The organism is Acinetobacter sp. (assembly GCF_039596015.1).
Taxonomy (GTDB): domain Bacteria; phylum Pseudomonadota; class Gammaproteobacteria; order Pseudomonadales; family Moraxellaceae; genus Acinetobacter.
On record NZ_JBCNKN010000006.1, the window covers coordinates 1 to 56,926 of the forward strand.

The 56,926-nt window shown below is 41.5% G+C and carries 64 protein-coding genes and 1 pseudogene; 22 read left to right on the plus strand and 43 right to left on the minus strand.

All coding sequences use genetic code 11. The features are described 5' to 3' along the window. Positions 1-61: 61 nt before the first annotated feature. From rplR to ABDV70_RS07800, 19 genes and pseudogenes are all read right to left on the minus strand, one after another. On the minus strand, positions 62-412 hold the full coding sequence (gene rplR / locus ABDV70_RS07710; protein ID WP_312586705.1) for a 50S ribosomal protein L18: 351 nt from the start codon (positions 410-412) through the stop codon (positions 62-64). Positions 413-426: 14 nt separating this feature from the next. Further along, positions 427-960: a 50S ribosomal protein L6 gene (gene rplF / locus ABDV70_RS07715; RefSeq protein ID WP_343596780.1), complete on the minus strand. Its 534-nt coding sequence runs from the start codon at positions 958-960 to the stop codon at positions 427-429. 13 nt (positions 961-973) lie between these two features. Then, positions 974-1,369 carry a 30S ribosomal protein S8 gene (gene rpsH, locus ABDV70_RS07720; protein ID WP_343596781.1) on the minus strand — a complete coding sequence of 132 codons (396 nt, stop codon included), beginning with the start codon at positions 1,367-1,369 and terminating at the stop codon, positions 974-976. An 11-nt stretch (positions 1,370-1,380) separates the two neighbouring features. Continuing rightward, positions 1,381-1,686: a 30S ribosomal protein S14 gene (rpsN, locus tag ABDV70_RS07725; protein ID WP_343596782.1), complete on the minus strand. Its 306-nt coding sequence runs from the start codon at positions 1,684-1,686 to the stop codon at positions 1,381-1,383. Between the two features lie 9 nt (positions 1,687-1,695). Next, a complete protein-coding gene (gene rplE / locus ABDV70_RS07730; RefSeq protein ID WP_343596783.1) occupies positions 1,696-2,232 on the minus strand; it encodes a 50S ribosomal protein L5 in 537 nt (178 codons plus the stop codon). A 16-nt stretch (positions 2,233-2,248) separates the two neighbouring features. Next, positions 2,249-2,569 (minus strand): 50S ribosomal protein L24, encoded by a 321-nt coding sequence (gene rplX / locus ABDV70_RS07735; RefSeq protein ID WP_343596784.1) that lies wholly within the window; start codon positions 2,567-2,569, stop codon positions 2,249-2,251. Between the two features lie 9 nt (positions 2,570-2,578). Beyond that, positions 2,579-2,947 (minus strand): 50S ribosomal protein L14, encoded by a 369-nt coding sequence (gene rplN / locus ABDV70_RS07740; protein ID WP_343596786.1) that lies wholly within the window; start codon positions 2,945-2,947, stop codon positions 2,579-2,581. 91 nt (positions 2,948-3,038) lie between these two features. Further along, the gene (gene rpsQ / locus ABDV70_RS07745) at positions 3,039-3,296 is read right to left on the minus strand and encodes a 30S ribosomal protein S17 (protein WP_343596787.1); all 258 of its coding nucleotides are present in this window, start codon (positions 3,294-3,296) and stop codon (positions 3,039-3,041) included. Continuing rightward, on the minus strand, positions 3,293-3,490 hold the full coding sequence (gene rpmC / locus ABDV70_RS07750; RefSeq protein ID WP_262549065.1) for a 50S ribosomal protein L29: 198 nt from the start codon (positions 3,488-3,490) through the stop codon (positions 3,293-3,295). Before rpmC ends, rpsQ begins: the two co-directional genes overlap by 4 nt. Continuing rightward, positions 3,490-3,903 carry a 50S ribosomal protein L16 gene (gene rplP / locus ABDV70_RS07755; protein ID WP_004754244.1) on the minus strand — a complete coding sequence of 138 codons (414 nt, stop codon included), beginning with the start codon at positions 3,901-3,903 and terminating at the stop codon, positions 3,490-3,492. The genes rpmC and rplP overlap by 1 nt, the downstream gene beginning before the upstream one ends. After that, positions 3,843-4,659 (minus strand): annotated as a pseudogene (gene rpsC, locus ABDV70_RS07760) (30S ribosomal protein S3). The gene rplP and the pseudogene rpsC overlap by 61 nt, the downstream one beginning before the upstream one ends. 1 nt (position 4,660) lies before the next feature. Then, positions 4,661-4,990 (minus strand): 50S ribosomal protein L22, encoded by a 330-nt coding sequence (gene rplV / locus ABDV70_RS07765; RefSeq protein WP_004754247.1) that lies wholly within the window; start codon positions 4,988-4,990, stop codon positions 4,661-4,663. Positions 4,991-5,001: 11 nt separating this feature from the next. Beyond that, a complete protein-coding gene (rpsS, locus tag ABDV70_RS07770) occupies positions 5,002-5,277 on the minus strand; it encodes a 30S ribosomal protein S19 (protein ID WP_004673001.1) in 276 nt (91 codons plus the stop codon). Positions 5,278-5,290: 13 nt separating this feature from the next. Beyond that, positions 5,291-6,115, minus strand: a complete 825-nt coding sequence (gene rplB / locus ABDV70_RS07775) for a 50S ribosomal protein L2 (protein WP_343596797.1) — start codon at positions 6,113-6,115, stop codon at positions 5,291-5,293. Positions 6,116-6,126: 11 nt separating this feature from the next. Beyond that, entirely contained in the window at positions 6,127-6,447 is a 321-nt protein-coding gene (gene rplW, locus ABDV70_RS07780; RefSeq protein ID WP_343596799.1) for a 50S ribosomal protein L23, read from the minus strand. Then, a complete protein-coding gene (rplD, locus tag ABDV70_RS07785; RefSeq protein WP_343596801.1) occupies positions 6,444-7,046 on the minus strand; it encodes a 50S ribosomal protein L4 in 603 nt (200 codons plus the stop codon). The genes rplW and rplD overlap by 4 nt, the downstream gene beginning before the upstream one ends. A gap of 11 nt (positions 7,047-7,057) precedes the next feature. Next, positions 7,058-7,696 carry a 50S ribosomal protein L3 gene (gene rplC / locus ABDV70_RS07790; RefSeq protein WP_343596803.1) on the minus strand — a complete coding sequence of 213 codons (639 nt, stop codon included), beginning with the start codon at positions 7,694-7,696 and terminating at the stop codon, positions 7,058-7,060. 60 nt (positions 7,697-7,756) lie between these two features. Further along, positions 7,757-8,068 carry a 30S ribosomal protein S10 gene (rpsJ, locus tag ABDV70_RS07795; RefSeq protein WP_000070912.1) on the minus strand — a complete coding sequence of 104 codons (312 nt, stop codon included), beginning with the start codon at positions 8,066-8,068 and terminating at the stop codon, positions 7,757-7,759. Positions 8,069-8,403: 335 nt separating this feature from the next. Further along, complete coding sequence (locus ABDV70_RS07800) at positions 8,404-9,132, minus strand: type 1 glutamine amidotransferase (protein ID WP_343596805.1); 729 nt, start codon at positions 9,130-9,132, stop codon at positions 8,404-8,406. 163 nt (positions 9,133-9,295) lie between these two features. On the opposite strand from ABDV70_RS07800, the gene ABDV70_RS07805 reads away from it, so the two are divergent. The 4 genes from ABDV70_RS07805 to yihA all read left to right on the plus strand — a co-directional run bounded on the left by ABDV70_RS07805 (position 9,296) and on the right by yihA (position 13,649). Next, on the plus strand, positions 9,296-10,483 hold the full coding sequence (locus ABDV70_RS07805) for a PLP-dependent transferase (protein ID WP_343596806.1): 1,188 nt from the start codon (positions 9,296-9,298) through the stop codon (positions 10,481-10,483). A 15-nt stretch (positions 10,484-10,498) separates the two neighbouring features. Then, positions 10,499-12,016 (plus strand): helicase HerA-like domain-containing protein, encoded by a 1,518-nt coding sequence (locus tag ABDV70_RS07810; RefSeq protein WP_343596807.1) that lies wholly within the window; start codon positions 10,499-10,501, stop codon positions 12,014-12,016. 321 nt (positions 12,017-12,337) lie between these two features. Then, complete coding sequence (locus tag ABDV70_RS07815; RefSeq protein WP_343596808.1) at positions 12,338-12,784, plus strand: Rrf2 family transcriptional regulator; 447 nt, start codon at positions 12,338-12,340, stop codon at positions 12,782-12,784. A gap of 67 nt (positions 12,785-12,851) precedes the next feature. Next, positions 12,852-13,649, plus strand: a complete 798-nt coding sequence (gene yihA / locus ABDV70_RS07820) for a ribosome biogenesis GTP-binding protein YihA/YsxC (protein ID WP_343596809.1) — start codon at positions 12,852-12,854, stop codon at positions 13,647-13,649. A gap of 54 nt (positions 13,650-13,703) precedes the next feature. Here yihA and purU read toward each other — a convergent pair whose 3' ends face one another. Beyond that, positions 13,704-14,570 (minus strand): formyltetrahydrofolate deformylase, encoded by an 867-nt coding sequence (gene purU / locus ABDV70_RS07825; RefSeq protein ID WP_343596810.1) that lies wholly within the window; start codon positions 14,568-14,570, stop codon positions 13,704-13,706. Between the two features lie 90 nt (positions 14,571-14,660). Beyond that, positions 14,661-15,341, minus strand: a complete 681-nt coding sequence (locus ABDV70_RS07830) for a TetR/AcrR family transcriptional regulator (RefSeq protein WP_343596812.1) — start codon at positions 15,339-15,341, stop codon at positions 14,661-14,663. 581 nt (positions 15,342-15,922) lie between these two features. Between ABDV70_RS07830 and rpmB the strand changes: the two genes are divergently transcribed. The 3 genes from rpmB (at position 15,923) to ABDV70_RS07845 (ending at position 18,175) form a co-directional block, all read left to right on the plus strand. Then, the gene (gene rpmB, locus ABDV70_RS07835; protein ID WP_000048256.1) at positions 15,923-16,159 is read left to right on the plus strand and encodes a 50S ribosomal protein L28; all 237 of its coding nucleotides are present in this window, start codon (positions 15,923-15,925) and stop codon (positions 16,157-16,159) included. 12 nt (positions 16,160-16,171) lie between these two features. Next, positions 16,172-16,327, plus strand: a complete 156-nt coding sequence (gene rpmG / locus ABDV70_RS07840) for a 50S ribosomal protein L33 (protein ID WP_001205031.1) — start codon at positions 16,172-16,174, stop codon at positions 16,325-16,327. A gap of 132 nt (positions 16,328-16,459) precedes the next feature. Further along, on the plus strand, positions 16,460-18,175 hold the full coding sequence (locus ABDV70_RS07845; protein ID WP_343596813.1) for a cation:proton antiporter: 1,716 nt from the start codon (positions 16,460-16,462) through the stop codon (positions 18,173-18,175). Positions 18,176-18,209: 34 nt separating this feature from the next. Here the strand turns inward: ABDV70_RS07845 and ABDV70_RS07850 are convergent, their stop codons facing one another. The 11 genes from ABDV70_RS07850 to ABDV70_RS07900 all read right to left on the minus strand — a co-directional run bounded on the left by ABDV70_RS07850 (position 18,210) and on the right by ABDV70_RS07900 (position 28,632). After that, on the minus strand, positions 18,210-18,488 hold the full coding sequence (locus ABDV70_RS07850) for a hypothetical protein (RefSeq protein WP_343596815.1): 279 nt from the start codon (positions 18,486-18,488) through the stop codon (positions 18,210-18,212). A gap of 97 nt (positions 18,489-18,585) precedes the next feature. After that, a complete protein-coding gene (locus tag ABDV70_RS07855; RefSeq protein ID WP_343596817.1) occupies positions 18,586-19,089 on the minus strand; it encodes a DUF6586 family protein in 504 nt (167 codons plus the stop codon). 311 nt (positions 19,090-19,400) lie between these two features. Continuing rightward, complete coding sequence (locus ABDV70_RS07860; protein WP_343596818.1) at positions 19,401-19,637, minus strand: RNA-binding protein; 237 nt, start codon at positions 19,635-19,637, stop codon at positions 19,401-19,403. Positions 19,638-19,694: 57 nt separating this feature from the next. Then, entirely contained in the window at positions 19,695-21,674 is a 1,980-nt protein-coding gene (locus tag ABDV70_RS07865; protein ID WP_343596819.1) for an ATP-dependent helicase, read from the minus strand. A gap of 68 nt (positions 21,675-21,742) precedes the next feature. Next, positions 21,743-22,312, minus strand: a complete 570-nt coding sequence (locus ABDV70_RS07870; RefSeq protein WP_343596820.1) for an HdeD family acid-resistance protein — start codon at positions 22,310-22,312, stop codon at positions 21,743-21,745. Positions 22,313-22,439: 127 nt separating this feature from the next. Then, positions 22,440-23,216 (minus strand): hypothetical protein, encoded by a 777-nt coding sequence (locus ABDV70_RS07875; RefSeq protein ID WP_343596822.1) that lies wholly within the window; start codon positions 23,214-23,216, stop codon positions 22,440-22,442. Between the two features lie 6 nt (positions 23,217-23,222). Further along, the gene (locus tag ABDV70_RS07880; RefSeq protein WP_343596824.1) at positions 23,223-24,005 is read right to left on the minus strand and encodes an NYN domain-containing protein; all 783 of its coding nucleotides are present in this window, start codon (positions 24,003-24,005) and stop codon (positions 23,223-23,225) included. A gap of 116 nt (positions 24,006-24,121) precedes the next feature. Continuing rightward, the gene (gene topA / locus ABDV70_RS07885; protein ID WP_343596826.1) at positions 24,122-26,767 is read right to left on the minus strand and encodes a type I DNA topoisomerase; all 2,646 of its coding nucleotides are present in this window, start codon (positions 26,765-26,767) and stop codon (positions 24,122-24,124) included. 27 nt (positions 26,768-26,794) lie between these two features. After that, positions 26,795-27,244, minus strand: coding sequence for an ammonium transporter (locus tag ABDV70_RS07890; protein ID WP_343596827.1), 450 nt, complete (start codon positions 27,242-27,244; stop codon positions 26,795-26,797). A gap of 69 nt (positions 27,245-27,313) precedes the next feature. Continuing rightward, positions 27,314-28,345 (minus strand): hypothetical protein, encoded by a 1,032-nt coding sequence (locus ABDV70_RS07895; protein ID WP_343596828.1) that lies wholly within the window; start codon positions 28,343-28,345, stop codon positions 27,314-27,316. Positions 28,346-28,386: 41 nt separating this feature from the next. Beyond that, the gene (locus ABDV70_RS07900) at positions 28,387-28,632 is read right to left on the minus strand and encodes a SlyX family protein (RefSeq protein WP_343596829.1); all 246 of its coding nucleotides are present in this window, start codon (positions 28,630-28,632) and stop codon (positions 28,387-28,389) included. 34 nt (positions 28,633-28,666) lie between these two features. Here ABDV70_RS07900 and ABDV70_RS07905 point away from each other — a divergent pair, with 34 nt between their 5' ends. Continuing rightward, on the plus strand, positions 28,667-30,571 hold the full coding sequence (locus tag ABDV70_RS07905) for an ATP-binding cassette domain-containing protein (protein WP_343596830.1): 1,905 nt from the start codon (positions 28,667-28,669) through the stop codon (positions 30,569-30,571). A 52-nt stretch (positions 30,572-30,623) separates the two neighbouring features. Here ABDV70_RS07905 and cybC read toward each other — a convergent pair whose 3' ends face one another. Both cybC and ABDV70_RS07915 read right to left on the minus strand, forming a co-directional pair. Continuing rightward, positions 30,624-31,013 carry a cytochrome b562 gene (gene cybC / locus ABDV70_RS07910; protein WP_343596832.1) on the minus strand — a complete coding sequence of 130 codons (390 nt, stop codon included), beginning with the start codon at positions 31,011-31,013 and terminating at the stop codon, positions 30,624-30,626. A gap of 182 nt (positions 31,014-31,195) precedes the next feature. Then, a complete protein-coding gene (locus ABDV70_RS07915) occupies positions 31,196-31,435 on the minus strand; it encodes a DUF1272 domain-containing protein (protein ID WP_343596834.1) in 240 nt (79 codons plus the stop codon). 172 nt (positions 31,436-31,607) lie between these two features. Between ABDV70_RS07915 and ABDV70_RS07920 the strand changes: the two genes are divergently transcribed. The 8 genes from ABDV70_RS07920 to truA all read left to right on the plus strand — a co-directional run bounded on the left by ABDV70_RS07920 (position 31,608) and on the right by truA (position 40,968). Continuing rightward, positions 31,608-32,240: a LysE family translocator gene (locus ABDV70_RS07920; protein ID WP_343596835.1), complete on the plus strand. Its 633-nt coding sequence runs from the start codon at positions 31,608-31,610 to the stop codon at positions 32,238-32,240. Between the two features lie 179 nt (positions 32,241-32,419). Continuing rightward, positions 32,420-33,355: a lauroyl acyltransferase gene (locus tag ABDV70_RS07925; protein WP_343596836.1), complete on the plus strand. Its 936-nt coding sequence runs from the start codon at positions 32,420-32,422 to the stop codon at positions 33,353-33,355. Positions 33,356-33,370: 15 nt separating this feature from the next. Further along, complete coding sequence (locus ABDV70_RS07930) at positions 33,371-34,468, plus strand: glycosyltransferase family 4 protein (RefSeq protein WP_343596837.1); 1,098 nt, start codon at positions 33,371-33,373, stop codon at positions 34,466-34,468. Positions 34,469-35,104: 636 nt separating this feature from the next. Further along, complete coding sequence (asd, locus tag ABDV70_RS07935; RefSeq protein ID WP_343596839.1) at positions 35,105-36,223, plus strand: aspartate-semialdehyde dehydrogenase; 1,119 nt, start codon at positions 35,105-35,107, stop codon at positions 36,221-36,223. Between the two features lie 127 nt (positions 36,224-36,350). Next, positions 36,351-37,700, plus strand: coding sequence for a hypothetical protein (locus ABDV70_RS07940; RefSeq protein ID WP_343596841.1), 1,350 nt, complete (start codon positions 36,351-36,353; stop codon positions 37,698-37,700). A 48-nt stretch (positions 37,701-37,748) separates the two neighbouring features. Then, on the plus strand, positions 37,749-39,137 hold the full coding sequence (locus ABDV70_RS07945; protein WP_343596843.1) for a hypothetical protein: 1,389 nt from the start codon (positions 37,749-37,751) through the stop codon (positions 39,135-39,137). A 49-nt stretch (positions 39,138-39,186) separates the two neighbouring features. After that, entirely contained in the window at positions 39,187-40,149 is a 963-nt protein-coding gene (locus ABDV70_RS07950; protein WP_343596844.1) for an asparaginase domain-containing protein, read from the plus strand. Positions 40,150-40,164: 15 nt separating this feature from the next. Further along, on the plus strand, positions 40,165-40,968 hold the full coding sequence (truA, locus tag ABDV70_RS07955) for a tRNA pseudouridine(38-40) synthase TruA (RefSeq protein WP_343596845.1): 804 nt from the start codon (positions 40,165-40,167) through the stop codon (positions 40,966-40,968). A gap of 74 nt (positions 40,969-41,042) precedes the next feature. On the opposite strand, the gene ABDV70_RS07960 is transcribed toward truA, so the two are convergent. Continuing rightward, complete coding sequence (locus ABDV70_RS07960) at positions 41,043-42,053, minus strand: AraC family transcriptional regulator (protein WP_343596846.1); 1,011 nt, start codon at positions 42,051-42,053, stop codon at positions 41,043-41,045. 227 nt (positions 42,054-42,280) lie between these two features. Here ABDV70_RS07960 and infA point away from each other — a divergent pair, with 227 nt between their 5' ends. Beyond that, positions 42,281-42,502 (plus strand): translation initiation factor IF-1, encoded by a 222-nt coding sequence (infA, locus tag ABDV70_RS07965; RefSeq protein WP_001284370.1) that lies wholly within the window; start codon positions 42,281-42,283, stop codon positions 42,500-42,502. Positions 42,503-42,563: 61 nt separating this feature from the next. Here infA and ABDV70_RS07970 read toward each other — a convergent pair whose 3' ends face one another. From ABDV70_RS07970 to leuC, 5 genes are all read right to left on the minus strand, one after another. Further along, positions 42,564-42,926, minus strand: a complete 363-nt coding sequence (locus tag ABDV70_RS07970) for a lysozyme inhibitor LprI family protein (RefSeq protein ID WP_343596848.1) — start codon at positions 42,924-42,926, stop codon at positions 42,564-42,566. 78 nt (positions 42,927-43,004) lie between these two features. Beyond that, complete coding sequence (gene leuB, locus ABDV70_RS07975) at positions 43,005-44,087, minus strand: 3-isopropylmalate dehydrogenase (protein ID WP_343596850.1); 1,083 nt, start codon at positions 44,085-44,087, stop codon at positions 43,005-43,007. A 50-nt stretch (positions 44,088-44,137) separates the two neighbouring features. Continuing rightward, positions 44,138-44,713 (minus strand): hypothetical protein, encoded by a 576-nt coding sequence (locus ABDV70_RS07980; protein WP_343596852.1) that lies wholly within the window; start codon positions 44,711-44,713, stop codon positions 44,138-44,140. Positions 44,714-44,827: 114 nt separating this feature from the next. Beyond that, a complete protein-coding gene (gene leuD, locus ABDV70_RS07985; protein ID WP_343596854.1) occupies positions 44,828-45,472 on the minus strand; it encodes a 3-isopropylmalate dehydratase small subunit in 645 nt (214 codons plus the stop codon). A gap of 11 nt (positions 45,473-45,483) precedes the next feature. Further along, on the minus strand, positions 45,484-46,902 hold the full coding sequence (gene leuC, locus ABDV70_RS07990) for a 3-isopropylmalate dehydratase large subunit (RefSeq protein ID WP_343596856.1): 1,419 nt from the start codon (positions 46,900-46,902) through the stop codon (positions 45,484-45,486). Positions 46,903-47,450: 548 nt separating this feature from the next. Here leuC and ABDV70_RS07995 point away from each other — a divergent pair. Both ABDV70_RS07995 and ABDV70_RS08000 read left to right on the plus strand, forming a co-directional pair. Beyond that, positions 47,451-48,317, plus strand: a complete 867-nt coding sequence (locus ABDV70_RS07995) for a LysR family transcriptional regulator (RefSeq protein WP_343596858.1) — start codon at positions 47,451-47,453, stop codon at positions 48,315-48,317. A gap of 150 nt (positions 48,318-48,467) precedes the next feature. After that, positions 48,468-49,061 (plus strand): hypothetical protein, encoded by a 594-nt coding sequence (locus tag ABDV70_RS08000; RefSeq protein WP_343596860.1) that lies wholly within the window; start codon positions 48,468-48,470, stop codon positions 49,059-49,061. Between the two features lie 54 nt (positions 49,062-49,115). Here the strand turns inward: ABDV70_RS08000 and ABDV70_RS08005 are convergent, their stop codons facing one another. Further along, positions 49,116-49,766: an HAD family hydrolase gene (locus tag ABDV70_RS08005; RefSeq protein WP_343596862.1), complete on the minus strand. Its 651-nt coding sequence runs from the start codon at positions 49,764-49,766 to the stop codon at positions 49,116-49,118. Between the two features lie 184 nt (positions 49,767-49,950). Between ABDV70_RS08005 and ABDV70_RS08010 the strand changes: the two genes are divergently transcribed. Both ABDV70_RS08010 and ptsP read left to right on the plus strand, forming a co-directional pair. Beyond that, positions 49,951-50,424, plus strand: a complete 474-nt coding sequence (locus ABDV70_RS08010; protein ID WP_343596864.1) for an RNA pyrophosphohydrolase — start codon at positions 49,951-49,953, stop codon at positions 50,422-50,424. A gap of 102 nt (positions 50,425-50,526) precedes the next feature. Beyond that, complete coding sequence (gene ptsP / locus ABDV70_RS08015) at positions 50,527-52,821, plus strand: phosphoenolpyruvate--protein phosphotransferase (RefSeq protein WP_343596866.1); 2,295 nt, start codon at positions 50,527-50,529, stop codon at positions 52,819-52,821. Between the two features lie 5 nt (positions 52,822-52,826). Here ptsP and ABDV70_RS08020 read toward each other — a convergent pair whose 3' ends face one another. Beyond that, on the minus strand, positions 52,827-53,018 hold the full coding sequence (locus ABDV70_RS08020; RefSeq protein WP_343596868.1) for a hypothetical protein: 192 nt from the start codon (positions 53,016-53,018) through the stop codon (positions 52,827-52,829). A 397-nt stretch (positions 53,019-53,415) separates the two neighbouring features. On the opposite strand from ABDV70_RS08020, the gene katG reads away from it, so the two are divergent. Further along, the gene (gene katG / locus ABDV70_RS08025) at positions 53,416-55,614 is read left to right on the plus strand and encodes a catalase/peroxidase HPI (RefSeq protein ID WP_343596870.1); all 2,199 of its coding nucleotides are present in this window, start codon (positions 53,416-53,418) and stop codon (positions 55,612-55,614) included. 49 nt (positions 55,615-55,663) lie between these two features. On the opposite strand, the gene ABDV70_RS08030 is transcribed toward katG, so the two are convergent. After that, the gene (locus ABDV70_RS08030; protein WP_343596872.1) at positions 55,664-56,719 is read right to left on the minus strand and encodes an MBL fold metallo-hydrolase; all 1,056 of its coding nucleotides are present in this window, start codon (positions 56,717-56,719) and stop codon (positions 55,664-55,666) included. Positions 56,720-56,926: the final 207 nt, after the last annotated feature.

Here is a 56,926-nt window from a genome sequence, read left to right on the forward strand (position 1 = left end):
ACACGATCAACGGCAACCAGCTTTTCAACAAGACCTTCGTTTTGTTCAACTTTAGCCATGATTAGAACTCCAAGCCGTTTTCACGAGCAGCATCAGCCAAGGCTTTGATACGACCATGATATTTAAAACCAGAACGGTCAAATGCAACTTTAGTAACACCAGCTGCTTTTGCACGCTCAGCGATTAAAGCACCAACTTTAGTCGCTGCTTCTACGTTTCCAGTAGTACCACTACGCAAAGATGCATCCAAAGTTGAAGCTTGCGCTAAAACTTTGCCACCATCTGCAGAAATAACTTGAGCATAGATGTGACGCGGAGTGCGGTTTACACACAAACGAGTCGCACCCAATGCACGAATGTGCAAGCGTGTGCTTTTCGCACGACGCAAACGGGATTGTTTCTTTTCGTTCATAAGAACCTCGCGCCTTATTTCTTCTTAGCTTCTTTACGAAGAACAACTTCATCCGAATAACGAACACCTTTACCTTTATATGGTTCAGGAGCACGGTAAGAACGGATATTTGCAGCCACTTGACCCAACAACTGTTTATTAGCAGATTTCAATACGATCTCTGTTGCAGTTGGAGTTTCAGCAGTTACACCTTCAGGCAATGCGTAGTCGATTGGATGCGAGAAACCGAGGTTTAAATTAACCACATTTCCTTTAACCGCAGCTTTATAACCAACACCGATAAGTTGTAACTTACGTTCAAAGCCTTCGTTAACACCTTTTACAAGGTTATTTAATACAGCGCGAGCAGTACCAGCTTGCATCCAAGCGTCTTTAGACTCTTGAACTGGAGCTAGATGAAGTTTACCTTCTTCCTGTTTTAGCTCGACCAGCGCATGCAGGTTGAAAGACAAAGTACCTTTATTGCCTTTCACTTCGACCTGCCGGCCGTTCTGAGTAACTGTAACACCAGCGGGTACAGTTACTGGGGCTTTAGCCACACGAGACATGAGGAATCACCTATTAAGAAACAAAAGCAATAACTTCACCACCAACGCCTGCAGCACGTGCAGCGCGATCAGTCATGATGCCTTTGCTTGTAGAAACAATTGCAATACCTAAACCTTGCTTAACGCTAGGTAGTTTATCTTTACCGCGATATTGGCGAAGGCCTGGACGGCTTACGCGTTTCACAGTTTCAATAACTGGTTTGCCTTCAAAATATTTTAAAGTTAAAGTCAAAGTCGCTTTAGCTTCTTCTTGAGAAACCTCAACGCCAGAGATATAACCTTCTTGCTCTAATACGTTTGCAATCGCAACCTTTAATTTAGAGCTTGGCATAGCTACAGTAGCTTTTTTAGCCATTTGTGCGTTACGAACACGTGTTAGCATGTCGGCAACGGTATCTTGCATACTCATTTAGTCGCTCCTTACCAGCTTGCCTTAACAACGCCTGGTACATCACCTTGCATCACAGTATCACGTAATTTGTTACGGCTTAGACCGAACTTACGGAAGAAACCATGAGGACGACCAGTCAAACCACAACGGTTACGAAGACGTACAGGAGATGCATTACGTGGCAATGCTTGTAACTTCATCATCGCATCAAAACGCTCTTCATCGCTTGCATTTACATTTGCAATAATTGCTTTTAATTCAGCACGTTTTGCAGCAAATTTAGCAACGGTTTTTTCGCGTTTAGCTTCGCGATTAATCATACTTTTCTTAGCCATATCGACCTCTTATTTGAACGGGAAGCCGAATGCACGCATAAGCGCACGGCCTTCGTCATCGGTACGAGCAGTAGTAGTAACAGTAATGTCCATACCACGAATACGATCAATCTTGTCAAAATCGATTTCAGGGAACATGATTTGTTCCTTCAAACCCATCGAGTAGTTACCACGACCATCGAATGATTTCGCTGAGAAACCACGGAAGTCACGGATACGAGGGATCGCGATTGAAATCAAACGGTCCAAGAATTCGTACATGCGTTCGCCACGTAAAGTCACTTTGCAACCAATTGGCCAACCATCACGGATTTTAAAACCAGCGATAGACTTACGTGCAAGAGTAAGCACTGGTTTTTGACCAGCGATTGCTTGCATGTCTGAAAGTGCGCCATCTAACAACTTTTTGTCAGCTGATGCAGCGCCCACACCCATATTCAGAGTGATTTTTGTAATGCGAGGAATTTCCATCACATTCCCAAGACCAAGTTCTTCTTTCAACTTAGCCTTGATTTCGTCGTTGTAACGTGTTTTAAGTCTGGCCATTGCCTTTTTCAACCTATTACTTCGCTACCGCCACTGCTTCACCATTTGACTTATAAACACGAGTTTTCGCGCCATTTTCGTCAAGTTGGTAACCAATACGGTCAGCCTTTTGGGTTGTAGCATTTAAAATTGCCACGTTTGAGATATGAAGCGAAGCTTCTTGAGTAACAATACCGCCTTCAGCGCCAGTTACACGATTCGGCTTTTGATGCTTCTTCACTAAGTTAAGGCCTTCAACCTTAACACGGTCTTCAGAAACAGACAAAACAGTACCCTGTTTGCCTTTTTCTTTACCTGCGATCACAATTACTTGATCGCCCTTTTTAATCTTAGCCATGATTGCCTCTTATAGAACTTCAGGAGCCAATGAAATGATTTTCATGAACTGTTCAGTACGAAGTTCACGAGTCACTGGTCCGAAAATACGAGTGGCAATCGGAGCTTTATTGTTGTTTAACAATACAGCAGCATTATCATCAAAACGGATCACAGAACCGTCTGGACGACGAATACCAAACTTAGTACGCACCACAACTGCATTCATCACGTCACCTTTTTTAACACGGCCACGTGGAATTGCTTCTTTTACAGTAACTTTAATAATGTCGCCAACAGAAGCATAACGACGATGTGAACCACCTAGTACTTTAATACATTGTACGCGGCGTGCACCACTGTTGTCTGCTACGTCGAGCATCGTTTCGGTTTGAATCATTGCCCTACTCCAAAACCGAGCATCACCGGTCACAATTTCAAAGGCACAAAGAATACCCGAAATAGTCCGATGATGCAACAAGAACGTCTATTTACTCAGCAGCTGCTTCAACTACTTCAACCAAAGTCCAAGCTTTAGTTTTAGAAATTGGGCGGCTTTCTTTGATGGTTACGATATCGCCAGTTTTAGCAACATTGTTCTCATCATGAGCGTGTAGTTTAGTTGAACGGCGGATTGATTTGCCGTACAACGGGTGTTGAACGCGGCGTTCGATAAGAACAACAATAGACTTGTCCATTTTGTCGCTTACGACTTTGCCGGTTAACGTGCGGACTGTTTTTTCACTCATTGTCCGTTCCCCTGTTTTTCGGTAAGGAGTGTCTTGATACGAGCAATTGCCTTGCGAGCAATTTGCACTTCGTGCGATTTACCCAACTGACCAGTTGCTTTTGCCATACGAAGACGGAATTGGTTAAGCTGTTGCTCATCAAGCAAAGCTTTCAACTCTTCTACCGACTTTTCACGTAGATCTTTAGTTTTCATTACATTACCGTCCGAGTCACGATAGTGGTTTTAAACGGAAGTTTAGCAGCAGCTAAAGCAAATGCTTCACGCGCTAATTCTTCGTTCACACCTTCAATTTCGTACAGGATCTTACCTGGCTTGATCTCGCAAACCCAGTATTCCACATTACCTTTACCGTTACCCATACGTACTTCTAATGGTTTTTCGGTAATTGGTTTGTCAGGGAACACGCGAATGAAGATTTTACCACCACGTTTGATACGACGGCTAATGGTACGACGCGCAGCTTCGATCTGACGTGCAGTCATACGACCACGTTCAGTCGCTTTAATTGCGATCGAACCAAATGATACTGTACTACCACGGTGCGCTAGACCAGTATTACGGCCTTTTTGCACCTTACGGAATTTGGTACGTTTAGGTTGCAACATGGATTATTCTCCCTTGTCAGCAGCACGGTCTGAACGACGACCACGACGCTCTTGACCTTCACCACGACCACGACCGCGTTTAGCTGGACGCTCTTCAGCAGGAGCTGGGTTCATGACTTGTTTCATGCCGCCCAAGATCTCACCACGGAAAATCCAAACTTTAACACCAATCGTACCGTAAGTTGTTTCTGCGCGCATTGTAGCGTAGTCGATGTCAGCACGAAGTGTATGCAAAGGTACACGACCTTCACGATACCACTCTGTACGAGCGATCTCTGCACCGCCTAAACGACCAGAAACTTCAACTTTGATACCTTTAGCACCAGCACGCATTGTGTTTTGTACCGCACGTTTCATAGCACGACGGAACATTACACGTTTTTCTAATTGAGAAGCGATTGCTTCTGCAACTAAACGCGCATCCAAGTCAGGACGATCAATTTCATTGATGCTTACTTGCGCTGGAACACCCATGATGTTGGTAAGTTCGCGCTGTAATTTTTCAATATCTTCGCCTTTTTTACCGATCACGATACCAGGACGAGCAGTGCTAATAGTTACTTTAGCAGCACCTGTTGGACGTTCGATAAGAATATTACTTACCATCGCGTTCTTAAGTTTTTTAGTTAAAAACTCACGAACTTGAAGATCTTTAAGTAAGTATTCAGCGTATTGTTTCGGATTCGCATACCAGTTAGCGTTATGACGTTTCACAACACCTAGGCGGATACCGATTGGATGAACCTTCTGACCCATATCAAACCCCTACCTTAACGGTGATGTGACAAGTACGCTTAGTAATACGATCTGCACGGCCTTTAGCACGTGGCATGATACGTTTAAGGCTGATGCCTTCATCAACGTAAATCGTAGATACTTTAAGATCGTCAACATCTAAACTGTTGTTATGTTCAGCGTTTGCAATCGCAGATTCCAATGCTTTTTTCACTAGAACAGCAGCTTTTTTATTGCTGAAGTTCAAAATGTTAAGCGCGTGAGCAACAGATTTGCCACGAATTAGATCCGCAACCAAACGTGCTTTTTGTGCCGAGATAGCGGCACCGCGTAATTTAGCAGTTACTTCCATCAGGACACCTATTAACGTTTAGATTTCTTGTCAACACCGTGACCACGATAGGTACGAGTTGGCGCGAATTCACCGAGTTTATGACCAACCATATGCTCAGAAATAATTACTGGAACATGGTTACGACCATTGTGAACAGAAATTGTTAAACCAACAAAATCTGGAAGGATCATCGAACGACGAGACCATGTTTTGATCGGCTTACGGTTGTTAGCAGCAATAGCAGCTTCAACTTTAGCGAACAAATGCGCGTCGACGAATGGACCTTTTTTTAATGAACGAGGCATTAGTCAGATTCCTTTACTTGACGCGACGGTCGCGAATAATCATCTTAGTCGTACGCTTGTTGGTACGTGTCTTGTACCCTTTAGCTTTTTGACCCCATGGGCTCACAGGTTGAATACCCTTGTTACGCCCTTCACCACCACCATGTGGGTGATCAATCGGGTTCATTGCCATACCACGTACGGTAGGACGAACACCACGCCAGCGTGCTGCACCAGCTTTACCTAATGAGCGAAGGTTGTTTTCTTGGTTAGAAACTTCACCAATTACGGCACGGCATTCAACATGAACTTTACGCATTTCGCCTGAACGAAGACGGATAATTGCGTAAGAACCATCACGACCTAGCAACTGAACTGAAGTACCAGCAGAACGCGCTAATTGCGCACCTTTACCGATTTTAAGTTCAACGTTATGAAGTGTAGAACCGATTGGCATGTTGCGAAGTGGCAAGCAGTTACCTGGACGAATTGGAGCATCGTTACCAGATTGTACTTTATCACCAGCACGCAAACCTTTAGGCGCAATGATATAACGACGTTCACCGTCAGCATACTTCAACAATGCGATGTGTGCAGTACGGTTTGGATCGTATTCGATACGTTCAACAACAGCAGGGATGCCATCTTTGTTACGTTTAAAGTCAACGATACGATAGTGTTGCTTATGACCACCACCAACGTGACGAGTCGTAATGTGACCATTGTTATTACGGCCACCAGTACGTTTTTTAGCTTCTACCAACGCTGCAAAAGGCTTACCTTTGTGAAGGTGGTCATGAACCACTTTTTCAACAAAGCGACGTCCAGGAGACGTTGGCTTACATTTTTGAATCGGCATAAATTTCGTCCTTATTCCGCTGCGCTTTCAGCGGTATCGCCCAAGTCAGCCATCTCAACATCTTGGCCAGCTTTCAGGGTGACGTATGCTTTTTTAACATCAGAACGACGTCCTAATGTACGACCAAAGCGCTTAGTCTTACCTTTAGTGATTGTTGTGTTTACTTTCACAACTTCAACACCGAAGAGTTGTTCAACTGCTTTTTTAACTTCAAGTTTAGTTGCATTGATGTCAACTTTAAAAACTTGAACGTTTGCAGTTTCACCTAAAACTTGTGCTTTTTCTGAGAATACTGGTCCACGTAGGACTTGATAGATACGTTCGTTGTTCATCCGAGTTCTACCTCAATTTTCTTAGCAGCAGCTACAGACATTACAACTTTATCGAACGCGATCAAGCTTACTGGATCGATTGCAGTTGCATCAACCACATCAACGTGCGGAAGGTTACGTGCTGCAAGATATAAGTTCTCATCAACTGCATCAGTTACGATCAATGCACGAGCAGCATTCAAACCGTTAAGTGTAGCAAGCAATTCTTTAGTTTTTGGAGCAGAAACTTGAATTTCTTCAACCAATACTAAACGTTCTTGGCGAACAAGTTCAGCTAAGATACATTGCATTGCACCACGGTACATTTTACGGTTAACTTTTTGAGACCAGTCTTGTGGACGAGCTGCAAAAGTTTTACCACCGCCAACCCAAATTGGGCTACGAATAGAACCAGCACGAGCACGGCCAGTACCTTTTTGACGGAATGGTTTTTTACCACCACCAGATACATCAGCACGTGATTTTTGCGCACGAGAACCTTGACGACCACCTGCTAAATAAGCAGTTACTACTTGGTGTACAAGTGCTTCGTTGAATTCACGTCCGAAAGCAACTTCAGACAATTCAATAGCAGAGCCGGAAACAGTTTTTAAATTCACGTTATTTCCCCTCAAGCCTTGATTGTAGGACGAACGATTACGTCGCCACCAGTTGCACCAGGAATCGCACCTTTAACAACAAGAACTGAACGTTCTGCGTCGATAGATACAACTTCAAGACCTTGTACTGTTACGCGTTCATCACCTAAGTGACCAGCCATTTTTTTGCCTTTGAACACGCGACCAGGAGTCTGGTTTTGACCTGTAGAACCTAATACACGGTGAGATACAGAGTTACCATGAGTTGCGTCTTGCGTACGGAAGTTCCAACGCTTAACACCACCTTGGAAACCTTTACCTTTTGACTGACCAGTTACGTCAACAACTTGACCAACTGTAAACAAGTCAACACCGATAGTTCCACCGACTTCACGACCTTCAAGCTCAGCTTCTGCAACGCGGAATTCTTGAACTAAACGACCAGCAGCAACACCCGCTTTCGCGAAGTGACCTTTTTGAGCGTTAGTTACGCGAGATTCGCGACGTTCACCAGTAGTGATTTGAATCGCTTGATAACCATCAGTTTCAAGCGTTTTGATTTGAGTGATACGGTTTGGATCAACCTCAATCACTGTAACAGGCACAGAAACACCAGCATCTGTAAAGATACGTGTCATACCGCACTTGCGACCGACTAAACCAATAGCCATGTGCATAAACCTCTAAAAAAGCGGCCTAATTAACTTGAGAGTGTTAATTAACCGAAAGCCTTAACCCAATGCGATCTGAACATCAACACCAGCTGCAAGATCTAATTTCATCAATGCATCAACAGTTTTATCTGTAGGTTGAACGATATCGATCAAACGTTTGTAAGTACGAATCTCGTATTGGTCACGAGCGTCTTTATTTACGTGTGGTGATGTTAAAACGTTAAAACGTTCGATGCGAGTTGGCATCGGGATTGGACCGCATACTTGTGCGCCAGTACGTTTTGCTGTTTCTACGATTTCTTGAGCTGATTGATCAATTAAACGATGATCAAAAGACTTCAAACGGATACGAATTCTCTGGTTAGACATACCAGTTAACTCCAAGCCAAATATATAAAGAATCACCCATGACGCATCTCACCTATTTAATAGCAAGTGTCAAGGGCAGTGAAAATCACCAAGGTCGTGATCGATGCCACGACTGTAACGATTAATTACTCAATTTTTCAGAGTAACTTCTCTCTTATTGAGAGGTCGCTCATTATAAACATTGTTTAATGATTATGCAAATATCTTTTCTCTTTTTGTCATTATTTCATCAATTTTTATTGATCCTCTTTCTTAATTGTTTATTTAACCTCAGAAATTAGTTTATCAATATATCACTCTGCCATAGATCGGCTATTTTACTTTCAGCAAGTGACTCAAACTCTTAAGACATACTCTATCGCACGGTTCAAAATATCATTGCCCTGTAAAAATTTTTGTAATACCGACTGTTTTAAGTGATCAATACGATGGATTTTTTCGCCATCAAATAAAGCCAATTCTTCATCATTATCTAGAAACAATTGTAAAACTTCAGGCGTTATTTCTGGATGAAACTGAAATCCCAGCACATTATTTCCAATTTGATAAATTTGGTTACGGCAGACTTTATTTTCGGCAAGATGAATAGCACCTTTGGGAATATCAAATGATTCGCGGTGCCACTGCAATACATCAAATTGTTCGGGAAGTTCAAAACAACTTGAAGGTACATTATTGATACGATAGACCGTTGTCCACCCAAGTTCTTCCTGATGATTACAACTCACTGCCGCACCCAATGCATTAGCAATCAATTGTCCACCCAAACATAATCCAATGACTGGTTTTCCTGTTGCCAAATAACGACGTAACCAACGCTTTTCTATTTTTAACCACGGATAATTGGCTTCATCATTAACACTCATGGTTCCACCCATGATGATGAGCAAATCGACATCTTCCACTTGGGGTAATGCTTCTATTTCCAAGGCTGTTTCGGAAGGTAACGCAAAAAATTCTGTAGCGGTGATTTTTGCGTGATGTTGCTTTAAAAATTCATAGCAGCTACCAAAACCCTCTCCTGCGATATGCTGAAAATAATGAACATTTAAATGGGGCTTCATATATTGTTATCCTATTCTCGCCAGCATGTGTGTTTTATATTTAGCAAGAATGAAGCCAACTTTTTATAAAATAACATGTCTTTGACATTTTTCTATAATCCGCTACTTTCTACAGTAGATTGCCTATTTTTAATTCATTTCTGTCCCATCTGAGTGCTTTTATATGAAAAAATCCCTTCAAACTGAACGTATTCATGCACCAAGATTAGCCCCTCAATATATTTCAACGATCCAGCCTCCTCTTTATCGGGCATCCACAATCTTTTTTCAGAACACTCAGCAAATTTTTGATCGAAAGTGGAGCGACCCTTATGACTATAGTTATGGCACGCACGGGACACCGACCACCTATACATTAGCAGACAACATTGCCCAAATTGAACATGGTCAATTTTGCTTATTAGCGCCTAGTGGCTTATCTGCAATTCAGTTGGTCAATGCCGCCTTCTTAGAAACTGGAGACGAGGTTTGGATTCCTGACAACATTTATGGCCCTAATCTTGAATATCTAAACCATTTACAACAAGCCTTTAATATTAAAGTGAGTATCTACAACCCTTTAGAAGTTGATAGTTTTCAGCCCTCACCTCGAACCAAACTGTTATGGATGGAAGCGGCAGGTTCTGTCACTTTAGAATTTCCAAATTTGATTGGATTGCTCCAAAAGGCCAGACAACATCAGGTTTTAACTGTACTGGATAATACATGGGGCGCAGGACTTGCTTTTAATCCTTTCGATTTTTCAGAACAACATTTAGCCGTTGATATTAGCGTACATGCCTTAACCAAATACCCAAGTGGCGGTGGCGATATTTTGATGGGTAGCGTGGTCACCAAAGATCATAACTTACATCTAAAATTACTCAAAATGCATGCATTACAAGGGCTTTCTATTTCTGGGGATGATGCTGCACAGATCATTCGCAGCTTACCTCATATGCAACTTCGATATGAGCAGCAATCCAAATCCGCAATTCAAATCATGCAATGGTTGAAACAACAGCCTCAGTTTGCACAGGTTTTACATCCAGCCGATGAAATGTCACCAGGACATCAATATTGGCAAGAAATTTGTACTTCTCGACAAAGCTCAGGATTGGTCAGCGTTGTTTTTAACAAAAAGTATAATTTTCAGGCAATTTGCCGCTTTTGTGATCAGCTTCGCTTGTTTAAACTAGGATTTAGTTGGGGTGGCCCAATCAGTCTTGCCATGCTTTATGATCTAAAACGTATGCGCAGTTTGGAAACACCACACCTTGCTGAAGGCTATGTTGTTCGTTTCTGTATTGGACTCGAAACAGCAGATGACTTAATTCAGGATATTCATAATGCGTTAAAACAACTCGAATAAAGACAAGGATAGAAAATGGGAACACCAATTATTGTGGCTAAAAATAGTCAGGATATACAAAAAGAAATCGTTCTACATTCTGAGTTTGTCAATCGACATGGTTTGATTGCAGGCGCAACAGGAACAGGTAAAACGGTTACACTCAAAGTGTTGGCTGAGCATTTTTCAAAAATTGGAGTTCCTGTCTTTTTAGCCGATGCAAAAGGCGATGTTTCAAGCATTGCCAAAGCAGGTGGGACATCTGAAAAATTTGCAGCACGACTAAAAATGCTCGGTCTAGATTCAATTGATTTCCAAGCTTTTCCTGTCATTTTCTGGGATGTTTTTGGTGAACAAGGCCACCCTATCCGATCCACCATTTCAGAAATTGGGCCTTTATTATTGGCGCAAATGCTCAATTTAAACGACACACAAGAAGGTGTGCTTTCAGCCGTGTTCCGAATTGCGGATGATCAAGGACTGTTGCTGATAGACTTTAAAGATTTAAAAGCCATGCTGACGTATGTCAGTGAAAATACCAGTCAGTTTAAAGCCGAATATGGCAACCTTTCACCTGCAAGTTTAGGGGCTATTCAACGGAATTTACTCGCTTTAGCGGATCAGGGCGGTGATTTATTTTTCGGTGAACCCAGTTTAAATATTCTGGACTTCATTCAAACCAACAGCGAAGGACAAGGCTACATCAACCTGCTTGCTGCTGATAAATTAATGAACACACCGAAACTATATGCAACATTTTTACTTTGGATGCTCTCTGAGCTATTTGAACAACTTCCCGAAGTCGGCGATTTAGACAAACCTAAACTCGTCTTTTTCTTTGATGAGGCACATCTGTTATTTGACAATGCCAGCGATGCCTTACAAGAAAAAATCCAACAGGTAGTTCGTCTGATCCGTTCCAAAGGCGTCGGGATTTATTTTATTACCCAAAGTCCACTGGATATTCCAGAAAAAGTTTTAGGACAACTTGGGAATCGGGTACAACATGCTTTACGTGCATTTACCCCTAAAGACCAGAAAGCAGTCAAAGTTGCAGCAGATACTTTCCGAGCCAATCCTGACTTTAATGTGAGTGAAGTCATTACGCAACTTGCCGTTGGTGAAGCATTAATTAGCTTTTTAGATCCACAAGGCACACCTCAAATTGTAGAACGTGGCTGGATTATGCCGCCTGCATCATCCTTCACCCCAATCACAACAGAAGAACGCCACATCCTCATCCAACATAGCATTATTGCTGGTATTTATGAAAAAGTACTTGATCGGGATAGTGCATATGAAATGCTACAACGCAAAGTCGCCGAGAATGTCCAACAGCAACAAGCTCAAGTAGAGGCAGCACAACAAGCCAAAGAGCAGGAACGCTTGGCAAAGGAACAGCAAAAAGCAGCAGAAAAAGCCCAACGAGATAAAGAAAAACTCACACAGGATATTTTAGGAACTTTTGCAAAAAGTGCAGCCCGAACATTGGGTGGCCCAACAGGTCAAAAATTAATTCGAGGATTGCTCGGTTCTTTTTTTGGTAATCGTTAGAACTTTCCACAGACTCAAACCATATCCTTCATCTCGAAGGATTCGACTCGCATATTGATGGTTCAATATGGATTTAAACAACCTAATGCACAAATAAGTTGTGATCGTAGATGGGTAAATAGGACTTAAATACTGTGCCTTATCCACTAAAATAAAGCAACAAAGGAGAAATGTCTTGGCATATTAATCCATAATAGTGAATGTCATTTTTAAAAAAGACGAAACTAAATGATGTTCGCCAAAGTGACAGCGCATCATTTAGTTTCGTCTTTTATGCTATTTCGCGCTAATATAAAAACATCTTCATCTACATGCTTTCATATGCAATTAAATAAGTTCACCGATTATGGACTCAGAATTTTAATGACGGTTGCTCATGATCGGGAAATGCCCTATACCATTGCTGAATTGGCCAAACAATTACACGTGTCCGAAAATCATTTGGTTAAGATCGTGCATTTTATGGCAAAGCAGAATTGGCTCATTACCACTCGTGGTAAAGGAGGCGGCATTCGCTTTAATCCTCAAGTCATGCAGGCACATCTAGGCGATGTAGTCCGTATTCTTCAAGGTGAAGTTGATATTGTCGAGTGCCATAACCCACCCTGCGTGCTTCGTGTCCAATGCGGTTTAAAAGGTATTTTAAATCAGGCTGTGAATACCTTTTATTTACAGTTGAATCAGTACAAAATTGCAGATGTACTCCAGCTGAATCCACAGACTTCCCCAAATAAAAATGCCATTCCACTTTTAAACCTTTCAAGCTAAATTCGCACCATTTGGTTTGTTGCTTTATACTATGAATGAAATTTAAAGTTAGTGTGAATTCTATCCTATGCATCGCTATGCAAAATCAAAAGACACCAAAGCCAAATTAGCCCCAAAAACCAAGATCAGCTATGAAAAAAAGACTGATCCTGCTGTAACACAATATGCGGTACAGAGTCTAAACTGGCTACGTCAGGCTGAGTTTTTGATGAGTGCGCCAAAGCTTGCATTATGTGTAGAAGACACAGGTTATGAAATTGCATTTGCAGGGCGTTCAAACGCTGGAAAATCAAGTGCGATCAACGCTTTGACCAATCAGAAGCAACTGGCACGTGCCTCTAAAAAACCGGGCCGTACCCAAATGATTAACTTCTTTAGTTTGGGTAATCCTAATCAACGTCTGGTGGATTTACCGGGTTATGGCTATGCTGCCGTACCTGAAGAAATGAAACGTGTCTGGCAAAAAGAATTAGAAAACTATCTGATTCATCGTCAAAGCCTACAAGGTTTGGTTTTGCTGATGGATATTCGCCATCCCCTACAACATTTTGACTTAATGATGCTGGAATGGGCGCATTCACGTAAACTTTTCGTGCACATTTTGCTGACCAAAGCTGACAAACTGAATCGTGGCCCTGCCAATCAGGCTTTACTTGATGTGAAACAAGCATTGAAAAAAATGAAGTTACAATTTTCAATCCAACTGTTTTCTTCATTAAATAAACAAGGCTTAGAAGAACTTGCGTCTGTCATGGCAGGTCGTTTGCACTACATGCTCGATGATGCCAATCAGGTCATTAGCGCACATGATATTCCAGAAGCATCGGAAGCTGATGACGTTGAGACTGACGTAGATGCAGAATAAAAAGGTATAAAAAAAGGCATGTTCAACATGCCTTTTTCAATTTATTTTGCTGTGTTATTGAAATACAACTGTTTTATTTCCATGTACAATCACACGGTCTTCTAAATGCCATTTTACTGCTCGCGCTAAAACATTACGCTCGACATCTTCACCAAGTTCACGTAACTGTTCAACATTGTAGTCATGGCTCACACGCTCAACATCTTGTTCAATAATTGGCCCTTGGTCTAGTTCAGCAGTCACATAATGCGCTGTAGCACCAATCAATTTTACACCTTTTTCATATGCCTGTTTATAAGGGTTTGCACCGACAAAGGCTGGCAGGAATGAGTGATGAATATTAATAATTTTCATCGGCCATTTTTCAACAAATTCTTCACTTAAAATTTGCATATAACGCGCGAGAACTAGCAAATCATTGCCTTGCATGATTTCATCAATTTGTGCATAGGCTTCTGCTTTATTATCTTTCGTAACTTTCACTACCGTAAAAGGAATGCCAAAGTTTTCAACCGATTCACGCAAGTCTTCATGGTTAGACACAACATGGGTAATTTCACATGGCAATGAACCACGTGCATGACGCCATAAGAGTTCAAGCAAGGCGTGGTCAACTTTTGAAACAAGAATCCCTATCTTTTTAACATCACCCACAAATGCCAAACGCCATTCCATTTCATAGCGCTGCGCAACATTATGGTCAAAGGTTTGAATTAAGGTATCTTTGCGAGATTGCAAATGCTCAAGCTCAAATTCAACACGCATGAAATAGCGCCCGCCCTGAGCTTCCGTAGCATATTGATCAAGCGCAGTAATATTTGCACCTTGATGATACAGAAAACTTGATACGGCTTGCACAATACCTGGCTTGTCTTCACAAGTAATCAATAAACGTGCAGTATTGGCGGTAGTCATATTCATGTGGTTTTATATCACTCGTCATTTAAAAATTTGCGAAATATTCTACCGCCTTTTTATTTGAAGCACACTTATTTTCTCTCTTCAACCTCATCAGTTGTTGTCATCTGAAAATAATGTCGTGTGATGAATATTGGCTAACAATGTTTCATAGGCCGCCCGACTCTCTCCCATTAAATAAGGCCCTTCTAAAAAAATCAGCTGACGTAAGGCTTGTAAACGCCATTTTTCATCCAAATGATTTTGGTCATCCAAACGTCCAGACATAAATAAAAAGTTTGTCCAGTTGGTCAAGACAATCCAGATATTAATAATTAAGGCTTCAATTTCACTGGCATTGAGCTTCATTAAACCTGCATCGACAAAAGCCTGATAAATTTTTTGAACCTGTTGCATGACTTGTTGAGAAAAATCTGCATACAAAACTTTAAAGTCTTGATCATTTTCAACCAAATGAAAAATATCACGATGAATAAAACGATAACGCCAAAGCTGGCTACTCATCACATGAAAATAATGAATCTTGTCATTTGGATTAACCATCCGCCCTTCTGGCAAAGCCAACATATTTAGGGTTTCATGCTGATACTGCTCGGTAAGCGCCTTAATAATTTCTTGTTTATTGGAAAAATGATAATATAAATTCCCAGGACTCATATTTAATGTCGCAGCAATATGATTGGTGGTTACAGCTCTTTCACTTTTTTCATTAAATAAATGCAAACTGACATCCAAAATTCGCTGCTTCGTCTTTATCGCTTTCGCCTGTGACATCTGATTTTCCTCAAGCTTTTCAATCAGGATTAGAGCAAAAACTCTAAATAAATATTAAATCATTCATTTTTCAAGGTAAAGGTCTTTATCTCTATTTTAGCAATTATGCTGGATTGACCGCTAAAATGGCCTGAACACTGCAACAATATACGGTTAATTCACTACCAAAATTAGGGCTTGTTGACCTTGCTGTGCTTACCCAACTTTCGCTACATACTGATCCTTTATCTTCAAATCCTTATTTACACTGTCCAACTGCGGTGAAATATTATAAAATGAACAGACCTTCATCGGACGTTGAACTCATGTAACTGCATCATTTTCAATCTATATTTGATCGATTTTGGACGCGCCAAATGCCGTCATCAACACATAAGTAAACTTAGATAAAACGTTTTACCAAAGTGTTGTTCTGAAATGATCAAGGCATGAGCTATCACACGATTTGAAGTGACGTTTTATGTAAATTCGCTTGTCTTTTAATCGTATTTTTGGTATAAAACGCCCCTTGAATAAATTCAATCTGTTTGTATTATGACTGGCCACAGGTTTGCTGTTGGCTAAATCAATGGAGTTCCACCATGTCTAAGGTTTGCCAAGTTACCGGCAAGCGTCCAGTCGTTGGTAACAACGTCTCACACGCAAACAACAAAACTAAACGCCGGTTCGAGCCGAACCTGCATCATCACCGTTTTTGGTTAGAAAGCGAAAAGCGTTTTGTACGTCTTCGTTTAACCACTAAAGGTATGCGTATCATCGACAAATTGGGCATTGAAAAGGTTGTAGCTGATCTTCGTGCTCAAGGCCAAAAGATCTAAGGAGTCTTTGCAATGCGTGACAAAATTCGCCTAGTTTCTTCAGCTGGTACTGGTTATTTCTATACCACAACTAAGAACAAACGTACTATGCCGGAAAAAATGGAAATCAAAAAATTTGATCCAAAAATCCGTCAACACGTAATTTTCAAAGAAGCTAAAATCAAATAATTTTAGTTTCCAAAAAGCGACTCCATTCGGGGTCGTTTTTTTTGCCTTTTTTTTATACTTATTGTTAAGATCATCATTTACTACACTTAATTTTCCTGACACTGAACTTCTGCCTAATTAAGGAATGCCTACGTGCCACATAATGTTGACCTCATTGTTCTTTTAGCTGTTGGATTTGGGATAGCATTATTTTTTGGCTATATTGCTGCTCGCTTACGCCTCCCTCCTCTGGTTGGTTATTTAATTGCTGGCATTATCATTAGCCCCAATACACCTGGTATTGTTGCAGATATGCAACTGGCCAATCAACTTGCTGAACTTGGGGTGATGTTCCTGATGTTTGGCGTTGGGATGCACTTTTCCTTAAATGATTTATTACAAGTTCGACGGATTGCAGTACCCGGAGCAATTTTACAAATTGCAGCCGCAACTTTACTGGGGTTAAGTGTCGCGATATTTTGGGGATGGTCTTTTGGATCGGCACTGGTTTTTGGTCTAAGCCTATCCTGCGCAAGTACCGTTGTGCTATTAAAAGCCTTAGGTGACCGTGGGTTACTCGACTCGGTGAACGGTAAAATTGCTGTTGGTTGGCTTTTGGTTGAAGATCTGGTCATGGTTTTAGGCTTAGTCATCCTCCCAGCAACGGCTGTCTTGCTTGGTGGAAAAGTGCCAGAACATGGTCATGCAGCACCCGTTAATCTTTGGCTCACACTAGGACTCACTTTACTTAAAGTAGTCGGCTTCATTGCCTTTATGCTGATTATTGGAAAACGTCTGGTTCCTTTAATTATGCAGTTTGTTGCACGTTTAGGGTCACGAGAACTCTTTACACTTACGGTTGTCGCCTGTGCTGTTTCAATTGCTTATGGTTCGTATGCAATTTTTGGCGTTTCGATGGCACTCGGAGCCTTTTTTGCAGGCATGGTCGTCAAAGAGTCAGACTTTAGCCATCGGGCTGAAGAAGAAACTTTGCCTTTACGTGAAGTCTTTTCAATCTTATTTTTTGTTTCGGTTGGGATGCTCTTTGACCCGCGCATTTTGGTTGAGCAACCTTGGCATATTCTTGCAGTTGTTGCCATCATTATGCTTGGTAAAACACTGGCTGCAATGGCGCTGGTTTTGTTCTTCCGCTACCCAATCAATACAGCGCTGACGGTTGGTGCTAGTCTGGCACAAATTGGAGAATTTTCTTTCATTTTAGCCACACTTGGAATCTCTTTAGGACTCCTTACCACAGAGGCACAAAACCTCATTTTGGCGGGTGCCTTATTTTCAATTACCCTGAACTCTTTTGTATTTTCAGCGATTGAACCTGTCCAACGCTGGATTCGTGAACGCTCTCATTTAGCACGGTTACTTGAACGTAGCGGTGACCCTCTCGCTATGCTGCCTGATGAAGTCGATCAGGATTATTTACGTGATCAGGTCGTGATGGTGGGATATGGTGAAGTTGGCCGAAGAATTACCACTTCACTCATGACACAAAATATTAAAGTCGTGATTGCCGAAGAAAACCGTGAAATTGTAGAAAATTTACGTGAAAAAGGCATTGCAGCGGTCAGTGGTTTTGCAACAGAACCAAGTGTTCTGATTCAGGCACATATCATGCATGCACGGATGTTAATTTTATCGCCAATGGATATTTTAGACATTCATCGTATTGTCGACATCGCAACGCAGTTAAATCCGAAGGTGCAGGTTCTCGTTTGTGCCGAAAGTAAAGAAGAGGCGGAAGTGATTCGTGCAGAAAATATTGGTGAGGTCTTTTATGCCAAAGAAGAGATGGCTAAAAATATGAGCCAACATATTTTAAATCAAATCGAATTGGCACATCAGCCTTCACATTAACAAAAAAAACGTACATTACTGTACGTTTCCTAAATTAGCTAAAGTATTGAGGTTGCTCATCAACGACTTCGGCATGCCATTCATGTGCTTGTTTTTCTAACAAACCAAGCAGTGCAGCCTGAACCATTTGTTGGGCAACCAATGCTGTATTTTCACCAAGCAATGTACGAACTTCTTCATTAAACTGAATGGTGACCAAAGGTGCTTTTGTAGAAGCCGCATTTCGTAGAGCCAAGTCCCCATTTTCAAGTTGCACCAGTTCAAGGGTTGCCTCTTGGCTTCCGAATAACTCTTTTAACTGCTGTATAGACATAAGACCTCCACAGATGACAAGCACAAAATGCTTATATTTAGATTATCTTATATCGGTATTTCAATGCAAAATTTCAAGCAATGTTTTGTATCTGGTCTTAAAACTCTACCATTTCATTACGAAAGCCATCAATCAACTGGCTCAATTCACGATGCCATTCTCTCAAAATTTTAACATCGGGCAACCATGACTGAGGCCCTTGTGTCACTTTAATAATCAGGTTTGAAGAGGTTTCCTGCTCTGGTGTCGAGGCTGCTGGTTCAGGTGCATATTGACACATACGATAGGCATGTTTGAGTTCAGCAATAAAACCATCTTTTGCCAGTTGTTGCATGACCACCACTTCAGGTGAAACTTGCCCTTTATTCGCCATATGTTCTTCAATGGATTTAAAGGTAGGTTGAAAGTCAGTCAGGCGGTAGTAACGAACCAATTCTTGTAAAAATGCCAATATCGCACCATGCAAATGAAAGACTGCTGCCTCACGATATGCTTGCGCTTGTTGAACATGTTCGATTTGTTCTGCTTGCAGGCATGCCAAACGTGCAAAATACAATTTTTGGTTTGTACGATCAGCATGATAACGCGCAACACGAGACATATCTTTTCCCTAATATTCAGTTTTCCACTACGTTAAGATTAAACTTTATTGGATATTCTGCACAACAATATTTCGTCATAATCCATTTCAATTTAATCTATTTTGCATTTTGCCATTATTTTATGGTCTGTGAATGAGACAAATATTACCAATCTCTCAAATCCAATATTCAAGCACACGATTTTTCTTTCTTTTAATAGCGCTCTTCCATCTTATAAAATCATCAAACCATGTAAGTAATAAGTATCTCTCAAATAAATCCATCACATAAAAAAAGGGAGAAAATACTCCCAATCTTATGAATATACTGCTTATTCTGCTGCTTTCACGCGGATTCCTATACCTTTGACTTTCAATGTATTTAAGCCTTTAATTGCCTTAATTGCTTCGCGTGGATTAGTCATTTCAACAAAACCAAAACCTTTTGATTTACCAGTGTCCTGATCCATCACAACCACACAAGATTCAACTGCACCGTATGGTTTAAACAGTTCTGTAAGTTCAGCTTCATTGATTGAACGCTCGAGATTGCGAACTAAAATTTTCATGTATAACCCTTTATATAAATATAGTGAATTGGATGATGATATTGCATCATCGAATACTTAATCAAAATCTAAACCAAATGTAATGCGGACAGGTGCTTTTTTCTGGGCAAAGCCTGTCTGTGATGTCATCGGCACACGTTTGTGCATTTCAACATCGACCAAAGGTGCAGGTAAATTATTGAAGAAATAACTGCTAATTTTACGCCCTAGCTCATCGGTTTGGTCATATGCCCAACTATTTAAGTCCTGCTTGGTTAAAATTAATTCGTTTTTTGCCCGTGTTAATGCCACATAAAGCACTCGTCGTTCTTCTTCTACGGCATCAAAGTCGCCTTGTGCCCGTGCGTGTGGGTACTGGTTTACGGTAAGGTGCGGGACATAACAGACCTGTTGTTCTGTTCCTTTTGCAGAATGAACGGTAATCAGCGTAACCACATCCTGATCTTTGGCTCGTTCAACTTCTGAAATTGAAATTGGTTCAAGAACATATTCTTCGAGAAATTCGCCCAAGCCACCATGCTTTTGTGCCAGTTGTTTCACCAAATCAAAATCTTTCACGCGACGCGTCCAATCTTGATTTTGATAATTTTGCGCCAATTGTTCAGTTAAAGCATCTATCGCCAAGCCAATACAGGCTTGCACTTCATGTTGTAACACCGAAAGTTGTTTTAAAATGAGAATGGCTTTGGAAGAAACTTTGCCATGTCTTTCTAGGCGCTCGCAACGTGCATCTAAATTTTCCAAACCTGTGAGTTCTGCGGTTAAACGACTTGCACCGACATCACCAACCCCATTCCACAAGGTTAAAAACCGCATCCATGCAAGATCATCTTGAGGGTTAGATGAAATCCGTAATAGGCTGAGTAAGTCTTTGACATGGGCAGACTCAAGCAACTTCGTGCCACCAATAAACCGATATGGAATGGTACTTTTAATAAAAGCACTTTCTAGATGCCGTGCAGCATAAGAAGAACGCACCAAAACCATGTGTGCGTTCCATGCAACATCCTGCTGATGACGTTGTTGTAAATCTTGTGCAATCCAGTTGGCTTCTTCAAACTCGTTCGGGAAAATACGCAGTTTAGGTTTTAGTCCCATTCCCCGATATGCGATTAGTTGCTTATCATAGTCAATGGGGCTGCTGCGTAATAACCAGTTCGATAAATCCAGAATTTCCTGCGTAGAGCGATAGTTTTCTTGTAACGTCAAAACTTGGGCATCGGGCACTCGGCTTTTAAAGTGATGGATATTTTCAAAATCTGCCCCGCGAAAACCATAAATCGACTGGGCATCATCCCCCACACAAAACAACGAAACTCGCCCAAGCAAAGGTTCAAGTAACGACCATTGTAAAGGATTGGTGTCCTGCATTTCATCCACTAACATTACCGAACATAGACGACTGACCCAATCGACCAGCTCAGGTGACTGCTGTAAATGTCCAGCAACAGTTGCCAGAATATCGTCATAGTCGAGATAATTTCGCTCCCGCTTTCGCTGTTCATACTGACGCATAATCTCTGCAATTTCAGCTTTATATTGCAAAGCTTCAGGCAAAAGCTGAATCAGGGCATCTGAAAGTTTGGCTTGTGTATTTCGAGCAAATGAATATAGATCGCACAGTTGCGCTGCTTTGGGCAAAATACTGTCACGGCCTTTTCCCCGAAGTAGTCGAAATATCATCAACTGATCATCTCGATCAATAATACTAAATTGTGTTAGTCCAAATGCCTGAGGATTTCGACGTAGCAAATACATACAAAAAGTATGAAAGGTCGATGCACGCAAACCGTGTGCTGTTGCCCCTAAATATTGCTCCACACGGGTCACAATTTCACTGGCAGCCCGACGTGTAAAGGTTAAAATCTGAATCTGATTGGCCGCAATACCTTGATCAATAAGATACGCTGCCCGTGCCACAATGGTTTTGGTCTTGCCACACCCTGCCCCAGCCAAAACCAGACAGTTTTGTGCTGTGGTTGTTGCTGCCTGCTTCTGCTGAGGATTTAATTCAGAAATTAGGGTATCAAGACTCATGCCAATATCATTGTGTCATCAAAGATTGCTAGTTTAACAAACTCATCTCAGCATTGCTGAACACTTCGTTATACATCTGTCGAACTTGGTGGAATCTTGTTAATTGCGGCTGCCAAGCTTAAATAGTTAATGCCCTGAAATAACAAATCGATTGCCAAGAACATACCTAATACCCAAAAAGGCGCATCTGGTGTGGTTAAAATCATGATCCCGACCAATAGGGTTAAAAAACCTGACAATAATGTCCAGCCCCAACCCTGAAACGCACGTAATAACACTGCATTTAAAATGCGGATGCCACCAGCAATAATCAGAAATATCGCCAATAAACTGGTTAAAACAATCGCCGTTGTCACTGGGGTATGAAAAGCATAATACCCCGCGATAAAATAAAATAATGCAAACAACACCCACAGCCAGCGCACAGAACCCTCGAAAAATTTAAAGGCTGCAAACAGATGCAAAAGCCCGCCAAGCATCATGAGTGAACCAAAGATTATTACAACGGATAAGGTTGCAAAGGGCAAAGACGCAAATAGACCGAAAGCAAACAGGATCAGTAAAATGCCAAAAAGCACATACCATTTACGTTGATGATGGAGTTGATGTCGGACTAAATCATTGCCTACTGTAATCATTTTTTATCTCTTATTATCGAATATCTGTTATCAGTATGCGCTTTTACCCTACTTACAATGTATAAAAATTGCTGAAAGTTATCCACTTTAGACAGTCCAATTGTGGATAACTTTCAAGTTACCCACACTATTTTAACCATCCGATTTCAATCGCAGTCGGTTCATTGACCACCACTTGGGTCAAAGAATCTGCCATTTTGCTTTTCTGTTCAGACAATGCGATATGCCCCGCCATAATTTCTGCCCGATGCTGTGGAAACCGTGGTTGTTGCTGCGGGTCTGCATAACCAATTGGGTAAATTGGCTGGCTGGTCGTCAAATCATATTTATCTGTTGCACCAAATGTATGTAATAGCTCATGCGTCAAAACAATATTGTTTTGTTGTGCCTGTTTGGATGATGCAAAAAGATTGACTGAACCAATACGTCCTTTTTCCAACGCTGTTGAATGAACTAAAGTATTGATATATTGAGGATCATAATAATTTAAATATAAAGTTGCTGTTGCCACTTGATCATTGGATTGATGCTGTCGCCATGCGTAAAAACGGAATTTCAAGCTCCATAACATAGTCTGCAAAAGGCTAGCATGTTCAGGAACAATAGGCGGTAAAACCTGTAATTGTCGCCCCAGATTTAAATAAAAATAAGTCGGCTGATGTCGATACTTTTGTGCTTCCTGCTGCAAAAACTGCTGTACCTCGGCAAAGTCTGAGGCCTTCAGTTGCTGAATATATTGTGCCGTTTCCTGACGTCTGTCAGCATTAATCGGATGTAAAAGCACAAAAATAGGCTGGTTCCAGTTCTGATTTTGATCTCGCCACGCATTGATTGCGACAATCAGTAAAATAATCAGAAGACAGAGAATTCGGATGTTTTTCCAGAAATTTTTATTTTGGTTCATTCTGTTTTAATTCGCTTTGTTCTTAATTTTTTTCAAATACATTTGGCTTCCTTCTATTTTTGTCTCAAATAAATTTAGCATTTTAATCAGTCCAGACAGCTTGGCTCGCCCATAGTTACGAGCGTCAAAATCTGGTTTTATTGCTGTAAGATAAGACCCCACAACCGATAAATTTGCCCAACCACTTTCATCAGAATTATCTTTAACCGCTTTATAAATGAGATTTAACGTTGCCCGATCTATTTGAAATTGTTTTCCGTTATCCTGTTTATCCTCTGTATCATTTTTGATTAACTCCTTATTTTCTTTGGTTTTTACAAGTGGCATTTGTTTTGTTTCATCTTTTTCTTCTGCTTCAAGGTTTTCAACATAAATAAATTTATCACAGGCTTTTACAAATGCCTCGGGAGTTTTATTGCGACCAAAACCATATACAGTTAAACCACTTTCTCTAATTCTTGAAGCAAGAGGAGTAAAATCGCTATCACTTGATACGATACAAAACCCATCTAGAGCATTACTATAGAGTAAATCCATCGCATCAATAATCAAAATCATGTCTGTGGCATCTTTACCTTTGGTATAAGCAAATTGCTGCACAGGTGTAATGGCATGGGGTAATAAAATGTCGCGCCAATTTTTTAGCGTTTCATTGCTCCAGTCGCCATAGACTCGCTTAACACTGGCAATTCCATATTTTGCAACCTCTTCAAGCACAGAAGATATTGAGTTTAAAGAAGAATTATCTGCATCAATTAATATTGCTAATTTTTTTGGTTTAATTTCCATTGTTACCCCCTTAATGTCATTAATTTTTTTTAAATATTATAAATAGATTAGGGCGAATCATATTCGCCCTAATCTGATCAATCAATTATCTTGATATTACACCAATAATTTTTATTCTAGCCTTCAACCCATTTACCATCTTGGTAAACTTGACTCCATTTGGTCTGTTTACCTTCTGGCGTTTCTGAACCGACGTACTGTGCTTGGTTCTTACGGCTAAATTTAACGACTGTTGGGTTCCCTTCTGGGTCAACATCAGGCGCTTGCAATAAGAACTGATACTTTTCATCTAACTGATCGGCAACACTGCGCAGTTCGGCAACCTTAGGCGCACGAGTTTCACGAATCTTTGGAAACTTACTTGCAGCCAAGAACAAACCTGCTGCCCCATCACGTAACACAAAGAAATCATCATGTTTGGTCGAGCGTAAATGTTCCATTTTAATCGGATCAACACGCGGCGGCGCAGGCTGCCCATTTTTCAAAACTTTACGGGTGTTATCACAACTGCTGCATGCAAAGTATGGCCCAAAACGACCTGTCTTCAACTGCATCTCACCGCCACATTTGTCGCAAGGAATCGTCGGCCCATCATAGCCTTTGATTTTAAATTCACCCTCTTCGACTTCATAGCCATCACAGTCAGGGTTATTCCCACAAATATGAAGTTTACGATGACCATCCAATACATAGCTGTCCATCGCCGTGCCGCATTTTGGACAACGATGTTTCGACATTAGGTCGGCTGTTTCTGCACCATCATCGTCAGAGAACATTGCCAACGACTCAACAGGAGTCAGATTCAGCGTACCTTTACAACGTTCTTTAGGTGGCAGGTTATAACCCGAGCAACCTAAGAATACCCCTGTTGTACCTGTACGAATTTGCATTGGACGGCTACATTCAGGGCAATGTACATCAGGCACTTCAATCGGCTGATTACGGCGCATGCCTGTTTCACCCTGTGCGGTGTTCAAGCGTTTTTTGAAATCGCCATAGAAATTATCAAGCAGGTTTTTCCAGTTTTCTTCACCTGTTGCCACTTGGTCAAGCTGACCTTCGAGGTTTGCAGTGAACGCATAGTTCATCAAGTTGTTAAAACTTTCATCCAGACGGTCTGTGACAATCTCACCCATCTTTTCGGCAAACAGACGACGGTTTTCCAGTTTAACGTAGCCACGTTCCTGAATCGTTGAAATAATGGCAGCATACGTCGACGGACGACCAATCCCACGTTTTTCAAGTTCCTTAACCAATGATGCTTCGGTAAAACGTGCAGGTGGTTTGGTAAAGTGCTGACTTGGGTCTAACTTTTCAAGTTTAAGCGTCTCGCCCACTTTTACTGCAGGCAGTAACACATCATCATCCGATTTATTTGCACCACGGACTTTGGTAAATCCATCAAATACCAATGTTCGCCCTTTGGCTTTTAATTCGACATCGCCCGCAAGCACGCTTAATGTAGAAGATAAATATTCTGCTGGTGTCATTTGACATGCTACAAACTGACGCCAAATGAGGTCATACAAACGCTGTGCGTCTCGCTCTACCCCAACCAGTTGATCCCCAGCCAATGCCACATTCGATGGACGAATGGCTTCGTGGGCTTCTTGTGCACCAGCTTTATTACCATAACGATTTGGCTGTGCAGGCAAATATTTTGCACCATATTGGCTTTCAATATGGGTACGTACCATATTCACCGCGTCATCGCTCAAAAAGGTCGAGTCTGTACGCATGTAGGTAATAAAACCTGCTTCATACAAACGCTGCGCCAACATCATGGTTTTTTTCACAGAAAAACCTAAACGCGTGCTGGCAGCCTGTTGTAACGTCGAAGTGATATAAGGCGCACTCGGATTAACTTTGGTTGGTTTATCTTCGCGTTGATTAACTTTAAACTCAGCTGCCTTGAGTACATCAAGCACAGCATCTGTTTCTGCTTTATTTTTGAGTTTAAGCGTCTTACCCGCTTGCTTCACTGCCTCAAGACGAATTTGATCTTTCTTCGACTGAGTGTCTGCAAAAATTTGCCAGTATTCTTCTGGAATAAAAGCACGAATTTCACGCTCACGTTCAACGACCAGTTTTACCGCAACCGACTGAACACGTCCCGCTGAAAGACCACGAGCAATTTTTTCCCATAACAATGGCGAAATCATAAACCCAACCACACGGTCTAGGAAACGACGTGCCTGTTGTGCATTGACACGGTCAATATCTAAACGTGTTGGATGCTTAAATGCTTCCTGAATGGCATTTTTAGTAATTTCGTTAAACACCACACGGCGATAACGGCTTTCATCACCACCAATGACTTCACGTAAATGCCATGCAATCGCTTCCCCTTCACGGTCCAAGTCCGTTGCGAGATAAATTTCATCGACCTGAGACGCTAACTTCTTTAATTCAGCAACCACATGTTCTTTGCCTGGAAGCACTTCATAGTGCGCATCCCAACCGTGTTCAGGGTCAACGCCCATACGGTTCACCAACGCCTGCTGTGCTTTTTGTTGTTTTTGTTCTTCAGTCAACTTGGCACGTGTTGTCGTGGTTTTCTTTTCTGTCGATTTATTTCCACCGCTTGTTGGCAAGTCACGTACATGCCCCACAGAGGATTTTACGATATATTCATTGCCCAAATATTTATTGATGGTTTTCGCTTTAGCAGGTGACTCCACAATCACAAGCGCGCGTTTATTCGCAACACCTGTTGCTTTTTCTGTAGTCGTTTTTGAGCTAGACCGAGGAGCATTCGCCATGATGGTATTCGTTTCCTATCTAAAATTTTAAAGCTGTGCTAGAGATGTAAGGTATGTTTTCATTTCTTCAAGTTGGGTCGCATGAAGATCTTCATGTTCATCCCAATACACACCTACACAGTTTGCCTGCATATCAATAGCATAAATCCCCTTTAATGCAATGGGATAATCTTTAAATTTTTCATCTCCCTGCACCAATTCCAATTTATTGTCTTTAATTCGAGCACGCATCAGAGCTAATCTTGCGTCGGGTAAAAGGACACTGTAATACGCCACCATACTGGCGCGGGTTTCAGTGGCCTTCGGAATTTGAGTCCATTCGGGTGCTGCAATCAAACGTGGGTGTAAGCCTATTTTCCGTGCTTTATCCCGCAGGATTCCCAACGCCTTTTCACGTGGATTGACTCTTAGGCCCAAAATTGAACCGAGTACAAACACAATAATGATAACGGCAACCCAAATTCCCATATGTTCCATAACTTCACCCTAAATCTCTTTTATTAGATTTGCATAAGCTGCGATAAAAACGCAAGTTATCGTATGAAATTAATGTAGAGACAATTCATGACTAAAAATCAAACGAACACCGTCCCAATGAATATAGCCTTGATCTAACAGACTTTTTAATAGAATTTGCACATCTGCTTCGGGGAAAAGTTCGACCAGCATATCGCGTAATTCAAATAAGTTTTTCGGTCTTTCTTGCTTTAATTCAGCCAAATGCTGTGTGATTTTCAAACAAATTGGTTCTAAAACCTCAGGTTGTACTGCATTTATGACAGTACCTTTTTGCTGCAAAACTTTCATTAAACCGTTCAGATCGGTCAATACCACTTGAGGTGCAGCATCACCTTCGCCAAATGTCGGCAAAACTGACTGTAACATCTGCTGAATCATGGCAACAGGAGGCTCAAGTTCAAGCTGTAAATTGACCCAGTGTTTCAAAATCTTTTTGCGATAACTGACCTGATCATCCAGACATTTAATAATTTTTAAATTGCTTAACATTCCCACTAAAGCGGGCGTTGCTTCAAGCGGAATTTGCAGGGTATTGACCAATGAATTTTTTAAGGCATCCAAATGCGTTGGTTTACCTTCCATTTTATCCAAAGCATGGCAGTAGCGTTTGATCAATAACAATTGTGGATTTTGCAGAAACGCCTCTGGGCTTGGCATCTTATATGCTTTTAATTCTGGACGTTGTGATGTTGTTGCAACCTTTGCCAGCTCTGTTCGTTGGCAATCAATCTGGCAGGCCAAAAGAACCTGTTGGATATCTAAAAAGGTGTCTTCATCTGCGACAATCAAAAGTTCTTGCTGAGGGCTTAATTGCGCCAAAAGTTGCCCCGCCAAGACGGTATTTTCCTGTTGCGCATGTTCTAGCACAGGAAGCGATAATACCTGTAGGCGACCTTGCTGTATCCATTCAGCGACTGCTGTCAGGTCTGACAGCGCCAGCTTGCAGTCATTCTGCCGATGAAAGATATAAACAGTCGAATGTTGTTCAAATAACTGTTTGAATTGTGCTGTAGAGAGTGGGATATAGGCTAAATCAATTAAAACGACTGTTTTTTTCATAACACACGATTTCTAAATAACAAAATAACCAGCCCTAAGCATTAATAATGCGGTGGTCGATTGGTTAACGGATCGAACGGAGCAATGCCTTCAGATAAATCGGCAGCATCCACACGTTGATAAAGAAACTGCATTTGTCTTCTTAAATCTGCAATTTCTTGCCCCTGTACAGCGATTTGCTGATTTAATTGTTCAACTAAATCGTCTAAAAATGCAATTCGCACTTGCAAATCTTCAATGGGTGCGGAAAATGACGTTTGATCATTTTGGTCAACAGATTTAGTCATTTTACTCTCCTCACTTGAGATTTTAGGAAACTCTATGGCCTATATTACTTTAAGGGATGTCCAGCTTGCCTTTGGTGGACCTGCCCTCCTTGACGGCGCGAACTTCACACTAGATCGTGGCGAACGGGTCTGTTTAATTGGGCGTAATGGTGAAGGCAAATCTACCCTGCTTAAACTGATTGAAGGAAGCCTATTGCCTGATCGGGGTGAAGTTTCAATTCAAAACGGACTCAGCATTTCCATGTTGGCACAAGATGTACCCATGGACTCAGGTAAAGTCGCAGACATTGTAGCAGAAGGTGCAGGAGAAGTAGCACAAGTCCTCAAAGAATATCATATTGCAAGCGATGCCTGTGTTCTGGGCGATATGAATGCCTGTGAACAAATGGGTGACTTACAGCACAAACTTGATCAACTTGATGGTTGGTCACTTGAAAATAAAGTGAATACCATTTTGGGTAAAATGGGACTCGACCCAAATGCTGACCTTGCCGATTTATCTGGTGGACGTAAACGTCGTGTGCTCTTGGCACGTGCCTTGTTGAATCAACCTGACATTTTATTACTCGACGAACCAACCAACCACCTTGACGTCGAAAGTATTGAATGGCTTGAAAAATTCTTACTCGAACAAAACAACTTAACCTTGCTGTTTATTTCGCATGACCGCGCCTTTGTTGATCGCTTGGCGACTCGTATTGTTGAACTTGACCGAGGAGTTTTGCGTAGTTTTGAAGGAAACTATTCACGCTATTTAGATTTAAAAGCGCAACAACTTGAAGCCGAAGAAAAACAAAATGCCTTGTTTGAAAAGAAACTGGCTGAAGAAGAAGCATGGATTCGCCAAGGCATTAAAGCACGTCGTACCCGTAACGAAGGACGTGTCCGTGCCTTAAAAACTTTGCGTGAAGAATCAAAAGCACGTCGTTTCCAACAAGGCAAAGTCAATATGGGCGTTCAGGAAGCACAGCGTTCAGGCAAACTGGTGTTTGACATCGAACGCTTGGGCGTGGCTTATAATGATATTCCGTTAATCCGAGACTTCTCAGCCATTGTAATGCGTGGTGACCGTATCGGATTGGTTGGTGACAACGGTGTCGGAAAAACCACACTCATCAAAGCCATTTTGGGTGAAATTGAACACACTGGCTCAGTCAAAATCGGTACACAACTAGAGGTTGCTTACTTCGATCAATTGCGTAATCAGCTTGAACTTGAAAAATCAGTGATGGCGAACGTCTCTGAAGGTTCAGATTTTGTCGATGTAAATGGTCAGCGCCGTCATATTTATAGCTACCTGCAAGACTTCCTATTTTCTCCAGAACGCGCCCGTACGCCTGTCAAAGCCTTGTCGGGTGGTGAACGCAACCGTGTTTTACTTGCCAAGTTATTGCTTAAACCATCCAACCTCATTGTGATGGATGAACCAACCAATGACTTAGACATGGTCACACTTGAGCTTTTAGAAGAAATGCTGGCCGAATATAAAGGCACATTGCTTTTGATCAGCCATGACCGTGCCTTTATGGATAACGTCGTAACCTCTACATGGGTATTCGATGGTAAAGGTCATATTGAAGAATATATCGGTGGCTATCAGGATTACTTACAACAACGTCCAGATCAAACCGTTGTTGATCAAAAAAGTGATGTCAAAAAAGCCCAAGCAAAAGCCGATGCTGCCACTGCACCTGCTGTAAAAAAAGTTAAACTTAGCTATAAAGATCAGCGTGAACTTGAACAATTACCTGCTGAAATTGAAAAGTTAGAAGCTGAACAAAACAAACTTTCAGAAAAATTAGCAGATGGTTCATGGTTTATCACTGATGCCGATGCTGCAACCCAAGCCAGTCAACGTCTTTCAGAAATTGAAGAGTTACTTCTAGAAAAACTAGAGCGTTGGGACACGCTTGAAAATATGAGTAACAGCAATTCGTAATTGCGCAAAAAACCACGCCTCGGCGTGGTTTTTTATATCGTTTGAAATGAACTCAACGAAATTTCTTATGATTTTCTTTTTTGATTGCATCAATCGCGGGAATCGCTTGCACTTGTGCTTGCTGTAACTTGCCTTCTTTCACCAAAGTAAGCGTTTGATTCAGCTCTAAAACCAGGTGATCTAACCCTTTACGGTAGCCTTGGACTTGAGGGCTATTTTCAGGTTGATCAACCAACTTTTTCGGGGTAGATTTTTTCGCATCCAATGCTGCCTGCTGCATTGTCGTCAAAGCCATAACCGCTTCTTGTTGACTGTTGGTTTTCTTAAATGTTCGATAATTTTTTTCTAATACTTTCATGTCTTGCTCCAAATCTGCTGCAAAACTCGATTGCATGACCAGACCCAAAGCAAAAACACTTGCGATTGCGAACTTGATTTTCAAAATACCTCTCCTTGCATCAACATGAGGGACTGTAGTCTTAACCACAAATTTAATGGCCAAGACACATAAACTGAGATAGACAGACAACCCATTATCCTGTGTCTAACTTAAGCTGATCTTTGAATTAAATCGAGCCTAAATTTACATTTTTTGCATAAACAAAATCAAAAAGCCTTATTCACCTATTGTTCTTTGAGCTGGGGGTTAAAAACCCGCTGTCCTGAGGCAGGAAATTTTTCTAATCTATTTACTGGACGCACAGGTCGTTTAACCAATTCACCACCACAATTTGGACAAATATAATTTAAAATCTGCTCACTACAGATTCGACAAAATGTACATTCAAACGAACAAATCAAAGCATCTGTATCAGGTGCTAAATCTGCATCACAACATTCACAGTTTGGACGCAATTCAAGCATGATATTTATCCTTATTTTTTAAAATTACTATAAACAAACAGGTATTGATCAACATAAATATTAATCAACACTCTTTTTTATTTTTTAATTTATCAATTCATCAGATTTGAATAAATTTTAGTACAGAATTTATGCTATATCTATCTACATCATCCTATTCGGGTATTTTCTCATGTTAAATCTTTCTCAAGTTTTAGCATTCGGCTTAATTTGTCTGGCAATGGTTCTCACGCCTGGCCCAAATATGATTTACCTAATTTCACGCTCAATTTGTCAAGGGAAAATGGCAGGTTTTATTTCTTTGGGCGGTGTTGCTGTTGGTTTTATCTTTTATATGCTCTGTGCTTCTTTTGGGATTACAGCATTAATTGTTGCCGTTCCATACGCTTATGACAGCATTCGCATAGCAGGCGCGATTTATTTACTTTGGTTGGCATGGAAAGCGTTACGTCCCAATGCTGCACCAATCTTTAATGTCAAAAATTTAACCGTAGATTCTCCCTTTAAATTATTTGTGATGGGTTTTCTGACCAACTTACTTAACCCCAAAATCGCCATTATGTATTTGTCTTTGCTGCCACAATTTATTCATCCACAACAAGGCAGCGTCTTACTACAATCCATTGAACTAGGCATCATTCAAATTATTGTGAGCGTTTCTGTCAATGCACTGATTGTACTTTCTGCAGGGAGTATTGCACTGTTTTTACAGAAAAAACCTTTTTGGGCAAACATTCAACGCTGGTTTATGGGTACAGTTCTTGCAGGATTAGCAATCCGTATTCTTTTAGAACATAAACGCTAGACAAATCTAACATTAAGGTCGTTTCTTTAAGTAATTTTTGGAACGACATTCTTCTTCATCTTTTTGATTATTTTAATAATTTGAATATTTCTACTGTTATAAACACCACAAGAGATGACAATTCCAATAAAACTTCATGCTACACTGCATCAAAAATTGCTTCTGTCTATAATCGGTCTATGAGTAAACAGCAACATCCTATTCCTGGAAAATTTGAATGGTCATTTCTGCTTCCCCAATATTGGGGTGCATGGCTTTCAATTGTTTTTTTGATGCTACTTGCTATTTTACCTTGGACAATTCAACGCTTTGTAGCACATCTATTCGCAAATCTTGCATGGAAATTACTAAAATCTCGACGTAAAACAACGATGCGGAATCTGGAAGTTTGTTTTCCCGAATGGTCTGCTCAAGAAGTTGAAACTCAAGCTAAACAAGTGTTTGTCGACATGATGTTAGGGACATTTGAAACGCTAAATGCGTGGTACTGCCCAACGTGGTTTAAAAACCGTGTCACGATTGAGGGGCTTGAACACATCACTCAAGCTCAGGCAAAAGGTCAAGGCGTGCTTTTACTCGGCACACACAGCACGTTATTAGATGCAGGTGGCTATATTTGCTCAAAATATTTTGACCCAGATGTGGTGTACCGTCCGCAAAACAACCCTTTATTAGACATGTTGATCTATCGTTGTCGTGCCACAATTTATAAAGCACAAATCGACCATGATGATATGCGTGGATTAATTCGGCACTTAAAAAATGGGGATGCCATCTGGTATAGCCCAGACCAAGATTTTGGTTTGAAACAAGGCGTTATGGCTCCTTTTTTTGGCGTCCCTGCTGCGACCGTTACTGCACATCGTCGCTTACTAAAAATTTCAAAAGCGGCGGCTGTCCCGCTGTATTTTTATCGGCATGGTGATGAAGCCGACCCTCGCTACCATATTCTCATTGAACCCGCTTTAGATCACTTCCCTTCTGAAAATGAAGTCGAAGATGCAACTCGGGTGAATAAAATCATTGAGCAACAACTCAGAATCGCACCTGCGCAATATATGTGGTTTCACCGTCGTTTTAAAACACGCCCTGAAGGCTACGACAAAATTTATTAAGATTAGGAAATACGCATGAAAGTAATGCAATTGCTTCCCGAACTAAACAGTGGCGGTGTTGAACGAGGAACACTTGAAATTGCACGAGCCTTGGTTGCTCAAGGTCATCAATCTGTGGTGGTTTCCAATGGTGGGCGCTTAGTGCCAGATCTTGAAGCTGAAGGCACTTTACATATTCCGCTTGCCATCCATAAAAAATCATTATCGAGTTTGCTACAGATTTTTTCTTTGCGGAAAATCATTGAACAGCAACGTCCAGATATTCTCCATGTTCGCTCACGGGTTCCTGCATGGTTAACGCACCTTGCCTTAAAAGGAATTTCTGCTGCCAAACGTCCGCATTTAATCAGCACTGTTCATGGTTTTTATTCCGTTAACCGTTACAGCGCCATTATGACCAAAGCAGAAAAAGTAATTGCGGTATCTGACAGTGTGGTGGCATATATTCAGGAAAATTATCCTGAATGCCCGCCCGAAGATATTGTGCGGATTTACCGTGGTATCGACCCGAAAGCATTTCCGCATGGCTATCAACCTTCAGCACAATGGTTAAATCGTATTTTTGCCGATTATCCTCAACTTGAGGATAAATTTATTTTGTGTTTACCGGGGCGTATTACCCGCTTAAAAGGTCATGAAACCCTGATTGCACTTATGCAGCAGTTAAAGAACCATCCTCATGTACATGCCGTTGTCGTGGGCGGTGCGGATGCCAAAAAGCAGGCTTATCTGGATGAACTCGAACAGAGCATTCAAAAAGAACAACTCACACAGCAGATTACGTTTGTTGGTCATCGTTCAGATATTCGTGAATGGTTAGCCTTTAGCGATGTAGTACTCTCACTTTCAAATCAGGCTGAAACCTTTGGACGTACTGCACTAGAGGCACTTTCTGTTGGAACGCCTGTGATTGGTTGGAAACGTGGCGGTGTTGCTGAAATCTTATCGCAACTCTATCCTCAAGGGCTGATTGAAGTTGATGACCAGCAGCAATTATTAACCACGGTACAACGCCATATTGAACAGCCGCAACCTGTTGCACCTGTAACCCAGTTTAGCTTACAAGAGATGTGTCAGCAGACATTGGCACTTTATACGTCGATATTAAAATAAGCATCAAATTAAAACCCGAGATCAGCGTCCTGCCAAACTCGGGTTCAATTGAGGTTGTGCTTTCTACAGAATATTTTTTATTATTTTCTTCTCTTTTACGTCCTGTTAACATCCGTTCCATGATGCTGATCCATCGGCATTTACGCTATCCATAATGGGACTGTCCTTTCCCTGCTCCTTGCGCCGATGTAGACATCATAAAATCTGCAATACATTTTCAAAATAGGTATTTTGCCTGAATCAATGTAAGCATTTTCTTACATCAATCTATTCAAACCTCAAATTTGATGATCTAGCCAATTCATAGATTCAACTCGAATTCCACATAAAATTGTCATGTACGCTTCAACCTGAAATGTTTCATTACACTAGGTGCTATTGATATTTGATTTCCCCCCAAACTTATCGTCTAAAATAACTAAAATAGGCCGAAACAAAGTTTGAGCTATCCACTGAAAAATATCAGTAAACCCTGCAAATTCTCTTTTCTTGGCTTTATCACTTTTGTGTGTATGGAAAACAAGATATTTCACTCAATTATTTGAGTGTTTAGCTGCTGTAGCTCTTGCAGTTCAGACTACTTTTGATACACTCAAAAACCTTTATTTTTTTATCACAATACCGAGGCACAATGACATGAAAGTAGGTCTGGTCGGTTGGCGTGGGATGGTGGGTTCCGTCCTTATGCAGCGTATGGTTGAAGAGAATGATTTTGCTCATTTTGAGCCATTCTATTTCTCTACCAGTAACGCAGGTGGAGAAGCACCTGCATTTGGTGGAAAAACTGCCCCAGCACTTATGGATGCAACAGACATTAAGAGTCTGAAGCAAATGGATGTCATTATTACCTGCCAAGGTGGTGACTACACGTCTGAAGTTTTCCCTCAGCTAAAAGCAACTGGCTGGAATGGCTACTGGATTGACGCCGCGTCAACATTGCGTATGGCGGATGATGCCGTGATCGTACTTGATCCTGTCAATTTGAATGTCATTCAGGATTCATTAGCCAAAGGCGGTAAAACATTCGTTGGTGGAAACTGTACTGTTTCTCTCATGTTGATGGGTTTAGGTTCGCTTTTCCAAAACAACTTAGTTGAATGGATGAGTGCCATGACTTATCAGGCAGCCTCTGGTGCTGGTGCGCAAAACATGCGTGAACTCATCACAGGTATGGGTTATTTATATAACAATACCAAAACATTGTTAGATGATCCTAAATCTGCAATTTTGGATATTGACCGTCAAGTTGCCGAATTACAACGTGGCGAAGGTTTCCCTCAAGCAAACTTTGGTGTGCCTTTAGCAGGTTCCCTCATTCCATATATCGACAAACAGCTTGAAAATGGCCAGTCAAAAGAAGAATGGAAAGGTCAGGCTGAAACCAACAAAATTTTAGGCAACAGTCAGATTATTCCAATCGATGGTCACTGTGTGCGTATCGGTGCAATGCGTTGTCACTCTCAAGCTTTAACAATCAAACTGAAAAAAGATGTTCCATTGGACGAAATTGAAGATATGATTCGTCACTCAAACCAATGGGCAAAAGTGGTTCCAAATACACGTGAAGCGTCTATGACGGATCTAACACCTGTTGCAGTTACTGGGACTTTATCGGTACCTGTAGGCCGTCTACGTAAACTTAACATGGGTAAAGAATACTTAGGTGCTTTTACTGTCGGTGACCAACTTCTTTGGGGTGCTGCTGAACCTTTACGTCGTATGCTTCGTATTTTAATTGAATACAAAACTGCATAAACGCATTGCCTAAAATAGTAAAGCCAATCTTTTGATTGGCTTTATTTTATCGTTCATAAATTTACAATCGGCCTTCATACAGCTACATTATAGCCAACCCTGTCGGCTGCTCTATTTAGTAGATAAAATGACCAAATACAATAAACTTTCTTCCCTTATTTTATTTAGCCTGGTTTCTCAGTTGGGGCATACTTTAAGTTTCGATAGTGCCAATGTCCAGTCGGGTCAAGGACAGCTATTGTATGTGGAAATTCCCTACCACAATGCTAATAATAATCAGGGCTTGCAAGTTAATCTAGCGTCAGGTGAAGATTTAATGCAGGTCGGTGTTACACCAACCTCAGACAATAATTTAAATATTTTTGTACGTCGGACCAGTGCCAACAGTGGTGTCATTGTCGTTACATCAGATCGCCCTATTACGACAAACCAAATTAATGTTGCACTCAAAGTTCAGGATGGGGATGGAACGTATATCCAGCAAGTTAAAAAAGCCTTACCTGCTCAGATACCAAAAACAACAGTCGCAACGTCGACCAAAGAAAAATCCCTGGTTCCACAAGTGGTCACTGAAAAAGATATTGCGCTGAACTTGCCTACCAGTACGCTTTACAACACAGCAAAACCAGCGATAAGTACCTCAGTAGTTTCAGCATCTAGCAGTATCACATCGGCAGATCAGCCATTGGCTATTCAGGTTTCTCCACCGCCAGCATTAAAACCAGTACAACCACCTAAAACGAGTGTGGCAACGGCAGTTAGTCAAAAAACTGAAATACAAATTGCGCATAGTGCTCCATCTGCCCAACAAACCACTGCCCCTATGAACAGTGTTTCAGCTGCTCGAACGACTTCTCCTTCAAAAGGTGAACCACAAAAAGAACATACCGCTAAGGCTCAACCAAAAATAAAACAGCCATCCAAAACACAGCCAGCAGTAGCAGACACAGCAACACGCTATACCGTGCAACATCAAGATTCTTTATGGGCAATTGCCTCTCGTATTGCGGCTGAAACACACCAGCCTATACCCACGGTGATGAAAGAAATTAAAATGCTCAATGAGCATGCGTTTATTGCGGGAAATATTAATCGTCTTAAACAGGGTGCTTCACTTAACTTAAATGTAAATCAAAAACCAAGTCAGGCAAAAACCATCCCGCATCAGACACCTTCGACCACAGCCAAAACAAAATATCGTTTAGATCAGGCAGAAATGAGTCTGATTGCGGATAATCCACATCAAATTTCGTCGGATGTGACGCAGCAGGCAAAACAACATCCTGTTTCAAATGCCTTGTCAGGTAAATTACACACAACCCGACAGCAAACCCTTGCTTTACAAAAACAAGTGTCACAACTGGACTTTGCTTTACAGCAAAAAGATCATAAACTCCAATTATTAAATGCACGTTTGGCACAGTTGCAGCAACAGCTACAACAACGTCAGGCAGCAAAAAAGCAACAACATCATTAAAGAGATACTACGCTTAAAACAGCCTACTCTCGATGTAAGGATAACAAAATGTTGATATACATTATTCCGTTTGTGCTTTTACTTGTTATCGCTATTGTGTTGAAGAAACGAGCGTCAAATCAACAAAATAACGACACAAAAAAAGCACAACCGCTTAAGGGGAACCAGAAGGCGAAACTCGCTAAGGGGAAAGAGGTTTCGCATTCGACGGTAACTGCAACAACTGAAGTTGCTGAGCCACCTGCTAACCAAAAAGCTGAAGTAAATCCCGAATTCCGTCGTCGTATCGAAACGCTCATTCAGGAACAAAACTTTGGAACTGCGGAAGCATTACTCAATCAGGAACTCAACCAGAATAAAGACCAGCATGATCTTTATTTACTTTTGCTTGATATTCATCTAAAACAACAAGACGATTTCGGTGTTACTCAGCTCTTAAATCATCTCAGATCACTGGGCCTTTTTGATTTAGTCCGCTTGGCTGAACAAAAATGTGCACTTGAAAAAGTCAAATCTGAAACCGTTCAGCATACGCCTGTTCAACTGCAAGAATCTGTCGAGACTACTCATCAGGTAAAACCGAATACAGACACACTGTCCAATGTTCAAAATGTAAAGACAGCATCAAGTATAGACTTCCCTTCTGTCACGGATTCAAGCTCTTCTAAAATTGAAAATCTCAATTCTGAGCCAAACGTCAAATCAGATGTGAAACCAGACGTTGCACCCATAGATTTTGACTTCAATTTTTCTGATCTAGCCAAAACTGAAGCTGAAACCAAACCAACACCTGAACCTGAAAAAGCGGCTGCACCTCTAGACTTTAAACTCAGCCTTGAGCCACAGAGTGTAGAAACCAAAGGGGCTCATAACAACACTCCTCAAGCAACAATTGCACCTGCTTTGGAGTTTGATTTAGCTACACCCGACCTTCAAATAGAAACGGACAGCAAAGAAACTAAAACGAGTCAGATTCAACAAGACGCTCCAACGGAAGTTAATCATTCAGATTTTAAATTTGACTTTAAAACTACTGAACCTTCTTCATTGACAGCAGATGCTGAACCTGTTCAACTGCAACCAGAAGCTTCTGTAGAACAAGCATCTACGTTTACATTTGATCTTCCTGTAGCTGATGTTGCACCTGCGGCGGAAATTGCTCCTGAGCCAATTGCAGTCGAAACACCTGTAGTCTTTGAAACAGCAACACCTGTCATGACTGAAACGGTTGTGGCACCTGTTATTTCAGACCCAATTCTGTTGCAGTTTCCAGAACTGACTCAAATGAAGGAAACCGAGCTAGATTTACGTCTGGCAGAACAATATATCAAGTTAGGTGCATTTGATGCCGCACGTCATTTACTCACGGCTCAAACCAAATTTGATCCAGAAGAGTCTGATCAGGCAAAAAAATTGCTAAATCAAATAGCTTCTTAAAGCACTTCGTTCTACCATAAGCAGTCAAGTTTGGCTGCTTTTTTTATTTATGAAAAATATCGCTTTAATCTATATGGGTGGAACATTTGGTTGTGTCGGCGAACCATTAAGCCCGATGCCTGATCATGAGTTTCTGCCACGCTTACAGAGCTTTCTACCCACAAATATCCAAACACAATGTTTTGCAGCACCTGTGATCAAAGACAGTAGTGCCTATACAGCGACAGACTGGCTAACGCTTGTGCAGTTTATTCAAAACTTACAACAACAATTTCAATATTTTGTCGTGATTCATGGTACAGATACCTTAAGTTATGCCAGTGCAGTTTTGGCACGTTTTTTAGGTCAATCTAGCCATGTCATTTTAACAGGCAGCCAATTTCCATTACTCAATGTTGAAGGCACAAACATCCGTACCGAAACTGATGCCAAAGATAATTTGTGGTTCTCGCTTGAGCAGGTGACTCAGGTTCCTGCGGGCATTTATTTGGCATTTTGTGGGCAACTTTTTCACGGACGTACCGCATTAAAGGCTCATACAACAAATCTAGATGCCTTTCAGGGAACGCCTGCTGATCAAACTGTTACAATCACCCAAGAGTCAACACAAATCCAAGCACATGATATTGAAAAAGCCAAAAACTTCAATATCATGAGTTTAATGATGCAGCCAATCCAGCTGCAATGGTTACAGCAAAATCTACACATCCTTTTACAACAGCCACCTGAATTTTTAGTGTTGCAAGGTTTTGGGACAGGAAATTTAGTCACCAATGCTGAAATTATTGATCTGATTAAACAGTTTTCAGCACGCAACTGCCTACCGATTCTAAGTACACAAGTTTCTTTCGGTGGAATCGACCAACGCTATGCAGTCAGTGCATGGGTCAAAGATGCCCAAATTATTGTGACCGATACTTTAGGCCATGCCGATCTGTATGCCAAAGCATTACAGCTTTATTTAAAATATGACCATGCTGAACAATGGTTCAGTCACTGGCAAGACGTATAAATTTAAGGACACTTTATGCAACGATATGCTATCGGGATTGAATTTTGTGGAACTCGATTTAAAGGGTGGCAAACCCAACAGGCAGGTGTCCGCAGCATTCAAGAAACTTTAGAAACTGTTCTGAGCAAAATTGCTGACGAACCGATTATCGTACATGGTGCAGGTCGTACCGATGCGGGTGTTCATGCCACCAATATGGTTGCTCATTTTGATACCAACGCCATTCGCCCTGAACGTGGGTGGTTGATGGGGGCAAACAGTCAACTCACCAAAGATATTGCACTGAAGTGGATTCAGCCTGTAGACAATGACTTTCATGCACGCTTTAAAGCCATTGCAAGACGCTATCGCTATGTGATTTATCATGCACCAATGCGCCCTGCGCTTCTCTACAAACAAGTGACACATGCCTACTATCCGCTAAACATAGCGAAAATGATACAGGCTGCCAAAAAGTTTGAAGGAACGCATAACTTTGAAAGTTTCCGTGCTGCTGCTTGTCAATCTAATCAACCCGTGCGTCATGTCAAACATTGTCGCTTAACTGCACATGGCCCTTTTTTGGTTCTCGATATTCAAGCCGATGGTTTCTTGCATCACATGGTGCGTAATATTGTTGGATGTTTACTGGAAATTGGACAAGAACAATACGATATTGACCATATCGATACGATTTTTGCAGCCGAAGACCGTAAAGCCGCAGGTGTGACCGCACCCGCAGATGGTTTATATTTTATTCAGGCGTATTATCCTGAACAATTTCAGAAACAGCTACCACAGGTTGATTTAGGCCCTCAATGGCTCAACTGGCCTGAATAAGGCTCATCGCCACAAGTTCCTTATATATCAAACTACAATGAAGAAATGAGGCGAAATAACGCCTCTCCTTCATCTTAAACATGCTGCTTGCGTTTACGGTATTCTACAGGCGTTTCATTCGTCCAGCGTTTAAATGCCCGATAGAACGTACTTGGTTCAGAGAAACCTGTCAGATAGACGATACGCTCGATACTTTCATGGGTATTTGATAACAGTTTTTTGGCTAAACGACAACGATAGTCGGACAAGATATGCTGAAAACTGGTCTGAGCATCGCTAAGCTGCGAACGTAAGCGCCTTGGCGTGATGTTTAACTGTGCTGCTACCGTTTCCAGTGTTGTTTCACCTTGTTCTAAAGTTGCACCTATGGCACGGCGTACATCACCAATCAAATCGTAACGCTCTAATTCTTGCAATTTTTCTAATGCCAATTGCTCATGTAGATGCAATAAATCAGGATCTGCCTGCCATAAAGGATGATCCAAAATACTGGCATCGAAATATAAACGGGTTTCTTTTTGCCCCAAACTCACAGGACACTCATACACCCGAAAATATTCATCTGCCACCGCCCCTTCATCAAAATCAAAATCGATAAAGATGGGTTGAAATGCACCTTCAGTTAAAAATTTAAAAAAACGTAAAATGCCAGAAATAGCACACTCAGAAAAGTGCCGATTTACCAACGTATTGGGATGCGCCTGAGCACCATTGGCCAGATAACAACGCCCATCTTCAATTACCAATCGGGCATGAAATGCATCACTAATCAGCCTTTGATAAGCCAATGCACGTTTTAACCCATCTCCAAAATTTTCACTACTTAAAAACAAATGCTCAATCACCTGCCCGCGATACAAAGGCAAGTGTTCGCCAAGATGCAACCCAATATCAGGATCGGCACTGACATCTACTGCGGCTGTCCAAAATGCTTGTTGTGCGCTTAATGGGGTACGTTCATTGAGTTGTAACTGATTTAAAGCAACGCCTGCTTTTTTCAATATTTTTTCTGTCGATAATCCAGCCCGTCGCATCGCTTGATAGCCCAGACGTAAAATAACTGAAGCATCTGTTAGCTGACCCACAAATTATTCATCCTTGTATGTTCTTCATTTTTTAATTAAAAGTGAATTTTTAGATTAATCATGATTAGCCAAACTGACAACGAAAATTCGGTAACTTTTGTGATAAAAGTTTAAACCTAACGTTCATTTTATGACGTTTAACCTTCGACAAATGCCTATGCCGACTTGTTTTTTTCAGGGCTTTGTATATAATTTGCACCTTCTCATTTTTATTCATCAGGTAGGCTATGGCCAATAAAGAAGAACTAATCGAGTTCGAAGGCGTTGTCACCGAAACGCTTCCTAATACAATGTTCCGTGTACGTCTTGAAAATGGTCACGAAGTCATCGCTCACATTTCAGGTAAAATGCGTAAACACTATATCCGTATTTTGACTGGCGATAGCGTTAAGGTTGAAATGACACCTTATGACTTGACCAAAGGTCGTATTACTTACCGTGCACGTTAAGTATTAGAAGCAAAAAAGCCACAAAACGTGGCTTTTTTAATATCTGGTCATCTACTCATATTTAATCCAAAGTAGACGTTTTACATCCGATTGTTTTGCATTCACGAATCCTCTCTTGAATCCAATGATTCCTTTGTTGCGTATGTTCTAGTCGACATGCCACATCCACCGTTGAACCATTGGTACAGTTCTCATCTCGATCTCTAATCCACGCCAATTGTGAGCGTTTCAAAATCGCTTTTTGTTGTGTATTCAATTGTCCACGTAACAATTGGTAGTTTTTATTCAGTTCATTATCAGCACTGGCATACAGCTTATTGGTGCAATAAATATCATCAAAAGTATTACGTGTTTGATTACAGTTATCTGCCATTGCCCAAGAAGAAAATGCCAAACAACAACTTGCAAAGAGTATTTTTTTCATTTTAGGTACTTATAATAAAAAATCACACCCTAAAATTAATTTAAGGTGTGATTCAAGTCAAATCTTTTAATTTTACAATTAAGCGCCTAATGCGTTTACAACCGCCTCGCCCATTGCTTTTGTGCCAACTTTGGTTTTGCCTTCTGACATAATATCAGCAGTACGTAAACCTTGATCAAGTACTTGACCTACAGCATCTTCAATGGCTTTTGCTGCTGCTTCTTCACGGAAGGTATAGCGTAACATCATGGCAACAGAAAGAATGGTCGCTAACGGATTGGCTACATTTTGCCCTGCAATATCAGGCGCAGAACCATGACAAGGCTCATACATGCCTTTGCCTTGTTCATCTAATGATGCCGATGGCAACATACCAATTGAACCTGTCAACATCGCAGCTTCATCAGATAAAATGTCACCGAACAGGTTACCTGTAACAATCACGTCAAACTGTTTAGGCGCACGTACAAGTTGCATTGCGGCATTGTCGACATACATATGTGAAAGCTGGATATTTGAATATTCCGCTTCTTTTAATGCAGTCACTGTTTGCTTCCAAAGCTCAGTCACTTCAAGTACGTTGGCTTTATCCACCGAACAGACTTTTCCACCACGTAAACCTGCTAATTCAAAAGCAACCTTGGCAATACGTTTGATCTCGCTTTCGCTATATACATCGGTGTTATAACCTTGTTTTTCGCCATTTTCGAGTTCACGAATCCCGCGTGGCTGACCAAAGTAAATCCCGCCCGTCAATTCACGCACGATTAAAATATCTAAGCCAGCCACAATTTCAGGCTTCAAGCTAGAAGCATCAGCCAATTGTGGATATAAAATTGCAGGACGCAAATTTGCAAATAAATTCAGTTCACTACGGATTTTAAGCAAACCACGTTCTGGGCGAATTGAACGCTCAATCGTATCCCATTTTGGCCCGCCAACAGCACCCAATAAAATCGCATCGGCTTTTTTTGCTTGTTCTGATGTAACCGCTGGGTAAGGTTCGCCATGTGCATCAATTGCAGCGCCCCCTAATAAACCATGTTCCCATGTTAATCCTAGCTGATATTGCTCGTTAACAGCGGCTAATACTGTTTCTGCAGCTGCTACGATTTCTGGGCCAATACCATCACCCGCTAAAATTAAAATTTGCTTAGACATAATTTTTTCCACGATAATTTTAGATCATCTGATCTATTGTTTACACTGGATTAGCTGCGACGTTCTACGAATTCACCCAATCCAGTTAATGCATTGTAAGGTTTACAGAAACGACGTATAGGATGTTGATTTTCAAGCAAAACCACACATAAAGGGTCTGGTGCAGACACATTTAATAAACTGCCAGAATTCGATTTTGTCCGATTGCGATACATTTTAAATGTATAGCTCCGATTTTCCCGAAAATTATGAATAACGCTAATTGTCTCGGCACGGTCTTTTGAAATCGGATAAAAACGAATCACAACCTCATGTTGTTGATCTGGTACAGTTAAATAAAGTGCATTAGCATAACCCGTTGTTTTTGCATTCAATCGTACATAGCCCTTTTTGATTGCCTGATGACTGACTAAATGAGTCGTATCATCCACGATTGGCGTATTATCAAAACGCTCAAACTCGCAATCGGCTGTGCCATCACAATAAATTTTGACACTTGCCGCTTTTTGATCAGGTGCAATGTATTTTATGGCAATCGTATCAACTGCTTGCTGTGTATGCTGACATGCACTGAGCAAAATGGCACACATCCCCAATAAAACATTTCGACCGATTTTTTTTTGCATATGAACAGCCCAACCTTATGCATCATTGCAGATTGAATTCACCATGAATAACCTGACATGTTAGCAATAGTTAGGCGATCACGCTATGTTCCGCTCAAATTCTCTTGACAGGTTTTAAAGTTCCTGAAAAACCCAAGGTCGGCTTTTTTGCGTTTTCGTTTCATATTCACGAATTAAATCAGCATCTTGAAGCGTTAAACCAATATCATCTAAACCATTTAACAAACAATGTTTACGAAATGGATCAACTTCAAATTTAAATACCGTGCCTGCTGGTGTTCTCACTTCTTGAGCAGCCAAATCAACGGTTAATTGATAACCTTCTGTTGCCGCACATTCCTTGAACAATTGTTCCACTTCAGCTTCAGTCAAAATGACAGGCAACATGCCGTTTTTAAAACTGTTGTTGAAAAAGATATCAGCATAACTTGAAGCGATGACTGTACGAAATCCGTATTCATTTAATGCCCAAGGTGCATGTTCACGGCTTGAACCACAACCGAAATTTGAACGGGTCAATAAAATGGTTGAACCTTGATAACGAGGTTGGTTTAAAACGAAGCCTGGATTTTGGGGACGCTTCGCAATGTCCTGTCCCAAATAGCCTTCATCTAAATAACGTAATTCATCAAATAAGTTGTCGCCAAAGCCAGTGCGCTTAATTGACTTTAAAAACTGTTTTGGAATGATTAAATCGGTATCGACATTGGCACGGTCTAATGGTGCAACAATACCTTGTTCAACTGTATATTTTTTCATGGTCTTGCCCCTTAGAATGTACGCACATCAACAAAATGACCTGCTATCGCTGCTGCTGCTGCCATTGCTGGACTCACCAAATGTGTACGTCCGCCATTGCCCTGACGACCTTCAAAGTTACGGTTTGAAGTCGATGCACAATGCTCGCCTGACTGTAATTTGTCAGCGTTCATCGCCAAACACATTGAACAACCTGGTTCACGCCACTCAAAACCAGCATCTAAAAAGACTTGATCTAATCCTTCTTTTTCGGCTTGTTCTTTGACTAAACCTGAACCTGGCACAATCATCGCCTGTTTGATGCTAGATGCAACTTTACGACCTTTCACCACTTCTGCTGCAGCACGAATATCTTCAATACGAGAGTTGGTACAAGAACCGATAAAGACACGGTCAATCTGAATATCTGCCAATGCCTGACCAGCCGTTAAGCCCATATATTGATAAGCACGTGTCCAGTCGTTACGTTGTACGTCATCTTTGGCTTGTTCTAAGGTAGGGACAGCTTGTGACACAGAAACCACCATCTCAGGAGAAGTTCCCCAAGACACTTGTGGTTCAATCTCTTCACCTTTTAACACAACAACAGTATCAAACTGTGCGTCATCGTCTGAATGCAAGGTATTCCAGTAAGCAACTGCCGCATCCCAATCAGCATCTTTAGGTGCATAAGGTCGACCTTTTACATAGTCAATGGTTTGCTCATCAACAGCAACCAAGCCGACACGTGCGCCTGCTTCAATTGCCATGTTACAAACCGTCATACGCCCTTCAATCGACATATCACGGAATACCTGACCACCAAATTCAATCGCATGACCTGTACCGCCAGCCGTACCGATTTTTCCGATAATCGCTAACACCACGTCTTTTGGCGTTACGCCTTTACCCAAAGTGCCATCGACACGCACCAACATGTTTTTCATTTTCTTTTGCACAAGACACTGGGTTGCCAAAACATGTTCGACTTCTGACGTACCAATCCCGTGTGCCAAACACCCAAAAGCACCATGTGTTGCTGTATGTGAGTCACCACACACCACCGTCATACCTGGCAAAGTCAAACCTTGTTCAGGGCCAACCACATGCACAATCCCCTGCCGTTTGTCGTTAATGCCAAACTCAACAATGTTAAAGGTTTTACAGTTGTCATCTAAAGTTTGAACTTGAATACGAGAAGTCGTGTCTTCAATGCCGGCAATACCCTGTTCACGTTCTTTTTTAGACGTTGGCACGTTATGGTCAGGCGTTGCCACATTGGCACTTAAACGCCACGGTTGACGTCCTGCCAGTTGCAAACCTTCAAATGCTTGAGGACTGGTTACTTCGTGCAATAACTGACGGTCAATATAAATTAAGCTTGAACCATCATCACGTTGTTTCACCAAGTGATCGTCCCATAATTTGTCATATAAAGTTTTGCCTGCCATGTCGACGTGCTCCATTGGACTGGGTATTTAATAATTTAAATGATTATAACCTGCTTTAAATATAAAACTAATTTATCATTTTTATGAATTATAAAACTTTTAGGAATGATTTATTCGTTAAATTTGACGCAATCTTGCCATATTTACAAGATCACGGCATAATATCAATATAATGCAAACAAAATCACAATTATTATCATGATTAGCAAACTATATTACATTTTACTAACAGGACTCTCTCTGGTTTTTTTCGAGGTTTTACTCAGTCTTTCACTTGTTTTGATGAATCCCTTTCCCTCGACTCATCATTTTTACTGGGTGTCACCTAACACAGATGTTGAATCTACATTCGACCCTTCTAATGAGGGAAATTCTAAAAATTTATATCATGCTGCAATCCCGACGCTTAAACAGGGGTTAAAGCAGTCACATAACCAGATCCGTTGCTCTAACAATAACCCTTAATCTTTAAAATTAATATTTCAGGAAAGATTCCTAAAGTAAAATCAGGTATCTTATTGATGCCACAATATTCCTAGAGCATTCCCATGAATCTTGCCGCTTTTGAAGCATTTATTAAAGTTATGGAAACAGGTTCAATTTCTCTGGCTGCTGATCAACTCTTCATTACCCAACCTGCGGTCACAAAACGGATTCATAGCCTAGAAGAATATTTTGGTGTTACGTTATTTGAATCTGCGGGACGTGGCATTCAACCCACACATACTGCACATATCCTGTTACCCAAAATAAAAACATGGATCAATGAACTCGGAGACATGCACCACACCTTAAGCCATCAACAACGAAAAGTTCAGGGTCGGCTTAAAATCGGAACCAGTCACCACTTAGGTTTGCACTATCTGCCACGCTATTTAAAACAATATGTGCAACGCTATCCCGATGTCGTTTTAGATGTACATTTCGTGGACTCAGAACAAGCACACGAACAAGTGCTGGCGGGCGATCTGGAACTTGCTTTTCTCACCCTCCCGCCTGTAGGGGATGACCGACTGGAGTATCAAAAAATCTGGATAGATCCACTGGTGTTTGTGGTTGCGCCATTTCATACCCTAACGCAACAGGAAAACCTGCAACTTGAAGATCTGATGCACTACCCAAGTCTATTGCCCTCAGCAAAAACCTATACCAGTCAGATTACCCTTGCTGAATTTGAGAAACAGGGACTAAAACCCAAAGTCAGCATGAGCAATAACCCGCTAGAATCGATTCGCATGTTAGTTTCGATTGGACTGGGTTGGTCCGTTTTACCTAAAACATTGGTCAATCAAGACTTACAAGTGTTAAACCTTGACTTACAGTTACAGCGCGAACTTGGTATGGTGTGGCATCCTGCACGAACCCAGTCGAGAGCGATGCAAGAACTCATTAAAATGATGCAGATTGAAAATTAACAGCACCTCTTTTGATACACCTATCCATTAAAAAAAGCAGCCATTCTGAGATAAAGCATGGTGCTGATCTCTAATTTAACTGATACGATTACGACTGACTTTTTGTTTTATCATCAAAACTATTTTTAACATCTAACTTTAAAAAATGCCATGAGTCATAAATTTCCAAGAATAGTCAAACTCAGTTTATACGGATTCATCAGCCTGTCGATTTTACTGCTCTTAGCGGTCTTTATTTTGGTCAAGCCAATGCGGGTTGTTTTTGCACATCACATTCCCTCATTACAGTGTACGGGTTTTGTTTGTGTTGATAATCCTCAAAAGCAACCACTCGCCCAAACCCTTTACGATCAGGCAGTCAAACAAACACAAGATAAAGTGGGTGCGTTTCATCAGCAACCCACCATGGTTTTTTGTTCTACCGCACAATGTGCACATCTGTTTGGGATGGAAAAAGCAGCAGCGAAAGCAGTTGGCGATTTAGGGCTACTTGTTGCGCCTCGTGGCTGGAAAAGTTTTTATATTCGCCACGAACTCATTCACCACCGACAAGCAGAAGAATGGGGAAATATCGCGATGTTTACCAAACCCAAATGGCTTGTCGAAGGCATGGCATACCGTTTAAGCGATGACCCACGCCCTACGCTGTCTCAACCTTTTCAGCAATGGCGCGCACAATTTAAACTGTGGCATAAACAACATCCAAACGCAGACATTTGGTATACCACACAGCAAGTCCGATAACTTCCGCCGAGCTTCTGACCGTCATTCGAGCATATCAGAAGCTTTTTAACCGAATTAAATCGACCAGTCCTGAATTGCCCAACCTTGTTGTTTAGCAAGGCTTTCCAATCGTTCATCAGGATTCACCGCAATGGCGTGGTCGGCATATTCCAATAAAAAACGATCATTGATTGAGTCTGAATATGCCCATGACTCACTCACATTGCGCCCCGCCAACCATTGCTCAAGACGTACCAGTTTTCCTTGCTGATAACACGGTAATCCCACCACTTTACCCGTATAAACACCGTCTTTCACTTCGGCATTGGTGGCAATAATTTCACTAATACCAAATTCTTTAAAAATAGGTGCCGTAATAAAATCACTGGTTGCTGTAATCCCGACTAATGTGTGTCCAAGCTGTTGATGATGTTGAATAGCTTTAAAACCTTCAGGACGCATTTGCGGGCGAATAATTTTCTGCATGAACAGGTCATGTAATTGTTTTAATCGCTCATTTGAGTTTTGCGTTAAAAACTCGAAAACAAATTCATTATAGGCAATCGGGTCGAGTTGCCCTGCCTTGTAATCTTCATAAAACTGGTCATTAATCTGACGATGTCGAACAGGATCAACCAGCCCTTCACTTACTAAAAATTCACCCCACGAATGGTCTGAATCGGTATTTAACAGGGTGTGATCTAGATCAAATAAAGCCAATTTCATGAAAATTCTCGTTCAAACTGAAAATAAAGAAAAAAAATGTAAATCTGTTCCCGCTAATGGCAAGAAATTCGTTAAGATCATAGCAATTTTTAACAATATTCTTAGCTCTTTTTTTGTGTCGGATAAACAAAATTTATTATCCCCAAAATCAAAGACAAAAAGATCAACAAGTTTAGGTAGCCAAATGATCGACTCTGAAGGTTTCCGACCCAATGTCGGGATCATTTTGGCAAACGATGATGGACAAGTTTTATGGGCAAAACGCATTGGTCACAATGCTTGGCAGTTTCCACAAGGAGGAATCCAGTACGGCGAAACTCCTGAGCAGGCACTATTCCGAGAACTTCGTGAAGAAGTTGGCTTGTTGCCTGAACATGTCCAGATTATTGCGCAAACCACAGGTTGGCTGCGCTATCGTTTGCCAAGCCGATACATTCGTGCAGGTAGTGAACCTGTATGTATTGGACAAAAGCAAAAATGGTTTTTACTCAAATTGATGGCTTCAACGAAGTATATTCAGCTTGATTTGTCTGATCCACCCGAATTTGACCAATGGCAATGGGTGAGTTACTGGTATCCACTCGGGCAAGTCGTCAATTTCAAACGGGATGTTTACCGTAGAGCAATGGCAGAATTATGTCCCCATATGCCATCTTAAAAACTTTCTAAAAAAAGAAGTTTTTAGTGAATGATTTTCTGGTGTGGGACTGATATAACTAAGACTTGAAAATATAAATAAAATGCTTGGGAGTATGCATTTATGTCGAACATGCAATTAGACACCCTCAGACGGATTGTTCAGGAAATCAATGCGTCTGTGAGTCTGCATGAATCTTTAGACATCATGGTCAATCAGGTTTCTGAGGCGATGGATGTAGATGTATGTTCGATTTATTTACTAGATGAACGTAACCAACGCTATATCTTAATGGCAACCAAAGGGCTAAACCCTGAGTCTGTCGGCACGGTATCCCTGCAAATTGGTGAAGGGTTGGTCGGTTTAGTCGGTCAACGTGAAGAAATTGTTAACCTTGACAATGCCGCACAGCATGAACGCTATGCCTATTTCCCCGAAACAGGCGAGGAAGTTTACAACTCTTTCCTTGGCGTACCTGTCATGTACCGACGCAAAGTAATGGGCGTTCTGGTGGTTCAAAAACGTGAACCTCAGGACTTTAGCGAAGCTGCCGAATCATTTTTAGTCACGTTATGCGCCCAACTTTCAGGCGTGATTGCCCATGCACATGCGGTTGGCAATATCGAAGTGTTTCGTAAACCTAACAGTTTATCTAACTATAAAACCTATCAAGGGGTTGCAGGTTCTGGCGGCATTGCGCTCGGACGTGCTGTGGTTTTATATCCTCCTGCTGACTTAAATGCCGTTCCTGACCGTGACGCGGACGATATTAGCGAAGAACTTGAACTACTCGATCACGCCATCAAAAGTGTGCGAGAAGAAATTCAGTCTTTAGATGAAAAAATGCAAGACTCGCTGATGTCTGAGGAACGTGCATTATTTAGTGTTTTCCTGCGAATGCTTGATGAAAATGCACTACCCGCTGAAATCAAAGAGATCATTCGAGAAGGTCACTGGGCACAAGGGGCTGTCCGTCGTGTTTTAGATAAACACATCGCCTTGTTCGCACAAATGGAAGATGACTATTTACGTGAACGTGTTTCTGACCTAAAAGATCTAGGACGGCGCATTTTAGCTTCACTACAAGAAGCAGACTCGGGACACCGCGAACTTAGCTCGGACAGTATTCTGATTGGTGAAGAAATCAGTACTGCGGCATTGGTCGAACTTCCTGTCGACAAAATTGCAGCGATTGTCACCACCGAAGGTGCAGCCAATTCTCACATGGTGATTGTGGCACGTGCTTTAGGTATACCGACAGTCGTTGGTGTAACGGAGCTACCGATCAATACACTAGATGATGTGGACATGATTATCGATGCCTATCAAGGGCGTGTCATGATTCATCCCCCTCGTCGCCTGCGCCAACGCTACAAGGAAATCCAAAAAGAAGAAGAGCAAATCGCAAAAGACCTGAAACAGTATGAAACCAAGGATTCCATCACTCCTGATGGCGTAACCGTAAAACTGTTTGTCAATACGGGTCTAATGATTGACGTGGTGCGTGGTGTACAACGTGGTGCAAAAGGTGTCGGGCTATATCGGAGTGAAATTCCGTTTATGCTGCGTGACCGTTTCCCAGGTGAAGAAGAACAACGTGCCATTTATCGTCAACAGCTCAGCCACTTTGCCAACAAGCCTGTTACCATGCGTACACTCGATATTGGTGCAGATAAAGACTTGCCTTATTTTAGCATCGAAGAAGAAAACTCTGCTTTGGGCTGGCGAGGTTTGCGTTTTACGCTAGATCACCCTGAAATTTTCTCTTCTCAAATTCGTGCTATGCTTAAAGCTAGCATTGGTTTAAACAACTTACACATTTTGTTGCCAATGGTGACCAGTGTCAGTGAAGTTGAAGAAGTACTTTACCTGCTTGAACGTGACTGGGTTGCAGTGCAAGAAGAAGAACAGGTCAAAATCAACAAACCTAAAATCGGGATTATGGTTGAAGTCCCAAGTGTACTGTTGCAAATTGATGAATTTGCACCGTTGGTTGATTTCTTCTCGGTTGGTTCAAACGATCTTATTCAATATTTGCTCGCAGTTGACCGAAATAACCCTCGGGTTTCAAGTGTTTATTCGCATTTTCATCCATCTGTGTTACGTGCGTTACAAACACTGGTCAAAGACTGTCATCGCAATGAACGACCAATCAGTATTTGTGGTGAAATGGCAGGCGATCCACTGTCTGCAATTTTACTGATGGCAATGGGTTTTAATACCCTATCGATGAGTTCGAGTAATATTTTGCGGGTGCGTAAAGCAATTTGTCTAACCCCAATGAGCGATGCTCAGGCCTTATTAGAACATGTGGTGAAGTTAAATAACCCGTTACTGGTCAAAAGCTGGTTAGAATATTATTTTAAAAATCATGGTTTAGGCGATATGGTGAAAAGTAATCGTATTGTCACTGCTTAAGGTTTTTACACCCACAACATCCCCATAAAAAAAGAGCGATCTTCGCAAGAATATCGCTCTTTTTTGTGCTTGGTTGCACCACGCTTTTCAGCCTTTTTCCGATCTACAAAAACATGGCTGCGTTGAAAATCGTACATATGTTTTGCGACCAAGTTATTAATTACAGGCATTTCGCGCTGTTGTTTATTCTTTTTCATCAAACACCTCAGATGAATTATTCATTCACACATTCAACACGTTCAAATTTGAAGATCACTTCAACATGCACATGTTGCACTACTACATAACTATACTGAAAAATGCCACTGACGAATACGTGTTTTTCAGTGCAGTTATGCTATACAGTTTCATGTGAAACATGAATGAGGGAGTTTAAAAAAATTACAATTGAAAAAAACAATTCAAAATAATGAATTAATCAATTTGACTAATAATAGAGCAAATTCTATGCTCTGAAAGTACGAAATATAGATCGTTTGATCATCACCATATCGTACTACAGGGGGAAGTTTCATGATTGCAGCATCCATTCTACTCATGCTATCGCCAGTGAATTATTCAGATATAAATACAAGCTATTAGGAGAACAACACCATGACAGATCAAGCAAAATGCCCCTTTTCAGGGAAAAAAGTTGAACACACAGCAGGTGAAGGCACAACGAACCAAAATTGGTGGCCAAACCGCTTAAGAGTGGATTTACTCAGCCAACACTCTTCAAAAACAACACCTATGGATGCAGATTTTGACTATAAAGCAGCCTTTAACAGCCTAGATCTAAATGCCATCAAACAAGATTTACACCACTTAATGACCGACTCGCAAGACTGGTGGCCTGCCGACTTTGGTCACTATGGGCCATTGTTTATTCGTATGGCATGGCACAGCGCAGGAACGTACCGCATTGGCGATGGTCGTGGCGGTGCAGGTCGTGGGCAGCAACGCTTTGCACCCCTCAATAGCTGGCCTGATAACGTAAGTCTAGACAAAGCCCGCCGTTTGTTATGGCCAGTGAAACAAAAATATGGTCGCAACATTTCATGGGCTGACTTAATGATTTTGGCGGGTAATGTTGCCCTTGAATCTATGGGCTTTAAAACCTTTGGTTTCGCAGGCGGACGTGAAGATGTCTGGGAACCAGATCAGGATGTTTATTGGGGTTCTGAAACCACATGGTTAGGCAGCGACAAACGTATCTCAGGAGATCGTAACCTAGAAAACCCATTAGCGGCAACCCACATGGGACTGATTTATGTCAACCCTGAAGGGCCAGAAGGCGTGCCTGACCCAATTGCTGCTGCAAAAGATATTCGTGAAACTTTTGCCCGTATGGCAATGGATGACGAAGAAACCGTTGCGCTGATTGCTGGCGGTCATACTTTTGGTAAAACACATGGTGCAGCCCCTGCCGAACATGTCGGTGCAGAACCTGAGGCCGCAGCACTTGAACAACAAGGCTTAGGTTGGGCAAACCGTTATGGCAGCGGCAACGCGGGAGATACCATTACCAGTGGCTTAGAAGTGACTTGGACATCAACTCCGACCAAGTGGAGCAATAACTTCTTTTGGAATCTGTTTGGATATGAATGGGAGTTAACCAAAAGCCCCGCAGGCGCACACCAATGGAAACCAAAACATGGTGCAGGAGAAGGCTCAGTGCCTGATGCACATGACCCATCCAAACGTCATGCACCTGCCATGCTCACCACAGATTTAGCATTACGTTTCGACCCTGTATATGAAAAAATTGCACGTCGTTTCTATGAAAACCCAGATGAATTTGCCGAAGTCTTTTCACGTGCATGGTTTAAATTGACCCATCGTGATATGGGGCCACGCTCTCGCTATCTTGGTGCAGAGGTTCCTGCTGAAGAACTCATTTGGCAAGACCCAATTCCAGCTGTTACCCATCCGTTGGTTGAAACACAAGATATTGCCCAGCTCAAACAACAGGTTTTGAATGCAGATTTATCTATTTCTGAACTGGTTGCAACGGCTTGGGCATCGGCTTCGACCTTCCGTGGTTCAGACAAACGTGGAGGTGCAAATGGCGCACGTATCCGTCTGGCTCCGCAAAAAGACTGGGCTGTCAATCAACCTGAACAGCTCAATAAAGTCCTCAGCAAGCTTGAGCAAATTCAACAGCAATTTAATGCTCAGGCAACCGATAAACAAATTTCATTGGCAGATTTAATTATCCTTGCGGGCAACGCGGCTGTTGAACAAGCCGCAAAAGCAGCCGGATTCGACGTTGAAGTCCCTTTCCATGCTGGACGCACAGATGCAACACAGGAACAAACCGATGTTGAATCCTTTGCAGCACTCGAACCGATTGCAGATGGTTTCCGTAACTATGAAAAAGCAACGTATCCAGTGCCAGCAGAAGCCTTGCTCATTGACCGTGCGCAATTGCTTACCCTCACTGCACCTGAATTAACGGTGTTAATTGGTGGTTTACGTGTGCTTGATATTAATTACGAGCATACACAACATGGCGTCTTTACCCTGCGCAAAGGCGTACTTAGTAATGACTTCTTTGTAAACTTACTGGATATGGGTACACAGTGGAAAGCCGCCAGCCCTGAACGTACTTTATTTGAAGGCTATAGCCGAGATACTGGCGTACTCAAATGGACTGCAACACGTGTCGACCTGATTTTTGGTTCTAACTCTATCTTACGCTCACTTGCAGAAGTTTATGCCAGTGCCGATGCGCAAGAAAAATTTGTTAAAGACTTTGTCGCTGTCTGGGCAAAAGTCACCGAGCTTGATCGTTTCGATCTTCAATCATAAAACCAAGTCATTCAAAATGGGCTGCTCGTTTGAGCGGCCCATTTTCATTTTAAACCGTCAATTTATGCCCTTCACGAATACAATAAAATGGATTCATTAACTTAGAAGAATGCTTCATTGCCTCATCCAAAGCCTGCTCAGGCTCTTCTCGCCCCTCATCGGTCAACTGAAATGTCCGATAATGAATGGCAATGGAACGCTGTGCATGCAAATCCATATGTGCCCGAAACGCTTCTTGAGGATTCATATGCAGATATTTCATTAAATTACGTGGCTCATACGCCCCAATCGGCAACAATGCAAATCGGGGTGCACCAAACCGCGCATGAATATCTTTAAAATGACTGGAATAACCCGTATCCCCTGCAAAAAAGCCATATTGCGCCCCTTGTCGCAAACAAAAGCTTCCCCACAATGCAATATTTTGATCTCTTAACCCTCGACCTGAACCATGCTGGGCAGGCGTATAAATGATCTCAAAACCATGCAATTCCGCTGATTGCCACCAGTCAAGTTCAATCGTTTTCCATGCTTTGGGTAAATAAGCCGCATTGCCTAATCCTGTATAAATAGGCATCCCAAATTGTTTATGCAGCCATTTCAGACTCGCTATATCCATATGGTCATAATGGTTATGACTCAATAAAACTGCATGGATCTGAGGAAGTTGTTCCAAGGCAATACCCGCAGGACAAACACGCTGAGGCCCTGTTCCCTGTTTCGGGCCTGCATACTCCGCCCAGACAGGATCTGTTAAAAAATTAAATGGCCCTATTTGAATTAATACGGTTGCATGACCAATAAACCAGATTTTCCAGTCATTTAAGTCAGCACTGGGGCGATTTTGTGGAATCTCATGCGCCACAGCCAGATAACGTTCAAAGGTTTGTTTACGGTCAATTTGCCAAGTAGAGCTTCGACGTTTCAATACCCATTTCAACAAATTCCATGTAGAACCTTGTGGTTTTCTGGATGACGTATTATGGAAGCGCCCCTCACTAAATTGTGGTGAATACACAAAATTAGACTTCGGTTGAGCAAGAACATGAGCCCAACAATTTTTTGTGGGTAACTCATAATGTAATGTTGTTTTATTCTGATCCATATACAAAAATAATATCGTCGGTTTTATGTCAAGGTTCTTACAGTTACGTGACCAAACAATGTCATGATGAAAACTTCCGCAACAATCATGCCATGCTGTACACCCAATCAATACGCCCTGCCAATATGACGAAAAAAAAGCAGAAAAGCATCCTTGATTAAGTAATTTTTTTTAAATTGTGTTTCTTTTCAACTTTATGTGGCTTTT

Bases quoted from the DNA above. Each gene is read 5' to 3' on its own strand.
- leuB (WP_343596850.1), bottom strand. From the start codon at position 44,087: ATGTCTAAGCAAATTTTAATTTTAGCGGGTGATGGTATTGGCCCAGAA.
- ABDV70_RS07920 (WP_343596835.1), top strand. From the start codon at position 31,608: ATGTTAAATCTTTCTCAAGTTTTAGCATTCGGCTTAATTTGTCTGGCA.
- rpsQ (WP_343596787.1), bottom strand. From the start codon at position 3,296: ATGAGTGAAAAAACAGTCCGCACGTTAACCGGCAAAGTCGTAAGCGAC.
- ABDV70_RS07980 (WP_343596852.1), bottom strand. From the start codon at position 44,713: ATGCAAAAAAAAATCGGTCGAAATGTTTTATTGGGGATGTGTGCCATT.
- ABDV70_RS07890 (WP_343596827.1), bottom strand. From the start codon at position 27,244: ATGGAACATATGGGAATTTGGGTTGCCGTTATCATTATTGTGTTTGTA.
- ABDV70_RS07805 (WP_343596806.1), top strand. From the start codon at position 9,296: ATGAAAAAATCCCTTCAAACTGAACGTATTCATGCACCAAGATTAGCC.
- ABDV70_RS07815 (WP_343596808.1), top strand. From the start codon at position 12,338: ATGCAATTAAATAAGTTCACCGATTATGGACTCAGAATTTTAATGACG.
- leuC (WP_343596856.1), bottom strand. From the start codon at position 46,902: ATGGCAGGCAAAACTTTATATGACAAATTATGGGACGATCACTTGGTG.
- ABDV70_RS07915 (WP_343596834.1), bottom strand. From the start codon at position 31,435: ATGCTTGAATTGCGTCCAAACTGTGAATGTTGTGATGCAGATTTAGCA.
- ABDV70_RS07950 (WP_343596844.1), top strand. From the start codon at position 39,187: ATGAAAAATATCGCTTTAATCTATATGGGTGGAACATTTGGTTGTGTC.
- rpsJ (WP_000070912.1), bottom strand. From the start codon at position 8,068: ATGTCTAACCAGAGAATTCGTATCCGTTTGAAGTCTTTTGATCATCGT.
- ABDV70_RS07945 (WP_343596843.1), top strand. From the start codon at position 37,749: ATGTTGATATACATTATTCCGTTTGTGCTTTTACTTGTTATCGCTATT.
- ABDV70_RS07900 (WP_343596829.1), bottom strand. From the start codon at position 28,632: ATGACTAAATCTGTTGACCAAAATGATCAAACGTCATTTTCCGCACCC.
- ABDV70_RS07880 (WP_343596824.1), bottom strand. From the start codon at position 24,005: ATGGAAATTAAACCAAAAAAATTAGCAATATTAATTGATGCAGATAAT.
- rplC (WP_343596803.1), bottom strand. From the start codon at position 7,696: ATGGCTATTGGTTTAGTCGGTCGCAAGTGCGGTATGACACGTATCTTT.
- rplB (WP_343596797.1), bottom strand. From the start codon at position 6,115: ATGCCGATTCAAAAATGTAAGCCAACGTCTCCTGGACGTCGCTTTGTT.
- topA (WP_343596826.1), bottom strand. From the start codon at position 26,767: ATGGCGAATGCTCCTCGGTCTAGCTCAAAAACGACTACAGAAAAAGCA.
- ABDV70_RS07800 (WP_343596805.1), bottom strand. From the start codon at position 9,132: ATGAAGCCCCATTTAAATGTTCATTATTTTCAGCATATCGCAGGAGAG.
- infA (WP_001284370.1), top strand. From the start codon at position 42,281: ATGGCCAATAAAGAAGAACTAATCGAGTTCGAAGGCGTTGTCACCGAA.
- purU (WP_343596810.1), bottom strand. From the start codon at position 14,570: ATGAATATGACTACCGCCAATACTGCACGTTTATTGATTACTTGTGAA.
- rpmB (WP_000048256.1), top strand. From the start codon at position 15,923: ATGTCTAAGGTTTGCCAAGTTACCGGCAAGCGTCCAGTCGTTGGTAAC.
- leuD (WP_343596854.1), bottom strand. From the start codon at position 45,472: ATGAAAAAATATACAGTTGAACAAGGTATTGTTGCACCATTAGACCGT.
- ABDV70_RS07875 (WP_343596822.1), bottom strand. From the start codon at position 23,216: ATGAACCAAAATAAAAATTTCTGGAAAAACATCCGAATTCTCTGTCTT.
- rplW (WP_343596799.1), bottom strand. From the start codon at position 6,447: ATGAACAACGAACGTATCTATCAAGTCCTACGTGGACCAGTATTCTCA.
- ABDV70_RS08020 (WP_343596868.1), bottom strand. From the start codon at position 53,018: ATGAAAAAGAATAAACAACAGCGCGAAATGCCTGTAATTAATAACTTG.
- rplE (WP_343596783.1), bottom strand. From the start codon at position 2,232: ATGGCCAGACTTAAAACACGTTACAACGACGAAATCAAGGCTAAGTTG.
- truA (WP_343596845.1), top strand. From the start codon at position 40,165: ATGCAACGATATGCTATCGGGATTGAATTTTGTGGAACTCGATTTAAA.
- ABDV70_RS07865 (WP_343596819.1), bottom strand. From the start codon at position 21,674: ATGAGTCTTGATACCCTAATTTCTGAATTAAATCCTCAGCAGAAGCAG.
- yihA (WP_343596809.1), top strand. From the start codon at position 12,852: ATGCATCGCTATGCAAAATCAAAAGACACCAAAGCCAAATTAGCCCCA.
- ABDV70_RS07810 (WP_343596807.1), top strand. From the start codon at position 10,499: ATGGGAACACCAATTATTGTGGCTAAAAATAGTCAGGATATACAAAAA.
- rplF (WP_343596780.1), bottom strand. From the start codon at position 960: ATGTCTCGTGTGGCTAAAGCCCCAGTAACTGTACCCGCTGGTGTTACA.
- rplV (WP_004754247.1), bottom strand. From the start codon at position 4,990: ATGGAAGTAACTGCTAAATTACGCGGTGCCGCTATCTCGGCACAAAAA.
- ABDV70_RS07870 (WP_343596820.1), bottom strand. From the start codon at position 22,312: ATGATTACAGTAGGCAATGATTTAGTCCGACATCAACTCCATCATCAA.
- ABDV70_RS07830 (WP_343596812.1), bottom strand. From the start codon at position 15,341: ATGTCACAGGCGAAAGCGATAAAGACGAAGCAGCGAATTTTGGATGTC.
- katG (WP_343596870.1), top strand. From the start codon at position 53,416: ATGACAGATCAAGCAAAATGCCCCTTTTCAGGGAAAAAAGTTGAACAC.
- rplX (WP_343596784.1), bottom strand. From the start codon at position 2,569: ATGGCTAAGATTAAAAAGGGCGATCAAGTAATTGTGATCGCAGGTAAA.
- ABDV70_RS07930 (WP_343596837.1), top strand. From the start codon at position 33,371: ATGAAAGTAATGCAATTGCTTCCCGAACTAAACAGTGGCGGTGTTGAA.
- ABDV70_RS08010 (WP_343596864.1), top strand. From the start codon at position 49,951: ATGATCGACTCTGAAGGTTTCCGACCCAATGTCGGGATCATTTTGGCA.
- ABDV70_RS07970 (WP_343596848.1), bottom strand. From the start codon at position 42,926: ATGAAAAAAATACTCTTTGCAAGTTGTTGTTTGGCATTTTCTTCTTGG.
- rpmC (WP_262549065.1), bottom strand. From the start codon at position 3,490: ATGAAAACTAAAGATCTACGTGAAAAGTCGGTAGAAGAGTTGAAAGCT.
- rpsS (WP_004673001.1), bottom strand. From the start codon at position 5,277: ATGCCTCGTTCATTAAAAAAAGGTCCATTCGTCGACGCGCATTTGTTC.
- ABDV70_RS08005 (WP_343596862.1), bottom strand. From the start codon at position 49,766: ATGAAATTGGCTTTATTTGATCTAGATCACACCCTGTTAAATACCGAT.
- rpsN (WP_343596782.1), bottom strand. From the start codon at position 1,686: ATGGCTAAGAAAAGTATGATTAATCGCGAAGCTAAACGCGAAAAAACC.
- ABDV70_RS07855 (WP_343596817.1), bottom strand. From the start codon at position 19,089: ATGTCTCGTGTTGCGCGTTATCATGCTGATCGTACAAACCAAAAATTG.
- rplP (WP_004754244.1), bottom strand. From the start codon at position 3,903: ATGTTGCAACCTAAACGTACCAAATTCCGTAAGGTGCAAAAAGGCCGT.
- rpmG (WP_001205031.1), top strand. From the start codon at position 16,172: ATGCGTGACAAAATTCGCCTAGTTTCTTCAGCTGGTACTGGTTATTTC.
- ABDV70_RS07905 (WP_343596830.1), top strand. From the start codon at position 28,667: ATGGCCTATATTACTTTAAGGGATGTCCAGCTTGCCTTTGGTGGACCT.
- rplN (WP_343596786.1), bottom strand. From the start codon at position 2,947: ATGATTCAAACCGAAACGATGCTCGACGTAGCAGACAACAGTGGTGCA.
- ABDV70_RS07995 (WP_343596858.1), top strand. From the start codon at position 47,451: ATGAATCTTGCCGCTTTTGAAGCATTTATTAAAGTTATGGAAACAGGT.
- rpsH (WP_343596781.1), bottom strand. From the start codon at position 1,369: ATGAGTATGCAAGATACCGTTGCCGACATGCTAACACGTGTTCGTAAC.
- ABDV70_RS07860 (WP_343596818.1), bottom strand. From the start codon at position 19,637: ATGAAAATTTTAGTTCGCAATCTCGAGCGTTCAATCAATGAAGCTGAA.
- ptsP (WP_343596866.1), top strand. From the start codon at position 50,527: ATGTCGAACATGCAATTAGACACCCTCAGACGGATTGTTCAGGAAATC.
- ABDV70_RS08000 (WP_343596860.1), top strand. From the start codon at position 48,468: ATGAGTCATAAATTTCCAAGAATAGTCAAACTCAGTTTATACGGATTC.
- ABDV70_RS07895 (WP_343596828.1), bottom strand. From the start codon at position 28,345: ATGAAAAAAACAGTCGTTTTAATTGATTTAGCCTATATCCCACTCTCT.
- rplR (WP_312586705.1), bottom strand. From the start codon at position 412: ATGAACGAAAAGAAACAATCCCGTTTGCGTCGTGCGAAAAGCACACGC.
- ABDV70_RS07850 (WP_343596815.1), bottom strand. From the start codon at position 18,488: ATGTCTATACAGCAGTTAAAAGAGTTATTCGGAAGCCAAGAGGCAACC.
- ABDV70_RS07940 (WP_343596841.1), top strand. From the start codon at position 36,351: ATGACCAAATACAATAAACTTTCTTCCCTTATTTTATTTAGCCTGGTT.
- ABDV70_RS08030 (WP_343596872.1), bottom strand. From the start codon at position 56,719: ATGGATCAGAATAAAACAACATTACATTATGAGTTACCCACAAAAAAT.
- ABDV70_RS07925 (WP_343596836.1), top strand. From the start codon at position 32,420: ATGAGTAAACAGCAACATCCTATTCCTGGAAAATTTGAATGGTCATTT.
- asd (WP_343596839.1), top strand. From the start codon at position 35,105: ATGAAAGTAGGTCTGGTCGGTTGGCGTGGGATGGTGGGTTCCGTCCTT.